Source organism: Novosphingobium sp. APW14 (assembly GCF_032337075.1).
Classification (GTDB): domain Bacteria; phylum Pseudomonadota; class Alphaproteobacteria; order Sphingomonadales; family Sphingomonadaceae; genus Novosphingobium.
In genome coordinates this window covers 168,476-224,847 of record NZ_JAVYAB010000004.1, presented here as the reverse complement: position 1 = coordinate 224,847, position 56,372 = coordinate 168,476, and the positions used below count along the sequence as shown (strand labels likewise).

The window sequence follows — 56,372 nt, the reverse complement described above, 5'->3', positions numbered from 1 at the left end:
CGGTGGTGCGGCCAAGGGCGCCACGCCGCCTCCGCCGCCGCAGTAAGCCGCGCTTTTACCCGCCTTGAAGCGCGCGCTGGCGGGTGCTAGCGCGCTGGCGACCAATTCTAACCTAAGGGAACGCCATGTCGGTCGATACCGCTACCGTGGCCAAGATTGCCGCGCTGGCCCGGATCAAGCTGTCCGAGGGTGAAGTTGCGGCGATGGTGCCGGAACTCAACGGAATCCTCGCCTGGGTCGAACAGCTCGGCGAAGTTGATGTGACCGGCATTGAGCCGATGACCGCGGTGATCGAAAACACACTGCGGCTGCGCGATGACGTGGTGAATGCCGATCCGCTGACCGGCGGCAACAACCGCGATGCTGTTCTCGCCAATGCCCCGGCGGCCGAACATGGCTTCTTCGGCGTGCCCAAGGTGATCGAATAACATGACCGACCTGACCGAACTGGGCGTCGCGGCGATCCGCGACGGTATCGCCAAGGGTGATTTCACCGCGGTTGAAGTGGCCGAGGCGTTCAACGCCAATGTCGCCGCCGCGCAAAGTGCGCTGAACGCCTTCATCGTCGCCACGCCGGAAAAGGCGCTGGAAGCGGCCAAGGCCACCGATGCCAAGCGCGCCGCAGGCCAGCCTTTGGGCAAGATGGGCGGCGTGCCGATCGGCATGAAGGACCTGTTCGCCACCAAGGGCGTCCAGACCACGGCCGCCAGCCACATCCTCGAAGGCTTCACGCCCGAGTATGAAAGCACCGTTTCCCATAAGCTGTGGGATGCCGGCGCGGGCATGCTGGGCAAGCTCAACCTGGATCAGTTCGCCATGGGCTCGTCGAACGAGACGAGCTATTTCGGCAATGTCATCTCGCCCTGGCGGCGCAACGATGGCGGCAATGCGGCGATGGCCCCGGGCGGAAGCTCGGGGGGCAGCTCGGCGGCGGTTTCGGCCCGGCTCGCGCCTGCCGCAACCGGCACGGATACCGGCGGCTCGATCCGCCAGCCCGCGGCCTTTACCGGCATCTCGGGCATCAAGCCCACCTATGGCCGCTGCTCGCGCTGGGGCATCGTCGCCTTTGCCAGCTCGCTCGATCAGGCCGGGCCGATGGCGCGCGACGTGCGCGACTGCGCGATCATGCTGGAAGCCATGGCCGGGTTCGATCCCAAGGATTCTACCAGCCTGAATATGCCGGTGCCCGAATGGGAAGCCGGCCTCTCGGGCGATCTCAAGGGCAAGAAGGTTGGCATCCCGCGTGAATACCGCATGGACGGGATGGACGCCGATGTTGCCGCCAGCTGGGATGCCGGGATCGCCTGGCTGAAGGACGCCGGGGCAGAGATCGTCGATGTCTCGCTGCCGCACACCAAATATGCCCTGCCGGCCTACTACATCATCGCACCGGCAGAGGCCTCGTCGAACCTCGCCCGCTATGATGGCGTGCGTTATGGCCTGCGCGACCTGCCCGATGGGGCTGGCCTGCAGGACATGTATGCCGCCACCCGCGCCGCCGGGTTCGGGCCAGAGGTCAAGCGCCGGATCCTGATCGGCACCTATGTGCTCTCGGCCGGGTTCTATGACGCCTATTACACGCAGGCGCAGAAGGTTCGCACGCTGATCGCGCAGGATTTCAAGAACGCCTTCACCCAGTGTGACGTGATCCTCGCCCCTACCGCGCCAACTGCCGCCTTTGGCCTTGGCGAGAAGAGCGACGATCCGCTTAGCATGTACCTCAACGACGTCTTTGCCGTGCCGGCTTCGCTGGCAGGCCTGCCGGCCATGTCGGTCCCGGCCGGTCTCAACCGTGAGGGCCTGCCGCTCGGCCTGCAGATCGTCGGCAAGCCGTTTGACGAACAGGGCGTCCTTAACGCCGGCCTCGCGATCGAGAGCCGCGCGCAGTTCTCGGCCAAGCCGGAAAAGTGGTGGTAAGATGAGCAGCTATCGCATTCAGGGCGCCACGGGCGAATGGGAAGTCGTGATCGGGCTGGAAGTCCACGCCCAGGTCATGACCCACTCAAAGCTGTTTTCGGGCGCGGCAACGGCCTTTGGCGCGGAACCGAACAGCCAGGTCAGCCTGGTCGACGCGGCCATGCCCGGCATGCTGCCGGTGCCGAACCGCGAATGCATCCGCCAGGCGGTGCGCACCGGCATGGCGATCAACGCCCAGATCAACAAATGGTCGCGCTTCGATCGCAAGAACTACTTCTATGCCGACTTGCCGCAGGGCTACCAGATCAGCCAGCTCTACCACCCGCTGGTGGGTGAGGGTGAGATCGAGGTGATTCTGGACGAGAAGGACCCCGAAGGTTCGACCAAGACCATCGGGATCGAGCGCATCCATGTCGAACAGGACGCCGGCAAGCTGATGCACGATCAGCACCCGACGATGTCCTATGTTGACCTCAACCGGTCGGGCGTGGCGCTGATGGAAATCGTCAGCCGCCCGGACATGCGCAGCCCGGCCGAAGCCGGGGCCTATGTCGCCAAGCTGCGCCAGATCCTGCGCTATGTCGGTTCGTGCGACGGGAATATGGATCAGGGCTCGATGCGTGCCGACGTGAACGTTTCGGTGCGCCGCCCCGGTGAGCCGTTCGGCACCCGCACCGAAACCAAGAACGTCAACTCGGTCCGCTTTGTCATGGCCGTGGTTGAGCAGGAAGCGATGCGCCAGGTTGGCGTGATCGAGGATGGCGGCACGGTCGTTCAGGAAACCCGGCTCTATGATCCGGACAAGAACGAAACCCGTTCGATGCGCAGCAAGGAAGATGCGCACGATTATCGCTATTTCCCCGATCCGGACCTGCTGCCGCTGGAACTGGACGATGCCTTCCTGGACGAATGCCGCGCCAGCCTGCCGGAACTGCCGGATGCGAAGCGGCATCGCTATGAAACCACGCTGGGCCTCTCGGCTTATGACGCGGCGCAGCTGACGCTGGAAGTTGAAACCTATCAGCAGTTCGAGGAAATGCTCGGTGCCGTGGTCAAGGCCAGCGGCAAGGGCGAGCGTGATCTGGCCAAGCGCGTGGCCAACTGGCTGCTGTCAGAGCGCGCGGGCGTGCTGAAGTCGATCCCGGACGGCGGGGCGCACCCGAAGAACACGGTCGAGGCCAACACCGCGCTGATTATCGCGGCGAGCGAAGGCACGATTTCGGGCAGCAAGGCCAAGGAGATCTTCGCGGCCTACTTGACCAGCGACATCGACCTTGCCGCCGAAATCGACGCCAACAAGCAGACCAGCGATACTGGCGCGATCGAAGCGGCCATCGCCAAGATCCTGGCCGACAACGCCGACAAGGTGGGCGAATACAAGGGCGGCAAGGAAGCGCTGTTCGGCTTCTTCGTTGGCCAGACGATGAAGGCGATGCAGGGCAAGGCCAACCCGCAGGTGGTCAACGAGCTGCTCCGCAAGGCGCTGGGCTAACCTCGCGAGCGACATGGAAAAAGGGCGCCGGAGGTTTCCCCTCCGACGCCCTTTCTAAATCTGCCTCGCAGCAGGCTCAGCCCTTGCGGGTGCCGCTCATCGCGAAGGTGCCAAAAGCGCCGGCCTTGACGCCACCGGTGATGGTATCGCCGTCAACAGTGGCTTCGCCTTCCAGCGTCATCGGCATGGGGACGGTCATCTTCATCGACCAGGTCAGCTTGTTGCCGTCGATCTTGCCGTTCTCAAGGTCCATCGAACCCATCGCGCCGGTGTTCTTGCCGGTGAAGGTGTCGCCGTTCACTTCGATGGTGAACTCGCTCTTCTGGTCACCCATCGGGGTCTTGGTGATGCATTCATAAGTGCCCGCAATCGACATCGAATCTCTCCTCAACTTACAGTGGGGTAAGTAAGCCCTTCCTTGCCCGCCGGCGCGCTGCTGTCAATCGGGTGCAGCGAGCCGGGCGGGGCAGGCTGGCGCTACTTCGTGGCCGGAATGACTTCGACCCGCAGGCCCAATTGCTTGAGCTGGGGCTCCACAACCTTGGCATCGCCAACCACGACATAGACAAGGCCTTCGCCCAGCTTCATGTCGCGTGCCTTGGCATCAAGATCGGCGGCGGTCATGGCCTTGTAGCGGTCCGCCAAGGTTTCGTACCAGGTATCAGGGCGCTTGAAGTTGACGATGCTGACCAATCCGCCCAGCACGTCGCCAGAAGTTTCAAACGAGCCGGGCAGTTCGCGGGCGCTGCCGGTGGTGGACCAGCCCAGTTCCTCGGCACTAACGCCATTGGTGGTGAGGAAGCTGGTCAGTTCCTTGCGGATTTCCGCGATAGAATCCCCGGTACGGTCGGCCTGAACCGGGGCCTGGACGCGGAAGGTCACGCGGTCTTGGGTGTTGCCCACCCCGCTGCCCGCGCCATAGGACCAGCCCTTGGTCTCACGCAGGTTCATGTTGATCCGCGAAAGGAAGTTGCCACCCAGGATATCGTTGGCAGAGCGCAGCGTCAGCAGGTCATCCGTGCCCTTCACCGGCAGGACCTTGCCCGCAAGGATCAGCGACTGCGGCGATGCCGGGCGGTCAACCAGCACGATCCGTTCCGCCTGGGCGGGGATTGTAACGTTGAAATTCTTGGCTGGCGCCGGGGTTTCCGGGGCTTTCCAGTCGGCAAAGCTGGCTTCAAGCAGCTTGGTCACTTCGGCCAGCGAGGTATTGCCGGTGACGAAGATCTTGGCCGTGTCCGGACGGAACCACTGATCGTGGAAGCCCTTGAGCTGATCGCGGGTGAGCTTTTCAACCACGGTCGGGTCGCCCGTCCCCGTTGGCGGGATGCCATAGGGGTGGTCCTTGCCGTAAAGCAGCGGCTGCAGCACGCGGCTGGCGATCGGGCCGGGGCTCTTAAGCTCGGCGTTAATGGCGGCCAGTTGTTGGACGCGGACGCGCTCTAGCTCTGCCGGGGCGAGGGCCGGACGGCGGATGAAGTCCGAAAACAGCTTGAGCGACGGGGCCAGATTGGGGCTGACCGTATCGAGCTGGAATGAGGTGCTGTCGGTATCGGCAAAGCCGCGGATCGTTGCGCCAAGCCGTTCACGGGCGCGTGCCAGTTCGGTGGAATCGAGCTTTTCAGTGCCTTCGTTCATCAGCCGCAGCAACAGCGCCTGGGTGCCCAGCGCCGACTTGGGGTCGGCCGCAAAGCCGGCGTCGAACGAAACGCGGACTGAAACCACCGGCACAGCGGCACGGCGGGCGAAGTAGACCTGCATTCCGTTCGAGAGCCTGGCGCGCTCAATGGTCGGGAAGTCGAGCGGAGTTAGTTCGCCCACTTCGGGCAGCTTCGAGCGGTCTGCTTCAGCCACGACCGCAGCGCCCGCCGCGCCGGCCAGCGGGAACAGCGGATCACGGAAGAAGGCCGGGCGCGCGCCCAGGCCATCAGGCGAAACGATGAAGCCGCCGCGGTTCTCTCCGCCTTCGGTGCGGGTGCCAGGTTCGACCGTCAGTGCGAAGACCGGGCGCGAGAGCCACTTCTGCATGGTCGCGCGGACCATTGCCGGGGTCAGCTTGCTCATCTTGTCGAGCTCGATGCGGTAGTGATCGGGCGTGCCGTTGTAGAGCAGGCCTTCGGCCAGGGTCGGAGCCTTGCCACCGAACCCGCCAACCGATTCCATTGCCCGGATCTCGTTCGCGGCATAGGTCGTGGTGGCGCGGCCGAGTTCGTCCTGGGTCGGGCCTTCGCGCAGGAACTTCGCCACTTCGGCATCCAGCGCGGCCGCGACGGTAGCGGGATCTGCACCAGGCTTCACGTCGGCGTGGATGATGAACTGTCCGCCCTGGGCGAAGATCTGGGCATCGGCGGTGACACCGACTGCAACCTTCTGTTGGCGTACCAGCGCATCATCGAGCCGCGAACTGGCAAGGCCGCCGAGCACCGAGCTTCCTGCAACGAGCGAGAGGTATTCAGGATTGTCGAGACCGGGGATCGCCCACATCCGATAGATCCGGGTGGTCGCGACCTGGTCCTTGATGGTCTTGGACAGCGGCGCCGGCAGGTCGGGCACAGGCACGCTTACCGGCTTGATCTGTGGTCCGCTGGGGATCGCACCAAACCACTGGGTCACCTTGGCCTTGGCTGCTGGCAGGTCGATATCGCCAGCCAGCACCAGGATAGCGTTGTTCGGGCCGTAATTGTCACGGAACCATTGCTTGACGTCCTCAAGGCTGGCGCCGCTCAGGTCCGCCATCGAGCCAATGGTCGAGTGATGATAAGGGTGGCCCGAGGGATAGAGGTTTTCCAGCTGCTCGTACTCGACCAGGCCATAGGGCTGGTTATCGCCCTGGCGCTTTTCGTTCTGCACCACGCCGATCTGGTTGGTCAGCTTCTCCTGCGTGACCGCGCCCAGCAGATAGCCCATCCGGTCGCTCTCCAGCATCAGCGCCCGGTCAAGTGCGCCGGTCGGCACGGTCTGGAAATAATTGGTCCGGTCGAACCAGGTCGTGCCGTTGAAATCGGTCGCGCCCACTTCCTGCAGCGGCTTGAAGAAATCGCCCGGCGCGTTTTCCGATCCGTTGAACATCAGGTGTTCGAACAGGTGGGCAAAGCCGGTCTTTCCCTTGGGCTCATGCTTCGATCCGACCCCGTACCACACCGACACGGCCACAACCGGTGCCTTGCGGTCGGTATGAACCAGAACGCGCAGCCCGTTGGGCAGGGTGAACTGCTGGTAGGGAATGTTGACGGACTTCACGAGCGCCGAGAGCGGCGCCGGCTGCGGCTCGGCCGACTTGTCCTTGGCCAAGGCCGGAGTGCCGGCAACGGCCAGAGCGATGATCGATGCAGTCAAGAATCGTGGCATGTTAGGCACCCTTTGCAATGCTTTGCGCCAAGGCTAGCAGACCAAACGGGCGGCGCCACTATCGACGCCGCCTTTTCGACGAACTGCTAACGGCCTTGGACCTGCGCCGCTGAACTCAGTTGGCAATCACCTGGCGGCTGCGTGCGTGGGCCAGGATGCTGGCGCGGTCGAAATAGACCGGCTTCATCCGCTTCGCTGCAAACAGCGGGGCTTGGTCGGTATAGTGGGGACTGTCCGGCCGGGTGGTCGCGGCGCCATAGGGCTGGATCGATTCCGACTGAACGCGGCCGGACTTGTCCCATTCGATCAGCATGACGAAGCTGTCTCCGTGCTTGATCGAGAGCCGTCCGTCCGGATCGACATTCCAGTCAGTCGCCGCGCGAAGCGTATCGCCGCCGCCATCCATGGGCAGGTCGGCCTTGCCCTGGCGAATGCGCAGGACATCGCCCAGCGGCGGATCGATGCGGCCGAAGTGCTGCTTCAGGTGTGCCACCGTTTCAGACAATACCGTCTTGGGCTCTGGCGGAGCCTTAAGGCCATAGCTGGCCTTCATCGCCGGTTCGAGCACCATCACCGCCAGGGCATCTGCGCCATTGCCGCGGCCATCGGCGGTCATGTCCCAACCGGCCAGCAGGCGCTGGGCCTCTGCCAGATCGCCGGACAGCTTAAGCTTGGCGATGCCATCAAGCATCCAGGCGACATAGCCAGAGCGCTCATAGCCGGTATCGAACTTGATCCGCAGCAGCTCTTCGCGCCCGATCCGGGGTGTTGCCGCCAGCAACCTTGCGGCGCGCAGGGTGCGGTTGGTAAGGTCTGTCTCGACCCCCCAGATGGCCGGGACCTTGGCCGGGTCAAGCTCGCTGCCGGGCCCGGCAGCCAGGAACGGGGTGTTGTTGGCATTGAAAACATAGCCCGAAGCCGGGTTCACCACCTTTGGCACCAGGTTCCAGGCAATTGGGCCCTTCCAGATCAGGTCAGAGCGGTTACCGGGAACGACGCTGCGCCAATTTGGTCCGGCCTTCCGGTCGGGCAGGGCAGCGTTGTACCAATAGGCAATAGTTCCGGTCTTGTCGGCGTAGATGAAGTTGGTGGCGGGCACTGCCTGCATCGCCATGGCTGCCTGCCACTGCGCAAAGTCCTGCGCCTTGGTAAGGCGATAGTACTGGGTGACGCTGTCGATCCGGTCCATCCCCGCATACCGTACCGCGAAGGCCCCGCGAGCATTGACCATCGCCGGGCCATGCGCGGTGCGCCAGACCGTCTTGGCGATCGGCAAGACGAACGGCCCGAAGCGCACGGGCAACCAAACCTTCTCCTTGCGCAGCGGCTGCCATTGCCCGTCAAGGCGATAGCGAGTGCCGCCCTGGTCCAGTTCCAGCTGATAGACATCGATCAGGTCAGGTCGGTTGACCGTGTTGGTCCAGCCCAGGTTGGCGTTGTGCCCGAGGAACGGGAAGGGCGATCCGGGGAATGTCGCGCCGGCGAAATTCCAGCCCTGATCGCTTGCAATCCGCAATTCGTACCAGGCAACGCCGCCGCGCCACGGCTGGTGGCTGTTGGAGAACAGGCGCGTGATGCCATCGCCAGACCGTTTGGGGGCAATGGCAAAGGCGTTGGAGCCCGAGTTCTCTGCAGTTTCCCCCACCGGCAGTGGCATCGGCCGCGCAGTGGCCAATTGATCGCCGCCGCCTTCGCCGAACAGCGGGGCCGGCTTGCCATCCAGGCGTGGGCCATGTTCGGGACGGAATTCGCCTCCCTCGCTCAGCGGCTTGAGCACGCGGTCCAGGCCAAAGAAGAACGGCAGGCGCAAGGCGAAGCCCGTTGCGATATCCTTGCCATTGACCGGAAACAGCCGCGCTAAACGAACTTCGCTGCGATGTTGAGCGGCATAACGGTTGAGGCCGGCGGCATAGGCCTCGAGGATTGCCCGGACATCGGCGGGTAGTTTGTCATAGCCACGATCGGCGGCGCCGCGTGCATCAACGAAGTGGTAAGCAAAGTCGACCCCGGCGCCATCAAGGCCGGCAATGGCGCCATAGCGGCCGCGGGTCATCGCTACCACTTCCTGCAGGGTGTCGAAATCGTCCTCGGCATGGGCCCAGGCCGTGCCGAATGCAACGTCAGCATCCGTCTTGCCGGTGATATGCGGCACGCCCCATTCATCGCGGATGACTTCGGCCTGATAGGCCTGCTTTGGCGGCGGTGCCCCCGGTTGCTCCGCAAGGAACGGTTCCCATGATGCCAGTGTCACCGCTGCTATTCCCGCGACGACAGTCAGGCCACCAAGGCCTTTGCCGATCCAACCCATTTTGCTCCCCTTGCGATTATTCCAGCTTGTGCTTCGCGCCACCTTGAAATGCTGCGTGAAGATGGTCAATTGCGCCGTAACGGGCTGGGGGGCTTGTCTTGGGAGAATCCACAATGCGCCTGCTTCTGGCTGCCACTTGTCTTGCTACCATTGCCGTTCCGACTGCTCCTGTGCTCGCTCAGGCCGTTATCGGTTCGGGCGTCGCCGCTTCTACCGCAGCCAACAGTGCGGAGCGGCCGATCGGCTTTGCCGCCAGTGCACCAACTGATGCGGCGCTGGTTGTGCTGACGGCTGACAAATCCTTGCCTGCGGAAGCTCCGCTTTCCGCGGAGGAGCGCAAGGTGATCGAGGCTGCCCTTGCCAATGCAGGCTTTGCGGCCAAGGCCAATGAAATCGTCTCGCTGCGCGGGATTGGCGCGCGGCCTCGGATCATGATTGTTGGCCTGGGCAAGGACGGTGGCAGCAAGGCAGTGATGGAAGCCGCAGGCAAGGCGGCGCAGGACTTGCGCAGTGAGAAGGCTCCTGTCGCTTTCGTCGGGGCCGGCGCCGCCGCGCTGATGGCCGATGCGGCCTTGGGATATGCGCTGGGGCAATATCGCTTTGACCGTTACAAAGTAACGACAGGAAGTGCGCCTTCGACCGCGCCAGTGGCTGTTATCGGTGGCGAAGCGACTGCAGCAATGGCCGCCTGGACCCGCCGCCATGCAGCGACTGCAGAGGCGGTGCGCTTTACCCGCGATCTGTCAAACGAGCCAGCTTCAGCGGTCTATCCGGACAGCTTCATTGCCCGCACCCGAGAAGCATTTGCCGGCGTGCCCGGTGTTTCGATTGAAGTCCTCGACGAGGCCGCGATGCGCAAGCTCAACATGGGCTCGATCCTGGGTGTAGGACAGGGGAGCCCGCGCGGCTCGCGCCTGCTGCTGGTGACTTACAAGGGTTCTGATGCCGCTCCGCTGGCCATGGTCGGGAAGGGCATCACCTTTGATAGCGGCGGCATCTCGCTCAAGCCTGGATCGGGCATGTGGCGCATGAAGGGTGACATGTCTGGCGCAGCGGCCGTTGTCGGCGCGGCACTCAGCCTCGCCAAAAGCAAGGCCCCGGTCCACGTCGTGGCCGTCGCCGCGCTCGCCGAAAACATGCCGGATGGCAACGCGCAGCGTCCGGGCGATGTCGTCCGGACGATGAGCGGCAAGACCGCCGAGATTTTCAGCACCGATGCCGAAGGCCGCATGGTCCTCATCGACGGGATCGAATATGTCGCGGCCACCCGCAAGCCGGCGGCGATCGTCGATGTTGCAACCCTTACCGGGGCAAAGGTTACCGCATTGGGAGACGAATACGCCGGCCTGTTCGGGCGACATGAAGGCCTTGTGGGGGCAGTTCAGATGGCCGCAGAAGCGACTGGCGAAGCTGTTTGGCGCCTTCCGCTCCATCCCAATTATGCCGAGGACCTCAAGTCGGATATTGCCGACATCAAGCACGGCACCGAGGGCGTGCCGCCAGGGGCCGGCCATGGGGCGCACTTCATTGGCTTCTTTGTCGATCCGGCAACGCCCTGGGCCCATATCGACATTGCCGGCAACGAAATGAGCGACAGTGCCAAGCCGCTTACGCCCAAGGGCGCGACTGGCTTTGGCGTGCGTCTGCTCGATGCGCTGGCGCGGACCTGGCAACCCTGACCTGATCTTTTCTCTTATCACCCTCTTGTGTTGCCGATAAGCAACACTACTTTCGGTGTCACAGGAGGGTGACACACCGATGAACCTCGAAAAATTTACCGATCGCGCCAAGGGCTTTTTGCAGTCCGCGCAGACCGTGGCGATCCGGCTGAACCACCAGCGGATCACGCCCGAACACATCCTCAAGGCGCTGCTCGAAGACAATGAAGGGATGGCCGCTGGCCTGATCCAGCGCGCGGGCGGTAATCCGGCGCTGGCCCAGGCCAGGGTCGATGAAGCGCTCGCCAAGATTCCAGCGGTTTCTGGCAGCGGCGCGCAATCACCGCCAGGCCTGGAGACCGATGCCGTCCGCCTGCTTGATGCCGCCGAGCAACTTGCCGCCAAGGCCGGGGACAGCTTTGTCTCGGTACAACGCTTGCTACAGGCCATCGCGCTGGCCGCGACCAACCCGGCTGGGCAGGCTCTCAAGGCGGCAGGTGTCGATGCGCAGAAACTTGAAGCCGCGATCCAGGAAGTGACCGGCGGGCGCGCGGCGGACAACGCCAGCGCCGAAAACGCCTATGACGCGATGAAAAAGTACGCCCGCGACCTGACCCAGGCGGCGCGTGACGGCAAGCTTGATCCGGTGATCGGCCGCGACGAGGAAATTCGCCGCACCGTCCAGATCCTGGCCCGCCGTACCAAGAACAATCCGGCGCTGATTGGCGAGCCCGGCGTCGGCAAGACCGCAATTGCCGAAGGTCTGGCATTGCGCATTGCCAATGGCGATGTGCCCGACAGCCTCAAGGACCGCCGCCTGATGTCGCTCGACATGGGCAGCCTGATTGCCGGGGCGAAGTACCGCGGTGAGTTCGAAGAGCGGCTCAAGGCCGTGCTCGATGAGGTCAAGGGTGCCGAGGGCGAGATCATCCTGTTCATCGACGAGATGCACACCCTGATCGGGGCAGGCAAGGGCGAGGGGGCGATGGATGCCTCCAACCTCTTGAAGCCAGCCCTGGCCCGCGGGGAATTGCACTGCATTGGCGCAACCACGCTCGACGAGTACCAGAAATATGTCGAGAAGGACCCGGCGCTACAGCGGCGTTTCCAACCGGTCTTCGTGGGTGAACCGACGGTCGAGGACACGATCTCGATCCTGCGCGGGCTCAAGGAGAAGTATGAGCTTCACCACGGCGTGCGGATCGCTGACAATGCGATTGTTGCCGCTGCGACCCTTTCCAACCGCTACATTGCCGACCGCTTCCTGCCCGACAAGGCCATCGATCTGATGGACGAGGCGGCTTCACGTATCCGGATGGAGGTTGAGTCAAAGCCCGAAGAGATCGAAGTGCTTGATCGGCGGATCATCCAGCTCAAGATTGAGGAACTCGCGCTTGCCAAGGAAAGCGACCAGCCATCGAAAGACCGCCTCGCAACCCTGAAGGAAGAGCTGGCGAACCTTGAGCAGCAATCGGCCGAACTGACCACCCGCTGGCAGAACGAGCGCGACAAGATTGCTGCCGAAGGCAAGATCAAGGAAGCGCTCGACCATGCCCGATTGGAGCTGGAGCAGGCCCAGCGCGCCGGCGATCTGGCGAAGGCGGGTGAGCTGTCTTACGGCAAGATCCCCGAACTGGAAAAGCAGCTGGCCGAGGCGCAGGGTGTCGATACGTCCAACATGCTGCTGCGAGAGGAAGTGACCGCTGACGATATTGCAGGCGTGGTCAGCCGTTGGACCGGGATCCCAGTCGATCGGATGATGGAAGGGGAGCGCGAAAAGCTGCTCAAGATGGAAGCGGTGATCGGCCAGCGCGTGATCGGCCAGCAGGATGCGGTTGTGGCCGTTTCAAAGGCGGTGCGGCGCGCCCGCGCCGGCCTGCAGGACCCCAACCGGCCGCTCGGCTCGTTCCTGTTCCTCGGGCCAACGGGCGTCGGCAAGACCGAATTGACCAAGGCGCTCGCTGGCTTCCTGTTTGATGATGACACCGCGATGGTCCGCATCGACATGTCGGAATTCATGGAGAAGCATTCGGTAGCCCGCCTGATTGGTGCGCCTCCGGGCTATGTCGGCTATGAGGAAGGCGGCGTGCTGACCGAAGCGGTGCGGCGTCGGCCCTATCAGGTCGTGCTGTTTGACGAGGTCGAGAAGGCGCACTCAGACGTGTTCAACGTCCTGCTGCAGGTGCTTGATGACGGGCGCCTGACCGATGGGCAGGGGCGCCAGGTGGACTTTACCAACACGCTGATCATCCTGACCAGCAACCTCGGCAGCCAGTACCTGGCGAACCTTGAGGAAGGCCAGGACGTGGAAACGGTCGAGCCGCAGGTCATGGAAGTGGTGCGCGGGCACTTCCGTCCCGAATTCCTCAACCGGCTGGATGAAATTATCCTGTTCCACCGCCTGGGCCATGAACATATGGGCCCGATCGTCGAGATCCAGGTCGGCCGCGTGGCCAAGCTGCTCAAGGACCGCAAGATCACGCTCGACCTGACCGAGGCTGCCAAGCGCTGGCTGGGCCGGGTTGGCTACGATCCGGTTTACGGCGCCCGGCCGCTGAAGCGGGCGGTGCAGCGTTACCTGCAGGATCCATTGGCCGAAAAGCTGCTGGGCGGAGATATTCCCGATGGCAGCACAGTCAAGATCGATGAGGGCGACGGCGGACTGAAGTTCGTGGTCGTTTAGACGGCGCGAACCAATTCGGGCGGCGGTGCGGGTGGGCAAAAATCTGCCCGTCGCCAGATTGGGTCAGCTGGTTCTTCCGGATCGACGGGGGCAAAGTCGAGATAGCCGAAGAACGTTGCAATTTGCCGCTCGGCAGCATCGGTGATTGCGGTTCGCCCGTGCAGAAACCGGGTGTTGTCCAGCACCAGAACATCGCCTTGCTGCCAGTCGATCGCAACAGCGAGCCGGTCACCCGTGGCCTTGATGGCCTGTAGCCATTGCTCTGGCACTGGCGTCATGTCGTCAAGCAAGGGGTGATGGCCGTTGCCATTGTTGAACCGCGCGAACAGCAGGAAATTGCCAAAAGCGGGCCCCTCGGCAAACATCGGGCGGTGCAGAGCGGGGCGCGTGAAATAGCGCGCAACGCGGCCATCGGGCAGTCGCACAAAGCGATAAGGGCAATGCGGCGGCGGTGCCTGCAGCAGGGCATCATCGGGCGTGTCGGTGCCAAGCCAGAAACGCAGCTGTTCAGGCCAGCTGGCTTTGAGATAAATCAGCCGTCGTCCTTCCAGCCCGGCGCGAATTTCAGAGGGCAAGGCCGCTGCCAGTGCAATCCCGTCACAAATCGTCGTAGCTCCACCCGCCTGCGGCGATGACAGGCAGCAGAACAGCGCCGCATCGGGCTTCCACGGCTCCCGCGACAATTCCGGGTGCAGCGCAAAGGCATTGGTTCCGCCGTCAACCGAATAGACTGCCCGGGCCGCGTCGAGACGGGAGCGGCCAGGCGTTTCATTGACCACCGCGGTGCGGCACAGGCTGCGGGCAAAACTGCCGAATTCGTCGAGATCTGCAGCGAATCCGCGCAGGAGCAGCGCGCCATGGGTGCGGTAAAGATCGATAACAGCAGCCCGATCAAGCGCGGTCAGCCGACCTTCGGCTGTCGGGGTGATGGCGACATAGGGCCGGCCTGGCTCGGGTAATAGGATCTGTCCCACAGGCTATGCCATATCGGATCGAACCGACTTGGGCTATAGGCGGGGGATGGATCCTTCAATCGCCCGCCGCTTGGCCAGCCCGGATTTTTATCTCCATGCTCTGGACGGCACAGTGGCGCAGTTCATGCCAATGGACCGCGCTGCCTATCGCCGCTCAATCTTTCTCGATCACCGGATTTCCATGGCTGAAGGGGAGCCATTCGGGCTCGATCTCGCAGGGGCGGCCGGATTTCTCCCAGATGCGCAGCCCGTTGGCTGGATTTTCCATGTTGCGCACTGTGGCTCGACTTTATTGGCGCGTGCGTTGGAGGAGTTAACTGGCACTTTGGTGCTGCGTGAGCCAGTGGCGCTGCGCCAATTGGCACTCGGTTCCAACCGGCAGGCGCTGCCTGCGGTATTGGCGTTGCTGGCACGGCGTTATCCCGGGGACGGTCGGACGGTCATCAAGGCTAATGTGCCGGTGAACTTCATGCTCGATCAGATTGCCGCTGCCGATCCCGGGGCTCCGGCGATCCTGCTTTACAGTCACCTGCCAGACTATTTGCTGGCGGTCTTGCGCAGCCCTAACCACCGTGGTTGGGTGCGCACGATCAGCGGGCAATTGGCCGCGCACATCGGCACCAATGACGCGTCAAGCGATGCTGAGCTGGCTGCAGCGCTGTGGCTTGCCCAGCATCACCGGTTTGCCGATGCGCTGAAGGCCATGCCGCAGGCGCGGACGCTGGAGGCAGAACAATTCTATGCCGACCCGGCCGCAGCCCTGACCAAGGCCGCTGCGTTATATGAATTGCCGTCCGGCCCAGCACTTGCGACGCAAATTGCCGCAGGCCCGCTGTTCGCAACCTATTCCAAAAATTCGGGGCAGGCATTCGACAACGCGGCGCGGCTGGCGCGGCGTGATCACCTGGCCGGGCAGCTGGATGGCGAATTGGCCGAAGCAGCGGCTTGGCTTGATCGCCACGGAGTAGACGCGGATGCTTTGGTGGCAACGCTTGATCAGGCGGCATTGATGGCCTGAGCTCGCCAACTTCCTGCAGCCCCAAAAAGGAAGGGCGGCGAGACCGAAGTCTCGCCGCCCTCACTTTTGCGTTGCGGTTCAGGCCTTAGAAGTTGGCCTTGAACCCGGCGTAGAAGAAGCGACCGAACGTGTCGTACGGGTCACCACCGCTGGTGCCGAGCAGACCGTAAGGCGGCTTGATGTCGGTGACGTTATCGACGCCGGCGTAGAAGCTGTACTTCTTGTCCGCCAGTTCGAAGTTCACGCGCATGTTGTGGTAGATCTTACCCGGGTAGAACGCGACCGGGTACTGATCGAGGTTCTGCGGATCCAGCGTGGCGAGCTGACCTGGGATGCAGGTGCGGCCCGACAGACCGGTGCTGCCCGAGGTCGGGCAGAGGCCGGTGTACTGGTTCTGGGCTTCCCATGCGCCGACAGCCTGCTTGCCGATATAACGTGCCGAGTAAGTCACGTCGACCGCGCCGAAATCATAGTTGATCGAAGCGTTGGCCGCCCACATCGGATCGCCGAGCTCGCCAAGCTGGCGGTTCGGGACCTTGGGGTTGGTCGGATCGGTGTAGTTGTCGAGGGTGGTGACGCGGGTTGCAATCGCACGAACCGACAGGCGCTGGCCGTTTTCGAAGGTCTTGCGATAGCTCAGGTCAAAGTCAAAGCCGCGAGCTTGCTGCTTTGCAAAGTTGACCCCGCCCGAGATGACAGCTGGCTGCACGAACAGGCCGGTCGAGCGATCGCGGTTCACGGTCGCGCAGAACGGATTGTTGATGCCGGTCGGGCTGTCATAGCACAGGTTCAAGATGGTCTGTGCACCCAGCGACGCGATCAGGTTGGTCACGTCGATCTTGTAGTAGTCCACCGTGAAGTTGAGGCCCGGCAGGAAGCGCGGTTCAACAACCATGCCCAGGGTCAGCGACTTGCCACGCTCCTGAACCAGAGTGGGGTTGCCGCCCGACACGAAGCCGGTCGACGAGGTGCGCGCGGTGCAGTTCACCCACGGGCTACCCAGCACGCGCTGGTTGGCCGGAACCGACGAGGTGGTGCAGGCATCAACTGTCGCTTGGTTGAACGTGGTCGGCACCCCGGCAGCCGCGCAGTTGGCGGTGCGGTTAGCATTGTTCGAAATGCTGTTGGTGTCGCACGGGTCGGTGATCTGAGCGAAGTTCTGGGTCTGCGGGTAGAACAGGTCACCCTGCGTCGGAGCACGCACCGAGGTCGCATAAGCGGCACGGAAGCGGAGATCCGAAATCGGAGCGTAGATACCCTGAACGTTCCAGGCCCAGACGGTGCCGGCGGCGGTGTTGTAGTCCGACACGCGTCCTGCTCCGCTGACGGTCAGTTCCTTGGCCAGCGGCGCATCCTTCAGCAGCGGAAGGCTGATTTCGCCGAAGGCTTCCTTAACGGTCAGCTTCGGCGGAGCGAAGGTTGCAAAGCGGTTGAAGAAGAACGCGCCGTTCTTCGAAGCCGCATCGTAATCGCTGAAAGCGGTTTCTTCACGATATTCACCGCCGAGCGCGAAGCTGACCGGACCGCCGGGCAGTTCGAACAGCTGCGAAAGGTCACCGCTGACGCTGGCAAGAGCAACGAATTCGGTGGCCCGTTCGTTACGGGTGGCGGTGCCGTTCGAGAAGGCACGTGCCGCTTCGGTCGACTGGCCATAGCCGAACAGGTTCAGCGGAACGCAGTCCGGGCGGGCATTGGTTACAGCATTGACGCGGCAGACAACGCGCTGGCCGTCGCCGTTCAGGACGAAGTTCGTGCCGGTGTAACCGGCCGGGGCCAGCACGGCGTCAACTGCGAGCGCCATACCGTCCGCTGCCGTACCGGCGTCGTTGCGGATGCGCGCGACGTTGATCGCGTTCATGTTGGTTTCAAGGCGACCGTAGTTAAACGAAACTTCGTACTTCCAGTCATCGTTGAAGTCGCCTTCAACGCCGCCGACAATGCGATAGGTTTCACGCTTGTGGGTTTCACCGCGACCGCCAAGGTCAACGTTGAAACGCGAAAGCGTAAAGGTACGGGTGTTGGTCGCACCGGTCGTGCAAACGCCGTTGTTGGCCAGGATCGTGCGGTTGGCGCCAGTGAGGAAGCCGTTGTCACAGAACCAGGTCGGGTTGAAGGTCGCCGAAGCGATGAAGGTCGGCTGACCTTCCTGGTTGGCCTTCACGCGAACATACTTGGCTTCAACGAAGGGACGGAAAGCTTCCGACATGTCGAAGTGCGCAAGGAGGTTAACGGCGATGCGTTCACCCTTCGGCAGCATCTGACCGGTATTGCGCAGGGTCGAACCGTTGCCGCCCTTGATGTTGGTCGAACCACCCAATTCGTAGTTGCCCTCAGGCACGTCGACATAAAGCTGGCCCGAGTTGTTGAAGCGCAGGTACTGTCCAACACCGACGCGGCCGATGGTGCCGCCGTCCGAGATCGAACCGTTCTTCACGCCGCATTCGAAGTTGGTGTCGAAGATACCGTCGGTACCGTTAGGCTCACCAGCGGTCGGCTCAATCGTCTGGAACTGGCAGCGGCCCGAGATGGCGCCGGTCAGATAATCGCGTGCGAGGAAGCGAACTTCTTCCTGGCGGGCGTATTCAGCCGAGACGGCAACGTTGCCGCGACCATCGGCGAAGTTCTTGCCCCAGGTGCCGGCGATGAAGTGGCTGCCGCGGTCGCCGCGCGACGAGATGCCGCCCTGACCACGCAGGCTGATGCCGTCGTAATTGCGCTTCAGCACAAAGTTCACAACACCGGCGACGGCGTCCGAACCGTAAACGGCCGAGTTGCCGCCGGTGACCACATCGACGCGCTCAAGCAGGTCAACCGGGATCGTGTTGACGTCAACCAGGTAGTCGCCCGGCGATGCGGTGATGTGGCGCTTGCCGTTCACCAGCACCAGGGTGCGCGAAACGCCAAGGCCGCGAAGGTCAAGGATGTTGAGGCCCGAAGTCCCGATGAAGCGGGTCGAGTTGCCTTGACTGTAGGTAGAGCGCAGCGACGGAAGATCGTTGAGCGCGTCACCCAGCGAGACATCGCCGGTTTCGGTCAGCTCGCCAACCGAAACCGAGGTCAGCGGCACGGCCGAGCTCAGGGTCGGGCGCGCGATACGCGTACCGGTAACGACGATCTGGCTGCCTTCTTCCGAATCGCAAACACCGTTCGCGTTTTCGTCGGTGCAATCGGCTGTTGCCTGATCCTTGGTTGCCTGCGCGTCTTGCGCATAGGCCGGCGTGGCGGCTGCGACAGCGCCAAACATGGCCACCGCGATGGCGGCGCTTTCAAGGCTGGTCGCACGATAAAGTGCTGACTTGCTGAAGAACTTCATATATTTAGCCCCTTGATCTTGACCCGACGGATGGTCGGATAAGCACGGTTTGCAATCCCGTGAGACGGGAATCGCGTGTCTGGCCCCTCGCGAAGCCGGATAGGCCCTCGTGAAATAAGAGATCACCGCGCGCAATTTGGAAATAAGGCTAGGTCACATTTCGGGGGGGCTTGTTGTCATTTTACAACAGGGGTCTGTCAGATCCCCGTGGCCCCTTGGGCGCCCAACGCGATGTACGCTTGACGCTCCAACGACGCCCCCTTAATCGATCGATTAAACCACCCGTAAAAAAGGAATCGGATCTATGGCAACGGCCTACATCGTTGATGCAGTGCGTACCGCCGGCGGGCGCCGCGGTGGGCGCCTTGCAGGAGTTCACCCGGTCGATCTTGCCGCAGCCACGCTTGATGCGTTGGTTGGCAGGACCGGGGTTGATCCGAACGCGGTTGACGATGTGATCATGGGCTGCGTCAGTCAGGGCGGTCAACAGGCCGGCCAGGTTGGTCGCAACGCCGTCTTGGCGTCAAAGCTGCTGCCTCAATCGACCCCGGCTGTAACGATCGATCGCCAGTGCGGTTCCTCGCAGCAGGCAATCCAGTTCGCCGCCCAGGCGGTGATGAGCGGCACGCAGGATGTGGTTATCGCCGCTGGGATTGAGAGCATGACCCGCGTGCCCATGGGTTCCACTGCGGTCTTTCACATGAAAGAAGGTTTGGGGAACTACAAGTCGCCCGGGCTTGAGGAAAAATATCCGGGCGACAGCTGGTCGCAGTTCATGGGCGCCGAGATGATCGTCAAGAAGCATGGCTTCACCAAGGACATGCTCGACCAGTTCGCCCTGAACAGCCATCTGCGAGCCAAAGCGGCCACCGAGGCTGGTGCCTTCAAGAATGAGATCGTGCCGATCGAGATCGAAACCCCCGACGGGAAGCGGTGGCACACCATCGACGAAGGCATCCGCATGGACGCGACGCTGGAAGGGATCGCCGGGGTCAAGCTTCTTTCCGAAGGCGGTTCGCTGACCGCGGCCACTTCCAGCCAGATCTGCGATGGTTCTTCGGCCGCGCTGGTCGTTTCGGAAGAGGCGCTGAAGCGCTATAACCTGACCCCGCTGGCGCGCATCCACACCCTGACTGTGACTGCTGGTGATCCGGTGATCATGCTGGAAGAGCCGTTGTTCGCGACTGACAAGGCGCTGGCCAAGGCAGGACTGAAGATCGGTGACATTGACCTCTATGAAGTCAATGAAGCTTTCGCCTCGGTGCCGATGGCCTGGCTCAAGCACACCGGGGCCGATCCCGAAAAGCTCAACGTCAATGGCGGCGCCATTGCCCTGGGTCACCCGCTGGGCGCTTCGGGCACCAAGCTGATGTCGACACTGCTGCATGCGCTCAAGGCGCGGGGCGGAAAATATGGTTTGCAGACGATGTGCGAAGGCGGCGGCGTTGCCAATGTCACAATCGTCGAAATGTGCTGATTTAACTGAACCGGAGTTATTGAAATGAAACTCGACAACACTGTTGCTGCCGTTGTTACCGGTGGCGCTTCGGGCCTTGGAGCGGCCACGGCCCGTGCGCTGGCTGCTAAGGGCGTGAAGGTCGCGATTTTTGACCTGCAGGAAGAAAAGGGCAAGGCGATGGCCGCCGAAATCGGCGGCGTGTTCTGCGAATGTAACGTCACTGATGATGCCTCGGTCGACGCTGCCTTTGCCAAGGCCCGCGAAGCCCACGGCCAGGAACGAATCCTGGTCAACTGCGCCGGCACTGGCAACGCGATCAAGACCGCCAGCCGCAGCAAGGAAGATGGTTCAATCAAGCACTTCCCGCTCGATGCTTTCAACTGGATCGTCCAGATCAACCTGGTCGGCACCTTCCGCTGCATCGCCAAGTCGGCTGCGGGCATGATGACCCTGGAGCCGCAGGCAGACGGTGATCGCGGTGCAATCGTCAACACTGCTTCGGTTGCCGCCGAAGATGGCCAGATGGGTCAGGCGGCCTATTCGGCTTCGAAGGGCGGTGTAGTTGGTATGACTCTGCCGATCGCGCGCGATCTGGCGGGAGAGAATATCCGCGTGAACACGATTCTGCCGGGCATCTTCGACACCCCGCTGCTGGCTGGTGCGCCGCAGAACGTGCGCGATGCACTGGGTGCTTCGGTGCTCAACCCCAAGCGTCTCGGCAATCCCGATGAATATGCCAACCTTGCGATGTGCATGATTGAAAACGGATACTTCAATGGCGAGGACGTCCGCCTCGATGGCGGCATCCGCATGACGCCGCGCTAAGCAATGAACCTGGCCGGGCGCCACTGGCTGGCGCCCGGTCCTGCCTCCCCGGGAGAGAGACATGGGCTATTCGCAGATCGACCTTCACGTTGGCGAAGGGATCGCCACCCTGACCCTTAACCGGCCGGAGAAGATGAATGCCTTCACTGGCACGATGATGAACGAAATCATCGATGCCATGGACCGTACCGACGCCGATGATAGCGTCCGGGCGGTGATTTTTACCGGTGCCGGTGACCGCGCATTCTGCGCCGGAGCCGACCTGACACCCGAGGACGGCCGCGCCGTGTTTGCGGATGCGGCCCCGGTCGAGGATCTGTCCGATCCGCGCGTTCGCGATGGCGGCGGCCTGCTGACCCTGCGGTTGTTCCAATCCAAGAAGCCCCTGATTTCGGCCTGCAATGGCGCCGCCGTGGGCGTCGGCGTTACCATGCAGCTGCCGATGGACATTCGCCTTGCCAGCGATAACGCGCGCTTTGGCTTTGTCTTTGCCCGCCGCGGCATCGTGCCAGAGGCCTGCTCCAGCTGGTTCCTGCCCAAGATTGTCGGGGTCAATCAGGCGCTCGAATGGTGTATGACCGGCCGCATTTTCGGCGCCGAGGAAGCCCTCAAGGCCGGTCTCGTTCGCTCTGTTCATTCGCCGGGTGAGCTGCTTGATGCCGCGCGCGGCCTGGCCCGCGAGATTGCCGACAATACCTCTGCCGTTTCGGTTGCGATGACCCGCGCCATGCTGTGGCGCATCCCCTCGGGTTCGCATCCGATGGAGGCGCACAAGGTTGATAGCAGGGCTATCTATCGCCTGTCGAAGGGCGGGGATGCAAAGGAAGGTGTGCAAAGCTTCCTTGAAAAGCGCCCACCCGCCTTTCCGCTACGGGTCTCTAGCGATATGCCGGACTTCTATCCTTGGTGGGGAGAGGAGCCGCCCTTCGCATGAGCCAGTCGCCGGCCATTGACCAGAATGATGCGCCAGAAGGTGCGCGCGAGCTCTTGCTGCATACCGCCTCGACGATCATGCGCGAGGGCGACATTGTCGATATTTCGCTATCCGAATTGTCGCTGCGTTCGGGGCTCAACTCGGCGCTGGTGAAGTATTACTTCGGCAATAAGGCTGGGCTGATGAAGGCCCTGCTCGATCGTGATATGCAGGACATTGTCCACGCGGTCGACGCGCTGATGGCCAAGGACATGAGCCCCGAAGTGCGCCTGCGTCGTCACATTGGTGCAGTGGTCGATACCTATTACAAGACGCCCTATCTTAACCGGCTGCTGATGCGGCTGGTACGCGAGAGCGATCCTGATGAAGCGCACCGGATTGCCGATTCCTATCTCAGTCCGCTCAGCCAGGCCTATGATCGGCTGATCAAGGACGGCGTCAAGCAGGGGGTCTTCCGCAAGGTCGATCCGCAGTTGTTCTATTTCACAACGACCGGCGCGTGCGACCGGTTCTTTTCGTCGCGCCTGGTGCTCAAGCATTGCTATGATACCGAGGCGCTGACCGAGGAACTGCGTGATCGCTATCGCGAACATTGCATCGATTTCATCATGGCGGGGATCCTCGCGCACAACTGAGCGGAGGTTCGGCATGAATACCTGGCACATCGGCGTGATCGGCGGGTCGGGCCTGGCCGGCGGCGTCGGGCTCCAGCAGGCGCAGGAAATTGCGGTTGAAAGTCCGTTTGGCGAACCCTCTGCTGCTGTAACAACCGGAACCCTGGAAGGCGTGCGCGTGACGTTCCTGCCGCGTCACGGGCCTGGCCACGCCATTCCGCCCGCTTCGGTCAATTACCGCGCCAACATCGATGTGCTGAAGCGCTGCGGCGTGACTGACCTTATTGCGCTGTCCGCGATCGGCTCTCTGCGCGCAGATATGGCGCCGGGGCAGATGGTGGCGGTCGATCAGTTCATTGACCGCACGGTCAGCCGTCCGGCCAGTTACTTCGGCCCCGGGCTGGTGGCCCATGTCAGCCTGGCCGATCCGGTTTGCCCGCGCCTGGCGGCTGGCCTTGCGGACGCGGTCGAGGCTGAGGGGGCAACCGTGCACCGTGGCGGCACCTATGTGGCGATCGAAGGACCGCAATTTTCGACGCGCGCCGAAAGCCTGCTTTATCGCCAATGGGGCGGTGACGTGATCGGCATGACCGCGATGCCGGAGGTGCGGCTCGCCCGTGAGGCGGAGCTACCTTACGCCTTGCTGGGCATGGTTACCGATTACGACGCCTGGCGAACGGGCGAATCCGGGGTTGAAGCCGCCGAGGTGCTGGCAGTGATGCATGCCAATGTCGCGCTGGCAGGTAAGGTCCTGCGCCGGTTCCTGGCTGCCCTGCCGGCACGCCGGGAAGACAGCCCAATTGACCGGACGCTGGACCATGCGATCATGACTGCCGAGGCGGCCCGTGATCCGATGCTGGTCGCAAAACTGGGCGCGGTTGCAGGAAGGGTGCTGGGATGAGCGATCTGGTCCTCTACGACTACTGGCGATCTTCCGCCGCCTATCGCGTGCGGATCGCGCTGAACCTGAAGGGCCTGTCATGGACCTCGCATCAGATCGATCTGGTCACCGGGGAACAAGGCGGCGATGACCATCTGGCGCGCAACCCGCTCGGGCTGGTGCCGGTGCTGGAAGTGGATGGCGAGGCAATTGCCCAGTCGCTGGCGATCATCGACTATCTCGACGCCCGCTGGCCCGAACCGTGCCTGCTGCCCGCCGATCCAATGGCGCGAGCCCATGTGTTGGGCCGGGCAATGACGATCATCTCCGAGATCCACCCGCTGCAGAACCTGCGCGTCCAGAACTTTCTCCGCGATGATCTGGGTATTGATGCAGAGGGGGTTGGCCGCTGGCTGCACCGCTGGCTGGGCGATGGCCTGGCTGCGCTGGAGGCGGTGGCGCCGGAGCATGGTCTGTTTGGCGGCTCCCAGCCCAATCTGATCGACGTCTGCCTGGTGCCGCAGATGTACAGTGCGCGCCGCTTTGCCCTGCCGCTGGACGCCTTTCCGCAGCTGGTTCGGATTGACGAGGCACTTCGCGCGATCCCCGCAATTGCTGCGGCCGCGCCAGAAGCGGTAAAACCGACCTGATGCGCTTGGCGCAGTAAACCGGTTGCACTAGAAACCGATTCGATGGCCCAAAAAAGTTCCCGCTTGGCGGATTTCCTGCCTTACCTGATGTCGGTCACGACCAACGCCGTCAGTGATATGATCGCCAGCGAGTATCGCGCCCGCTTTGGGCTGAAGATCCCGGAATGGCGGGTGATGGCTGTCCTTGGCGATGCCGGGGCGCTTACCCAACGGGCTTTGGTCGTGGCGACGCGGATGGACAAGGTTGCAGTCAACCGGGCCTGCAAGGTGCTGGAAGATCGCGGGCTTGTGGGGCGCAGTCCCAATGCCGATGATGGCCGTTCGCATCACATCGAGCTGACCTCTGCCGGCAAGGCTGTGCATGCTGAAATCATGCCGCTGGCGATTGATATGGAGCGGCGCCTGTTCGCCCAACTTACCGCTTCCGAAATCAACGAATTCAAGGCGCTTCTCGCGCGGATCACGGCCCGGGTTGCGGAACTAGAAGCTGAAACGAAGGAATAGACGCAATGAAGCTGGCTAGCCTTCCTCACGAACGCGACGGGCGCCTTGCAATCGTCAGCAAGGATTTGGTCTGGTGCAGCGATGCATCGCATCTGGTGCCGACGCTTCAGGCCTTGCTTGATGATTGGGACCGGCACTTTCCGGTCTTGCAGGCCCTGGCGATCGAGCTTGAGCACGGCGCGATCCCCCGCGAGCGGTTCCATGAGCGTGAAGCCCTGGCACCGCTGCCGCGCGCCTATCAGTGGGCGGATGGCTCGGCCTATGTCAATCACGTCGAACTGGTCCGCAAGGCGCGCGGGGCCGAACTGCCGGAGAGCTTCTGGCACGATCCGCTGATGTATCAGGGCGGCAGTGATGACCTACGCGGCGCGCGGGCGCCGATCACCCTGGCCGATGAAGCCTGGGGCTGCGATATGGAGGCCGAGATCTGCGTTGTGACCGGGGACGTGCCGCAAGGTGTGTCACCTGAGGCCGCGCTGGACCATGTCCGTCTGGTTGGACTGGTCAATGACGTATCGCTGCGCAATCTTATCCCGGACGAGCTGGCGAAAGGCTTTGGTTTCGTCCAGTCGAAGCCGGCCAGCCATTTCTCTCCTGTATTCGTTACCCCTGATGAGCTGGGCGATGCCTGGGTGGGTGGACGGCTCAATCTGGTCTTGCGGGTTGACCTGAATGGTGAGGCGTTCGGTCGCGCCGAAGCGGGCGAGGAATGCACCTTTGATTTCGGCACGCTGATTGCTCACCTCGCCAAGACGCGGCGGGTGAGTGCGGGGTCGATCATCGGCTCAGGCACGGTATCGAACCGCGATCCCGATGGCTCCCCGGGTCGGCCCTGCAAGGATGGCGGTCGCGGTTATTCCTGCATCGCCGAACAGCGGATGATCGAGACCATCGCCACGGGGAAGCCGGTTACGCCTTTCTTGCGGTATGGCGATACGGTCCGGATCGAAATGCGCGATCGTGCCGGCCATTCAATCTTTGGGGCAATTGACCACAGCGTCGTGAAGCCCTGATTGACCAAACCGGGCCGTTTCCCGTGTGAGAATCGGCCCGGCTGGGACAACCCGTTGCGCAGGTCGCTCAGCCGCCGCCGTTGGTCGGGCCATTGGCCGAGAAGGCATCGGCGATAGAGCAGGCCGCCGGGCCAAGGATAACCACAAATAGCACCGGCAGAATAAACAGGATCAGCGGCACGGTCATGATCGCCGGCAGACGCGCGGCCTTTTCCTCGGCGCGCATCATGCGTTCGTTTCGGAACTCTGCCGAAAGCACGCGCAGTGCCGATGCCAGCGGCGTGCCATACCGTTCAGTCTGAACCATGGTTGTGGTCACGCCCTTCACCGCTTCCAGATTGACGCGCCAGGCCAGATTTTCAAACGCTTGGCGTCGCTCGCTAAGGAAGGACAATTCAATTGCGGTCAGGGCGAATTCGTCGCCCAGTTCCGGATATGCTCGACCCAGTTCACGCGCCACGCGATTGAATGACGCGTCCACTGTTAAACCCGCTTCGGCACAAATCACCAGCAGGTCCAGTGCATCGGGAAGCCCCTTGCGGATTGCATCGGTGCGTTTGGAGATCAGGTTGCCGATGTAAAGTTCGGGTCCCTTGTAGCCGAGGCCGATAGCCGCTGCGAATGCCATCAGCCGCTTCATGCCGCCCCAATCCGGGAAGAAATTGATCCCGTAGACAACAAAAGCCACGCTCCCGCCCAGGACGATTGGCAGCACCATCCGCGCGAAGATGACAATGATCCCCAGTTCCTTGTTGCGGATCCCGGCCTGGGCCAGCTTCTGCTGAATGACCTCAAGCTGACTTTGCTGCAGAACCTTCAGGCTCGACAGCGTGTCCTTCATCTTGTCAGCCGTCTCGCTCTTACGAACGAGCGAGGCGCGTTTCTTGGCGGTTTGGGTGACGATCCCGCTCTTAAGCTGGTCACGGCGCTCATTCAGCGCTTTGACCCGCTTTACCATCGGGTCGCGGATTGTGACGGCCGTATAGATCGCGAACATCATAGCTACCGCGGCAAGACCTGCGAGGATCGAGCCAGCCCAGAGAACGTCAACGCCAAGCAGCGTCGGACCGGGAGGGGTATTGATCATATCCTGTTCCTGTCCCTGCTTAGATTTCGAAGCTGACCATTTTGGCCATGATGAAGGCCCCGATCGACATCCAGGTCAGACCGCCCAGGCCTGTCACGATGAGGCGCTCATCGCTGAAGAACCCGCTCAAATAGCCCGGGTTAATCCCGTAAATCATGATGAAGACGATGAACGGAAGTGCGCCGACGATATAGGCTGAAGCTTTGGATTCAGAGCTCATGGCTTTGATCTTGAGCTTCATCTGGGCGCGCTTGCGCAAGACATCTGCCAGGTTCGAAAGCGTTTCGGCCAGGTTCTCGATCGCGTCAGTCAAGCCGCGGCCAGGTTCAAGATCCAGCGCGAGGGCACCAGTGCCGAAATGGATATCGAGATCGAGCAGGGCTGTCGGCAGCTTTTCATCGCCGCTGTAAAGCCAGGCAAGGGATGTTGCGATGGTTGATGCTCCAACGCCGCCGCGGGTGCCAATCACGCCAACGGACACGTGCTTCTTCGCCGCCGCCGGGTCATGCGATTTCGGGGCGGCGAACACGGCCTGGGCGTTGATCAGCGCGTCGCGGACCTGACCGGGAACTAGCGGCTTGAGCAGGTAATCCTGAATGCCGCTGCCAAGCAGGTCGCGATAGAGCCGGACATCGTTCACCTGGCCGATCGCAATCACCACGGTTCCAGGCTCGCAGACTTCGGCCAGCGCGTTGATATCGCTCAGCGGATCGCCGCTTTCCGACAGGTCGACCATCAGGATGTTGGGGCTGGCCGAGATCGACAGGGATTGGACCGCGTTGCGCAGTCCGCCCTTGTTGCATTTCTCGGGCTGCCAGCCCATTTCGATGACCACGGGGCGCAGGACATCAAGCGCTACATCGTCACAGATATAAGCACTGAAGGCGTCACGATTTCCGGCCGCGCCGGGCTTCCAAGGTGCATTCATGGCTTACTTCCCGCCCTGCGTGGAGTTCTGCTTCAGACCGCCTTCGCCCGTAGGCTTGGCTTCGCGATACATGTCGATTGCCTTGTTGCCGCTCATCACGACGGTCCGACCAGTGCTGTTGGCGCCCTTGAGCAGATGCTCCGGATCAGCCACCATTGCCGCCAGGTTAGCGTTCGATGCGCAGCCGTAATTGCTGCTGGTTGCGTTCAGCAGGTTAGCGTCCGATTTTGCCGACCAATCCGGGCAACCCGGGACTTGAGCAGTTGAACGCGTCACCACAATTCGGGCCATGCCCGGATTGACAGCGCCAGGGGTAACCGGTGCCGTATCACCCACCAAAAGGCCAAAGCGGCCAGCAACGGCCTCCACGGCAGCGCGTGTCGCGCCGCTTGAAAGCGGATCATCAATCGTGATCCGATCACCGTACCGCAGGTCAAGCGCCTCAAACCAGCCAGCCAGCCGCCGAACTTCGGGCAACGAGATGCCGCCGGGGTTGGTGGCCACATCGAGCGTATAGTTGGTCCGGCTCACGACGGGCTGGTGAATGCTTTCAAGCTGCTGGTTTTTGGGCATACCGCCGCAACCGGCCAGCAGAGTTCCCAGCGAAAGAGCGATGGCGGCGCCAAGCGCCTTGCGGTTTGGGTTGCTAGACATGGTCGTCACCTCTCTCAATTCATGCTGAAGCCAGGCGTCGCAGCTGCGGCAGCTGCGGTGCGGGACTTCTTTTTCGGGCGCTTGTCTTCAACCGGGCCGAGTGCAGGCGGGGTGTCCAGCTGGCCTACCTTGGGGGCAGTCGCAGTTGCTGGCACGGCCGAAGGTGTCGGACGATTGGCGCCTGACTTTCCGTTGTTTTCTTGGTTGCCGAAAACGCGCTGGATGTCGTTTGGCGTCTGGTAGCCGTCGGTCGGCAGCTTGATGTCGTTGGCATCGACCGGATTGACCAGATAGGGCGTCACAACGATCACCAGCTCGGTCTCGCCGCGTTGGAAATTGGTTGAGCGGAATAACGAGCCCAGGATTGGCATATCGCCCACGCCGGGCAGCTTCTTTACTGTGTTCTGGGCACTGTTGCCCATCAGGCCTGCGATCATGAAGCTTTGGCCAGAGCCCAGCTCGATCGTGGTTTCGGCGCGGCGCACAGTCAGGGCCGGCACATTGAAGCCATTCAGCGTAATCGAACCCTGGCTTGAAAGTTCCGACACTTCCGGCCGGACGCGCATCGAGATGCGGCCATTGGCAAGCACGGTCGGGGTATAGGCCAGGCTGACACCAAAGCGCTTGTATTCAACCGAGGTGCTGCCAAGCCCTTGGCTGATCGGGATCGGGTACTCACCACCGGCCAGGAAATCAGCCGTTTCACCTGACAGCGCGGTCAGGTTCGGTTCTGACAGGCTGGTGACCAGGCCCAGCGATTCGCCCATGTCGAGTGCGCCGAGCAGATCCATGCCAAACAGTTTGGTTTGCATCGCCAGTGTGCTGCCGACCGCGGCGGGCAGGATGGACGAGCCCGGGATCTCTTTGAACTGGCCGGGGTTGTTGAGGTCGGGAACTGCCACTTTGACCTGATTGCCTGTGCCAAGCGCCTGATTTGGACCAGCATAAAAGTTGGGCGCGAAGCTGCGGCCCTGGCCGATCCCGAACTGCATGCCGGAACTGGAATCGATGGTGGTCAGGTTGGCGCCCAGCGACTTCACCAGCGTGCGGCTGACCTCAGCAAACTTGACGCGCAGGTTCACCTGCAGCGGGGTGGCCGTTTTGAGGCGGGTGATTACATTGGCATCCTTGCCAACAAATGCCTCGACCAGCCGCTTGGCCTCCGACGCATCTTCTGGCGAGGCAACCGTTCCTGTCAGTAGGAAGGTGTTGCTGCCCATTGTCGAAACGGCAACCTTGGCATCGGGCATAGCCATTCGCAGCATTGTGTCGACGCTATCAATATTGGAGCCAACGCGGACATTGGCCGACCAGATGATGTCGCCAGCGGCGTTGCTAGCGTATACGGTTGTTTCACCGCCGGCCTTGCCGAAAACATAGAGCTGGCGCTGCGACTTGACCTGCACGTCGGCGATCGAGTCATTGGCGACGAAAACGTCTGCCATTGCGCCGCCAACAGTGACCAGCTGGCCGCGACCGATTGACAGCACAACGTCATTGGCCGGGCGGCTGAGCGACTGAGCCTGCGTCGCCGAGGCGGGCAGCAATGCCAGCGGCGCCAGCATGCAACTTGCACAGAGCAGGGAGGTGGCAAGGCGTTTCATCTGGTTGCCTTTCAAAAGGACGATCGCGGAGCGGCTGATGGTCTTGCTCATCTCAGTGCTTCCCGACCTGTTCGATGACGGTTGATTTGCCGCGGGTGATGCGAACGACCGGGCCCTGAGGGGCGGCGGCAGACGGCGCGGACGGTGCGGACGGTGCGGCCGAACGGGCTAAGGGCGCTGCAGGCGCTGCCGACGACATTGCTGGCGCAGCCGGTGCCGCAATGCTGCGGCGCTGGAAGCGCGATACATCGCCACCCGTGACATAGGTGATGCCAGCGTCCAATGGACGGTTCATCGCCTGGCCGATCAGCTTTTCTTCCTGTTCCTTGCTTGCCCCCGGTGGGACCTTGACCGTTCCGCTGGCGATCGCCTGATCTAGCTCGGACTGATTGTCGGCAAGGCTACGCAGCGACAGGCTGATCGTGCCGATGGTCTGTGCAACGGCAACCTTCTCCGCAATCTTGGGTGTTACTTCAACGGTGACTGTGCGGAAGTCTCGAACCACGGTCTTGCCTTCGACAATCTCGGTCTCGGTCGATTGGTCTGTCGCCAGTACACGGACGTTGCGCAGGATGGTTTCCGCGGTCTTTAGGGATTCTTGATCGCCTTCGGCCCGAACTGACTGCGTCAGCACAAGATCAACATGGTCTCCCGGGAAGACGAAGCCACCCACGCCGGTCTTTTGTGAAACCGGTATGGTAACCGCGCGCATACCCGGGCCAAGTGCGGCTGCAAGAAATCCGCGGTCACCAGGCGATACAAGCGCGCCCTGGGTCACCGGCTGGCCAGCGGTGATTGGATAGCGGACCACCGTGCCAGCTTGTTCATGTCGGCCTCGCCGTCGATGAAATAGGCGTCCTGCACCATTTCTTGCGGCCAGGCCTGGAACGAGATCGAATCCGCCGTGATAATTGTGCCGACAGGCAGGGCTCGCTGAGCAACCAGAACTTTTGGTCCCTGCGGTACGGGCTGGGCTGCTTGTGCCTGAGGCGTTGCCGCTCCCGTGAACAGGCTTTTCGCTGCCATGGCGGTGCCGATCGCAACGACCAGCGCGCCAAGCAGCAACATCAGCTTCTTCTTATCCATGGCCTTGCAAGCCCCCTAGAGAAAATACCAATATCAATCCGTAATGATGCCAAGTGGTTAAGATCAGGTTCACCCAATCCCACTTGCAACTGCCGCTGCCTTTGTGACAGGCAGGAACTGGCTTGCCAGGGTCCACAAACCGGCGCTGGAGATCGCAACGCCATAGGGAATGGCGAGCCGTTCGCGGCGGCGGCGCGCACCGTGCCAGAAGGCCAGCACGATGGTCAGCAGACCACCGAGCAGAGACATCATGACAACCAGCTTGAGAAACCAGAGCGGGCTGATCCAAAGCGCCAGAGCAGCCAGCAACTTCACATCGCCACCGCCCATCGCGCGCAGAGCAAACAGGCCGGCACAGATCGCCAAGGTTATCGCGGCGAGGCCGACTTGCCAGGCGACGCCCGGCCAAAGCCCCAGATCGCTGGCCCACCAGTAAAGCGGTGCGGTCAGTGCAATCGCCGCATTCAGCCAGTTATCGATTTGGCGACGGCGAATGTCGGTAACTGCGGCAACGACCAGCGCGATTGCCAAGGCCGCCAGCAGTACGTATTGGAATTCGATGTCCGGCATTGCCCGCCCCCTTGTCTCAAGGGCAGGAATACAGGGCATGGCTTACTAAACAGTAACCACCGTCAGGAGGCTGGAATTAGCCAAATGTCTGCTGCCTTCGCTCGCCGGGTTGTTCCGGCTGGAGCAATTGAGAGCAACTGGATCGCGGCTGATCGTCATCCCCTTCGCCGGATCGACTGGGTGCCACCCCATGCAAAGGGTTCGATCCTGTTTCTGACCGGGCGAGGAGACTTCTACGAGAAGTACATCGAGGCCATGGCTCGCTGGCACGACCGGAACTGGGCGGTCTCAGCATTTGATTGGCGCGGCCAGGGCGGCTCTGGTCGGCTGGGCAGCGATCCCTATACCGGTCATGTCGAAGACTTTGGCATCTGGGTCGAGGATCTGCGGCAATTCTGGCACGAATGGGTCAGCACGAAGCCGGGGCCGCATTTCGTGATCGGTCATTCGATGGGAGGGCATCTTGCCCTGCGGGCCACAGCGCAAGGCGCGATCAAACCAAAGGCATTGGTCTTGTCCGCACCCATGTTGGGCCTGCGCGATGGCAATATGCCCGATTGGCTGATGCATGCCGCAGCGCGGGTCATGTGCCGTTTGGGCGATCCACGCCGCCCGGCCTGGAAATGGAGTGATAAGCCTGGCCAGCCCCCGGATAGCCGGGGTGACCTGCTGACTCACGATGCTGATCGCTATGCCGATGAGCTGTGGTGGCGCGAACAGCGGCCCGAGCTGGTGATGGGGCCGGGTTCTTGGCGCTGGATCGAACGTGCCTATGCCTCAATGCAATGGCTGGCGCGCGACGCCGTGCTGGCATCGATCCAAATCCCCGTTCTTTTGCTCGCAACAGACCAGGACGCCTTGGTGAGCTTCAAGGCGATTGCGCGCGCGGCACAGCGGCTCCCGCACTGTGAACTGATAAATTTTGCCGATCGCGCCAGGCATGAAATTCTCCGGGAAGCGGACCCGGTGCGAACAGAGGCACTGGACCGCATCGATGCCTTTCTGGCACGGGCGTCAACATGAGCGAGCAATTTGATTTCGCCATTGTCGGAGCCGGTATCGCCGGAGCCTCGCTGGCTGCGGGTCTGGCTGCGCATGGCCGGATCGTGCTGCTCGAGGCGGAGCACAGTCCTGGTTATCATTCGACCGGGCGTTCAGCGGCCTTCTGGACCGAGAGCTATGGCGGGCCGCAGGTCCAGCCGTTGACCACCGCTTCGGGCCCGTTCCTGCAAGCGCATGGCTTTCTGACGCCGCGCGGGGCGTTGACCTTGGCGCGGGCCGAAGAACTGGCGGCCCTGACGGAATTTGCCGCAGAGTTCCGCGCGCTGGGTGTGCAGGTCGACGATCTGGACCGGACAGACTTGGAAGCCCGCCTGCCGGGCCTGAGCGGGCAATGGCTCGCAGGGGCCTATGAACCCGATTGCTGCGATATCGACGTTGCCGGGTTGCATCAGTATTGGCTGGCGGCGGCGCGTAAGGGCGGGGCCGAACAATGGATGCGAGCACGGCTGGCAGGTGCAACGCGAGCTGATGGCCAGTGGCAACTTGTGCTTGACGATGGCCGGACACTTACCACGCAGGTGCTCATCAATGCGGCGGGAGCTTGGGCTGACCCTGTGGCAGAAATGAGCGGGGTTAGCCGCCTTGGCATTCAACCCTATCGCCGCACCGTGGCACAGCTCGAGCTGGCGTCCGGTCCACCAAACGATTTGCCACTCGTGCTGGGGATCGATGGCCTGTTCTATTTCAAGCCAGAAGCCGGGCGGCTCTGGCTGAGCCCACACGATGAAACGCCAACCCCGCCTTGCGATGCAGCGCCTGAGGAACTGGACGTAGCCCTGGCGATTGATCGGTTTGCGCAAGTGGTCGATTGGCCGATCGTGCGGATTGAGCATCGCTGGGCTGGTCTGCGCTCTTTCGCGCCGGATCGCCTGCCAGTCTATGGTTTCGATCCTGAAGTTGCGGGCTTCTTCTGGTTTGCCGGACAGGGCGGCTTTGGCATCCAGACTGCGCCAGCCGCAGCTGACCTGGCCTGCCGGCTGCTGCTGGGTGAGGCACCGGGCGTCGTTGACCCGCATCCCTATGATCCAAAACGGTTTTACTAGCGAATCGTGTGATTTTCGATAGTTTGCGCGATCACCGCAAACCACGGAGGATTATCCCACATGGCTCATCGTTTCGAAATCCGCGCGAACAAGGCGGGCGAATTTGTCGCCTACTTCTGCTATAACACGGAAACGATCTTCTGGACCGAAGGCTACAGCAGCAGGGCTGGGGCGCAAAACGCCATCGCTTCGATCAAGAAGAATGGGCCCGATGCCGAGGTGGTCGATACCACCAAAGGCTAGGCCGGGTTGCCAGCCAGGGCCGCGTCGCTGGCCAATCGGTCAGCCCGTTCGTTTTCCGGATGGCCGTCGTGCCCTTTGACCCAGATCCAGTCGATCCGGTGGCGGCGGCGCGATTCCAGCAGCTCTTGCCAAAGGTCTGCATTCAGTACCGGCTTTTTCTGGGAATTGATCCAGCCGTTCTTCTGCCAGCCGAAGATCCACTTGGTGATCCCGTCGATCACGTAGCGGCTGTCGGTGTGGAGCGCGACATGGCACGGTTCCTTCAACGCATCGAGCGCGCGGATCACCGCGGTCAGCTCCATCCGGTTGTTGGTGGTGTGGGCTTCGTGGCCGGAGAGTTCCTTTTCATGCTGCCCCATCCGCAGCACCACGCCCCAGCCGCCGGGGCCGGGATTGCCCTTGCAGGCACCGTCGGTGAAGGCTTCGACCCGCTTCATGCCGCGGCGAAGACCCCCGCGTTGGCCGGGTCAGCATAGAATTCCAGCCGGCGTCCGAACGCGAGCGGGTCTTTGCGGGTCACCAGCGCATCGGCCGGAGTATTCACCCAGTCCCACGCGCGGGTCAGCGCGAACCGCAGGCAGGCTCCCCGCGCCAGCAGCGGCAGGGCGACGCGCTCTTGGATCGAAAGCGGGCGCACCGCTTCGTAACCGGCGATCAGTGCAGCGGACAGAGCAGGATCGAATTGGCGCCCGTCGTTCGAGAAGCACCAGGCGGCGTGGGTCACCGCAAGGTCATAGGCGAACAGGTCCGTGCAGGCGAAATAGAAGTCGATCAGGCCCGTGACCTCATCGCCCAGCATCAAGACATTATCGGGAAACAGATCGGCGTGGATCGTTCCGCTGGGTAGGTTTTCCGGCCACTGGGCAATCGCCGCGGGCAATTCCCGCGCGACCAGATCGGCAAAAGCGGGGTCGATCTCGGCCAGGCCCCCGGTTCCGCATTCATGCGCCAACCGCTGCCATTCAGCCCGGCCCATGGCGTTCTCGCGTTGGCCGGTGAAGTCGGCGGCGGCCAATTGCATCTGGGCCAGTGCCCGGCCAACAGCATGGGCCTGGCCGGGCGTGGGCGCGCTGACCGATACCCCGGGCAGGAACTCGATCAGGGCCACGGCCTTACCATCCAGCAGGCGGTACAGATTACCCTGCCGGTCATGGATGGTACGCGGTACCGGGCAACCCTTGGCCGAGAGATGATCGAGCAGCGAGAGGAAGAAGGGCAGTTCCTTCACCTCGATCCGAAACTCGTACATGGTCAGGATGAAGCGCGCGCCGGTACCATCCTTGCCGGTGGTTTCAACCAGCCAGTTGCTGTTCGAAATCCCCTCGGCAATGCCTTTGACCGAAGTCAGTTCGCCAACGTCAAACTCCGCAACAAGTTGGCCCAGAACTTCCGCGCCCAGATGGGTGTAAACCGCCACGCCGGGATCCTAGTCAGCCAGCTGCCGGGGCAGCTTGAACACAATCTTTTCCTCGGCGGTGACGACCTGTTCAACTTCAACTGAGCGGAACTCTCCGATCCGGTCGATCACTTCCTGGACCAAGGTCTCTGGGGCGGAAGCCCCGGCTGTGAGGCCCATCGTGGTGACACCTGCGAACCACGCCTCGTCAATCTCGCTGCCACGCTGGATTAGCCGTCCATCTGCGCCGCAGCGCTGGGCTACTTCGACCAGGCGTAGTGAATTTGAGCTGTTGGGTGCGCCGATCACAAGGACAAGCTGGCATTCCTCGGCAATTGCCTTGACTGCGGCTTGCCTGTTCGACGTGGCATAACAGATGTCCTCGGCCTTGGGGCCGGTGATGGTCGGGAAGCGATCCCGCAAAGCGGCGACGATTTCTGCAGTGTCGTCGACTGAAAGCGTTGTCTGTGTCAGGTAGGACAAGGGCGCGTCGGGCACGAAATCCAGCGCAGCCACTTCCTCAAGGGTCTCGACCAGAGTGATTGTGCCTTCCGGTACCTGACCGAATGTGCCGATGACTTCCGGGTGCCCTTTGTGCCCGATAAAGACGATATGGCGACCGGCCTCGATCTGGCGCTCAGCCTGCCGGTGTACCTTGCTGACCAACGGGCAGGTGGCATCGAGCCAGTCCAGCCCCCGTTCTGTCGCATTCGCTGGCACCGATTTAGGCACGCCATGCGCGCTGAACACCACCGGCGCGCCATCGGGCACCTCGTTCAGTTCCTCCACGAAAACGGCGCCCTTGGCGCGCAGCCCGTCAACCACGAAGCGGTTATGCACGATCTCGTGTCGGACATAGACCGGCGCGCCATAGCGGGTCAGGGCGCGCTCAACGATTTCGATCGCGCGATCAACTCCGGCGCAAAATCCGCGTGGGGCGGCCAGCAAGAGGCGGAGGGCAGGCTTGTCAGGTTGCGGAAAGGGCGCGTTCATGTTCGTCCCCCTAGCGTTTTGACACTGACGCCGCTAGGGCAAGTTCTGCCCTTTGACAGGAACCTGCCAGAATGACGCCTCGCACTCGCCTATATGCCGCTGTTGCCCTTGCCGCCGCTCTTGGTGGGTGTCGCGGGGCCGGGGACCTGGTGGTCGATGAAAGCGTTGGCATCACCGCCGTGCGCAGCACCTGCCCCGCCGTTGGCGTACCGGACTATACCGGGGATATTACCCTGTTCCGCAATCCCGGCTCTACGACGGCAGACGGCATCGATGTGGTCGGCGCGCTGACCAATGTCCGCTCGACCTGCAACGAGACCGGCGAGAAGGTCTACACTTCGGCGACTTTCGATGTGCTGGCGCGACGCAGCGATACCCGCGGCGAACGCCAAGTGACGCTGCCTTACTTTGTCACTGTCCTGCGCGGTGGCAGCGCGGTGATTTCCAAGCGCGTCGGCTCGGTGACCATTAATTTCGCCGATGGCCAGGAACGCGCCCAGGCCAGCGGCATGGCCAGCGCCTATGTTGACAAGGCAGAGGCCAGCCTTCCTGCCGACATCCGCGAACAGATCACTCGCAAGCGCAAGGCTGGTGATGCCGATGCCGCGATCGATCCGCTTTCGCGGCCCGAGGTCAAGGCTGCGGTCGCCCGGGCGACCTTTGAAGTGCTGGTGGGCTTCCAGCTTACCCAGGACCAGCTGACCTACAACGCCACGCGCTGAACATTAGCCTTCCAACGCGGGAAGGTTTCATTTCTGGCGTAAACGGGCTAACCGGCGCGCCATGACTGCTGTCCAGACCATTCACGCCGCTTTTGTCGGCCATATCGCTGCTGCGCTTGATGCGCTGGAAAAGGCCGGAACCCTGCCCGGCGGCCTCAACCGCGCCGCGGTGACGGTGGAGCCACCGCGCGACCCCAGCCACGGTGACCTGGCCACCAATGCCGCCATGGTCCTGGCCAAGCCGGCCGGCATGAACCCGCGGGCGCTGGCCGAAGCGCTGGTCTCCGAATTGACTAAGGTGCCGGGCGTCGCTTCGGCCGAGATTGCCGGCCCGGGCTTTATCAACCTGTGGGTCGATGCATCGGCATGGCTGACCGAACTGCGGGCCATCGCTGCGCTGGGTGGTGATTATGGCCGCTCTGCCATGGGGCAGGGCAGCACGGTCAACATTGAATATGTCTCTGCCAACCCGACCGGGCCGATGCATATGGGCCACTGCCGCGGCGCGGTGGTGGGCGATGCGCTGGCGACCTTGCTGGAATTCGCCGGGCACAAGGTGATCCGCGAATATTACGTCAACGATGCCGGCGCGCAGGTCGATGTTCTCGCCCGCTCGGCGCACGTTCGTTACCGCGAAGCGCTGGGCGAGGCCGTTGGGGCTATTCCCGAAGGCCTCTATCCCGGTGAATACCTGATCCCGGTCGGCCAGGCGTTCGCCGCAGAATTCGGGGACAAGTACGCGCATTCGCCCGAGGCCGATTGGCTTGTGCTGTTCCGCACCCGCGCGGTTGCTGCAATGCTTGAGATGATCAAGGCCGACCTGGCGTTGCTGGGTATCCATCATGACCTGTTCTCGTCCGAGGCGGAACTGCAAGCTGCTGGCAAGCCGGACGAGGCGGAAAAATGGCTACGTGCGCACGACCTGGTCTACGACGGCCAGCTTGAAGCGCCCAAGGGCAAGACGCCTGAGGATTGGGAACCGGTTGAGCTGCCGCTGTTTCGATCGACCAAGTTTGGTGATGATCAGGATCGCCCGATCAAGAAGAGCAGTGGCGAGTGGACCTATTTCGGCGCCGACCTCGCCTATCACTTCCAGAAAGCACAAAGCGCCGATGCTCTGGTCGATATCTGGGGTGCGGATCACGCCGGTACGGTAAAGCGGATCAAGGCCGCGGTTGCTGCCATGACCGGCGCTGAAGGCAGGCCAACCCCGTTTGAGGTCAAGCTGGTGCAGATGGTCCAGCTGATGAAGGGCGGTCAGCCCTTCAAGATGTCAAAGCGGGCCGGGAACTTTGTGACCCTGGCCGATGTGGTCGAAATGGTGGGCAAGGACGTGGTCCGCTTTACCATGCTCACCCGCAAGCCCGACGCGCAGATGGACTTTGATTTCGACAAGGTGGTCGAAGCCTCGAAGGACAATCCGGTGTTTTACGTCCAGTATGCCCATGCCCGGATCCGCTCGACCCTGCGCAAGGCCGCGGCTGAGGGGTTTGCCCCCGGCGATGCCGCGCTTGACCAGCTGGGTGAGGAAGAGCTCGGATTGATTAAGCTGGCGGCGCAGTTCCCGCGGCTGGTCGAAGCCGCTGCCGTCGCGCGAGAGCCGCATCGCGTTGCGTTCTTCCTCCAGGATCTGGCCGCTGCATTCCATGGGTATTGGAATGTCGGCAATGACCGTCCCGAAAAGCGCTTCATCGTGGCACAAAATTCGGCCCTGACTGCTGCAAGGCTTTATCTTGCAACGCAAATCGGGCAACTTGTCCGCAATGGCCTCTCGCTCCTTGGCGTGGAGGCGGTGGAGGAAATGTGACGATGGTTGGGGATAGCGACGATCGCCGTGGTGCGGATGGCTGGGACGAGCAGGGCGGTGACCGTCTGGAAACCGAACAGCTTGAACTGAACGAGCCGAATGAGCGCCTTCCCTGGCTCGAAAGTGCCGACGATGATGAAGACGATAATGATGGTTATGACACCGGTCGTTTCGTCGCGATGTTTGGCGGCGCTATTGCGCTGCTCGCTGCCGTGGTTGGCGGAATCTGGTGGTTCACTCATTCGGGGACTGACCCTGAACTCGTGGCTGACGGTAGCGTGGTCCCCGCTCCGGCAGAGCCTTACAAGACAACTCCGGCCAACCCGGGTGGGAAAACCTTCGACGGTACCGGCGACTTGAGCTTTGCTGCGTCTGAAGGCCAGAGCCGTACGCCGGTAATCGGCGGAGCAGGCGAAGGCGGAGCCGCCCCGGCTGCTTTAACTGCGCCGGCTGCGTCGCAGGCGCCGGCACCTGCGGCTTCGGCATCAGTTGCTCCGGCCGCGTCGGGCGGGGTGGGTGTACAGGTTGGCGCATTCTCATCGCAGGCCAGCGCGGAAGCGGGCTGGACCAAGCTGGTGGCGCAGGCAAATGGCGCGCTTTCGGGCGTTTCGCACCGCGTGGTTGCCGGCACGGCCGACAATGGCACGATTTATCGCCTTCAGGCCGTCCAGCCAGATCGGGCCTCGGCCGCAGGGCTGTGCGGCCGCCTGAAAGCGGCGGGTATTTCCTGTCAGGTCAAGTAAGCCCGTAATCCACACGCTGTTGGGGTGACCCGCTTGCGCGGCGGGGCACTTCCTGCGACCGTTGCCAGACCATGACACCAGCGATTTTCGGCCTTTCCGGACTGCGCCTGACCGCCAATGAGCGGGCGTTTTTCCGCGATTCCGATCCGGCGGGCTACATCCTGTTTGGCCGCAATATCGAAAGCCGCGAGCAGGTGCGCGCGCTGACGGATGAACTGCGGTCGATCCACGGCCGGGACAGGCTGTTGATCACGATCGATCAGGAGGGCGGCCGAGTTGCGCGGATGAAACCGCCGGTCTGGCCGGCCTATCCCGCGGGCGCGGCCTTCGATGCGCTGTTTGATTTGGCTCCGGCGTCAGCGATCGAAGCTGCCCGCGCCAATGCCGAAGCGCTGGGGCATGATCTGCACGAAGTTGGCATCACCTGCACGCACGCTCCGGTTCTCGATGTCCGACAACATGGCGCGCACGATGTGATCGGTGATCGCGCCTATGGGTTCGAACCGCTGCGGGTGGCAGCAATCGGGCGTGCGGTGCTGGATGGCCTGTCCCGGGCCGGGGTGGTCGGCACGATCAAGCACATGCCTGGCCACGGCCGTTCGCTGGTCGATACGCACAAGGAATTGCCGACTGTCACGGCCAGCGCAGAAGAGCTGGAAAGCGATATCGCCCCATTCAAGGCTCTGGCCGATGCGCCGATCGCGATGACGGGGCACCTGGTGTTCACCGCCTGGGATGCGCACCGCCCGGCAACGCAGTCTCCCTTTGTGATCGAGCAGATCATCCGGGGGCAGATCGGTTTTGATGGTCTGCTGCTGACCGACGATCTTGATATGGAAGCCCTGTCCGGCACGGTGCCGGAACGGGCCGAGACGGCGATCCGCGCCGGCTGCGACATCGCGCTGAACTGCTGGGGCAAGATGCCCGACATGATCGGGATCTGCGAACGGGTGGGGGCCATGTCGGCAGTATCGGCTGAGCGCCATGCGCGCGCACTCGATGCGATCTGCGCGCCGCAGTCATCTGCCGAGCAGGCCGAACTGGTGGTCAAGCGCGATGCCTTGCTGGCGCTGTTGCAAGCGGCTGAGGCCAAGGCGTGAGCGAGCTCGACGACGCCCCCGCCATTACCCTGCCCGAGGATGACTGGGCCGGCCCTGGCGCTGCCGCGACCGAGGATGCGGCGCTCTATCTTGAGCTGGATGGCTGGGAAGGGCCGCTTGACCTGCTGCTTGACCTGGCACGCCGGCAAAAGGTGGACCTGCGCAAGATTTCAATCCTCGAACTGGTTGACCAGTACCTGACCTATATTGAGCAGGCCGAGGTGCTGCGGCTCGAACTGGCGGCGGACTATCTCGTGATGGCAGCCTGGTTGGCTTACCTCAAATCGGCGCTGCTGCTGCCGCGCGATGAGCAGGAAGACCCTAGCCCCGAGGAACTGGCGCTGCGCCTGCAACTGCGGCTCCAGCGGCTGGCAGCGATGCGCGATGCTGCCGCGCGGCTGATGGGGCGTGACCGGTTGGGCCGCGACGTTTTCCTGCGCGGCGCCCCCGAAGGGCTGCGGGTCGATCGCAAGGCCAAGTGGCAGTGTGACTGGTTTGCGCTGGTCCAGGCCTATGGCCAGGTTAAGGCGCGTACCGCGCCGGTGGTGCACATGGTGCGCGACCGGATGGTGATGACCCTCGACAGCGCGCTGGCGCGGGTTTCGTCGATGCTGGGTGTCAATATCGACTGGATGGACCTGAAGGACTTCCTTCCGCCGCATGCCGATCCGAAGCTGCGCCGGTCCGCCATGGCATCCAGCTTCGTTGCCGCGCTTGAACTGGCGCGGCTGGGCAAGGCGGAATTGCAGCAGGAACATACTTTTGGTCCGCTGATGCTGCGTGGAGTCAAGGCATGAGCAAGCCGGACGACCTGGTCCGTGCGGTTGAGGCAACGCTGTTCGCAGCCGAAGAGCCGATGAGCGCCGATGCGATTTCGACGCACCTGGGCGGGGCCGACGTGAAAGCGGCGTTGGCCGAACTGGCCGAAACCTACCGGGAGCGCGGCATCCAGCTGGTTGAGCGGGCCAAGCGCTGGCATTTCCAGACCGCGCCAGATCTGGCCCACCTGCTGCGGCGTGAGCGTGAGGAAGTGCGACGACTCTCTCGCGCGGCCACTGAAGTGCTGGCGATCGTCGCCTATCACGAGCCGGTCAGCCGGGCCGAGGTTGAAGCAATCCGCGGGGTCCAGACGGCCAAGGGTACGCTCGACGTGCTGATGGAGGCAGGCTGGGTGCGGATCGTTGGTCGCCGCGAAGTTCCGGGGCGCCCGGTGATCTACGCGACAACGCCTGAGTTTCTCACGCACTTCGGCCTTGAAAGCCGCCGCGATCTGCCCGGGCTGGACGAGCTCAAGGCCGCCGGCCTGCTTGATCCGGTTGACGATGCCTTGGCCGATGCAATGGAAACTGCAGCCGAACGCCGCGAAGCGGCCGCAGTTGAAGCTGGACTGGCAAGCGAAGACGAAAGCGCCTAGATAGAGACTGACGGGGGTACAGTCCTCGAATTGGAGTCGGTTAAATGGGCAGTTTTTCTATCTGGCACTGGCTGATCGTATTGCTGGTCGTGCTGATCCTGTTCGGTCGCGGCCGCGTGTCCGAAATCATGGGCGATTTCGGCAAGGGCATCAAAAGCTTCAAGCAGGGCATGGCGGATGAAGAGACCAAACCCGCCGCGCCGCCAGCGCAGATTCCCGCACCGGGTGAGACTGCTGTGACGGGCGAGACCAGCAAGACCGAACAGAAGTAAGCAGGCGAGAACAGGCGCGTGTTCGATATTGGCGCCTCAGAGCTTCTGCTCATCGTGATCGTGGCGGTGGTGGTGATTGGTCCGAAGGACCTGCCGCTGGCGCTGCGCACGGCCGGGCGCTGGATTGGCAAGGTCCGGCGGGTTTCCGGCCATTTCCGCGCCGGTGTGGAAACCATGATCCGCGAGGCGGAACTCGCCGAAATGGAAAAGAAGTGGCGCGAGCAGAACGAGGCGATCATGCGTGAGCATCCGCCTGAAAGCGCCAGCGCGGAAGCGGCCTTGATCGGTCAGGACCCGGGCACGCCAAAGGTCGATGAACCGGCCAATCCGGATCAGCCAAAGCCGGATCAGGCGGCCTGATATGGTGCTGAAGATTAAGGACATCGATGAAAGCCAGGCCCCGCTGCTTGATCACCTGATCGAGCTGCGCGCGCGGCTGATGCGCTGCATCCTGGCGCTGCTGGTGGCCTTTGGCGTGTGCTTCTATTTTGCCAACGATATCTTCGGCTTCCTGGTTCGCCCGTTGACCGATGCCTTTCCACCGGGGCAAGGCAAGTTGATCTACACGCAGCTCTATGGGGCCTTCTTCGTCAACGTGAAGGTTGCGCTGTTCGCGGCCTTCCTGGTCTGTTTCCCGATCATCGCCAACCAGCTTTGGGCTTTCGTCGCACCTGGGCTCTACGCCAAGGAAAAGAAGGCCTTTCTGCCGTTCCTGCTGGCAACGCCGATCCTGTTCACCGCCGGCGCGGCGCTGGCCTATTTCGTGGTCATGCCAACTGCATTCCACTTTTTCCTGGGCTTTGAAGGGCAGCGCGGCGGACTCTCGACCGAGGCCCTGCCGGAGATCGGGGCTTACCTCAGTCTGGTGATGCAGTTCATCATGGCCTTCGGGATCAGCTTCCTGCTGCCGGTGCTGCTGCTGTTGTTGAACCGAGCCGGAATTCTTAGCCGCGATGACCTGGTGCGGGCGCGGCGTTATGTGATTGTCGGCATCACGATCATCGCGGCGGTGATTACCCCGCCAGACGTGATATCGCAGCTAATGCTCGCGGTGCCGCTGTGGCTGCTTTACGAAAGCGCCCTGCTGATCATGTGGTTTACGGACCGCAAGGATCGCGCCGAAGCAGCCAAGGGCACGGCCTTGGTCACCTCGCCGGGTGAGCCGCAGCCCTGACGCCTCAGTTGCCGCGCTGGTGTACCAGCTGGCCGCCAATCCAGACTTGCCGCACTTGTGTCGCGCGGACCTCAGCCGGGGTGGCCAGCATCGGATCGCGGTCGATCAACAGGAAATCGGCCCGCTCGCCGCGTTGCAGTCGGCCGAACCGTCCTTCGGCAAAGCCTGCCCAGGCGCCGCCCGCGGTATAGGCAGCCAGCGCCAGTTCGCGGCTCACCCGCTCCTGCGGTTGCCAACCACCAAGCGGCTGCCCGTCCGGCCCGGTGCGGCTGATCGCTGCTGCAAACCCTGCCCAAGGATCGGATAGTTCCACCGGCACGTCCGATCCGAACGCCAGCTTTGCCCCGCTTGCGGCCAGGCTATGCCAGGCATAGGCCCCGGTCAGCCGGTTCGGACCCAATCGCGCTTCGGCCATCAACCGGTCAGAGGTCTGGTGGACTGGCTGCATTGAAGCGATCACGCCGGCCTTGGCGAACCGCGGGATATCGGCTGGATCAAGGATCTGTGCATGTTCGATCCGCCAGCGCCGATCACCCTGATAGGTCTGGTTCATATCCTCGATCGCGGTAAGGGCAGCGGCATTGGCTTCGTCCCCGATCGCGTGGATGGCCACCTGAAAGTGATCGAGCGCGGCGCGGCTCATGAAATTCTTGAGTTGGGTATCGCCGGTCACGCGCAGGCCCTTGACCCCGGGGGCATCGCTATAGGGAGCCTTCAGGCTGGCTCCGCGCGATCCGAGCGCACCATCGGAATAGAGCTTTACCCCATTGAGCCGCAGCTTGTCGTCATAGAGCCAGAGCGAGGGGCCGGGTCCGCCGATCAGGGCCATGTTCTCGGTCCCGCCGGCATAGGCCATGATCCGCACCCGCAGCGCGCCGTTATCGCCGGCCCGGCGAAAGGCCTGCCAGTCTTCGATCGTAGTGCCCATGTCGGCAATCGCGGTCACCCCACGAGACAGCAGGATTTCCTGCGCTTTCGCCAGGGCCAGGTCACGATCTTCGGGACGGGGTGCTGGCACGGCTTTGGCAACCAGCTCAGTTGCATTGTCAACCAGGACACCGGCCGGCTTGCCGCCAGCCAGGCGTTCAATCGAGCCGCCAGCGGGCGCCTTGGTCAGCGCGCTTATCCCGGCTGCGGCCAGTGCCTTGGAATTGGCCCAGCCGGCATGGCCATCGACCCGTTCCAGCCAGACCGGACGATCGCCAACCACGGCATCGAGTTCGGCGGCGGTGGGAAAACGCTTTTCCGGCCACAGTTCCTGGTTCCAGCCGCGCCCCAGGATCCATGGCCGGTCCGGGTTGGCCTTGGCAAAGGCGGCAACCTTGGCGAGTGCTTCGGCCAGTGATCGGGTGTCGGTCAGGTCAAGGGTCAGGGCCGAAAAACCAAGGCCCATCACATGGCCGTGGCTGTCGATCATCCCGGGGACCATGACCTGGCCCTTGCCGTCGACGAAATAGTCCACCTTGCCCGGGCGCTTGTCACCCCGGTGCAGGACCTGCACGATCCGGCCATCGTCGCCGATCAACAGGCCGTTGAAACGTTCGACCCCTCCTGTGCCATCGATGGTCAATCCTTCGACATTGTCGACCAGCGTATCGGCGAGGGCCGGGGCGGACAGGGCTAGCGCCGCAGTGGCGCCCAGCAAGGCGCGGATCACGCGCCGCCCCGCTTGGGCAGGCGGCGGATCAGCGAAGACGTATCCTGTCGGCCACCGCCAAGAGCCTGCACTTCGGCATAGAATTGATCGATCAGCGCGGTGACGCCCAGCGAAACGCCCAGCGAACGACCTTCTTCCAGCGTCAGGCCCAGGTCCTTGCGCATCCAGTCCACCGCAAAGCCAAAGTCGAATTCGTCCTTGGCCATGGTGTGCCAACGGTTGTCCATCTGCCAGGACTGCGAAGCGCCGCCCGAGATCGCCTCGTAGACCTTGTCGAGATCAAGGTGAGCAGCCTGAGCAAAGCGCATGGCTTCTGACAGGCTGGCCAGGACACCGGCGAAAGCGATCTGGTTGACCATCTTGGTGGTCTGCCCAGCTCCCGCTTTGCCAACATGGACGATCCGTTTGGTATAGGCTTCCATGATCGGGCGCGCTGCCTCGATTGCTTCATCGCGGCCGCCGCACATTACTGTCAGCGTGCCATTCTCGGCCCCGGCCTGCCCCCCGGTAACCGGCGCGTCAACGCAGTGGACCTGAAGGTCACGTGCTTCGACTGCGATCTGCCGGGCGATCCGCGCGGAAACAGTGGTGTGATCCACGAACACAGCGCCCTTGCGCAGCGTAGCGAAGACGCCCGTCGGACCCAGGACGACGTCGGCCAGGTCATCGTCGTTGCCAACGCAGGTCAATACGACCTGCGCGCCTTCGGCGGCTTCGGCCGGGCTTTGCGCCACGCGGACGGCAAGGCCAGGATTAGCCTCCTGCCACTTGGCCAGCCGTTCCGGGCTGCGGTTGTAGATGGTCAGCTTGTGACCAGCATTGCCGATATGCCGCGCAATGGCGCCGCCCATTACGCCCAGGCCGAGGAAGGATACGTGTTTCGGTTCGCTCATATCCGTGGTCATAGCGCTTTGGGCAGGCTTTTCCAGACAGGCTTAGGGCGGGTGCGCATTTCTTCGCTTGCAGTGGTTTGCAAGGGAACGTGCTTTCCGTTACGGCCCGGGCATCATGACCAGCCTTGTTCAGACGTCCGCCCTCCTGACCCTCGACGATGTTCGGGCAGCGGCGTCGCGGATTGCTGGCGCGGTAGTGCGCACAGATATCGACCATTCGCAGACGCTGAGTGAGATTACTGGCGCGCACGTCTGGCTGAAGTTCGAAAACCTGCAATTCACTGCAGCATACAAGGAACGCGGCGCGCTCAACGCGATGTTGCTGATGGACCCGGAAAAGCGATCGCGCGGGGTGATTGCAGCTTCAGCCGGCAACCACGCGCAGGGCCTGTCGTACCACGGCACCAAGCTGGGCGTGCCGGTGACAATCGTGATGCCGCGCACCACGCCTTCGGTGAAGGTGATGCAGACCGAGGCCGTCGGCGGCAAGGTCGTTTTGCATGGTGAGACATTTGACGAGGCCTATGCTCACGCCCGCCAGCTTGAGCAGGACCTTGGCCTGACATTCGTCCACCCCTTTGACGATCCGCATGTCGCCGCGGGTCAGGGCACCGTCGCGCTGGAAATGCTCGAGGACGTGCCTGAACTCGATACGCTGGTGATCCCGATTGGCGGTGGTGGCCTTGCCTCGGGGATGAGCGTTGCGGCCCGCGCGATCAAACCGGACATTCGGATCATTGGTGTGGAGGCTGAGCTGTTTCCCTCAATGTACAACCGGCTCAAAGGCACGGACCTGCCTTGTGCGGGGGACACCCTGGCAGAAGGCATCGCGGTGCAGGAACCGGGCGCCTTTACCAGCAAGGTCCTCGCAGAATTGCTCGATGATCTGGTCTTGGTAACTGAAGGCCAGATGGAGCGGGCGCTGGCACTTTTGGTTCAGATCGAAAAGACCGTGGTCGAAGGCGCCGGTGCGGCCGGGCTTGCTGCGGTAATGGCCTATCCTGAGCTCTTCAAAGACCGCAAGGTCGGCATAGTGCTGACCGGTGGCAACATCGATACGCGCTTGCTGGCCAATGTGCTGCTGCGCGATCTGGCGCGTTCGGGCCGTCTCGCCCGCTTGCGCCTGACCTTGCAGGATCGGCCGGGCGCGCTGTTCAAGGTGATGCGTGAGTTTGACAAGCACTCGGTCAACATCATCGAGATCTACCACCAGCGGATCTTCACGACGCTGCCGGCCAAGGGCCTGATCACCGATATTGAGTGCGAGGCGCGCGATGCCGATCAGCTCGATGCGCTGGTCGCCTCGCTGCGCACTGCCGGCTATTCGGTCACGCAGGTCGAGCTGGGCTGAGCCGGCCGGCCAGCGGCCGAGCGCGCCGCTGTGCAAAATAACGAACCATTTACCCCGTTTCGTGGTTAAAAGTCTTTCAACACCCACCCCGGGCGGGCATAAAGATCGGCATTAACCCGGCAGAGGATTCTTGCGCCCCGTGAACGCCCCCGTGCGCTTTCCCCGGTTCTTCGTGACCAGCCCTGCGCCGTGCCCCTATTTGCCGGGGCGCAGCGAGCGCAAGGTATTCACGGAACTGAAGGGCCCGCATGCCGATGCGCTCAACGATGCGCTTGGCCGGATCGGCTTTCGCCGCAGCCAAACCGTGGCTTACCGGCCATCCTGCATTGATTGTAACGCCTGTGTTTCGGTGCGCGTGGTGGCGGAAGAATTTCGCCCCTCTTCAACCCAGCGGCGCAATTTGAAGCGGAACGGTGACCTGGTCACCACGTTCTGCCGACCCTGGTCAACGTCCGAACAGTTCGAGCTGCTCCAGCGATACCTGGGTGAGCGCCATCCCGGCGGCGGCATGGCCAGCATGGACGAGATAGATTTTGCCGACATGGTCGAGCATACGCCGGTTGATAGCTACCTGGTCGAATATCGTGAGCCGACCGTCGATGGCTCGCCAGGCCGCCTGGTCGGCGCCTGCCTGACCGACAAGCAGGGCGATGGGCTGTCGATGATCTACAGCTTCTATGATCCTGATCATGCTGATCGATCCGGCCTCGGTAACTATATCATTCTCGACCATATCCGCCGCGCTAACGAAATGGCCCTTCCTTTCGTTTATCTTGGCTATTGGGTCGAAGGGGCCCAGCGGATGCAATACAAGGTCCGCTATCGCCCGCTGGAGCGGCTGACGCGTGCCGGCTGGGACCGGATCAGCGATGCCGAGCAGGACCGTCTGATCGCTGCCGCGATAAGCCCGCGCGCCGCAGCCCAGCCGCTTGACGGCAGCGGCAAAGATGGCGTGCCCGGCGGGCAAGACCAGTACCGGCTGGCCGATCCGGCCTGATCCTGGCCTTTTGCCGCGGTTCCGCCGTGGCCTCATCACAGAGCGCGGCAAAAAATAAGCCCCTCCCTGCCGAAGCAGGAAGGGGCCATTTCCAGTATGGCTGTCAGATCAGGCGGGCAGGCCGCTGATCGATTTCATTTCCATGAAGTCCTTCAGGCCAGCCAGACCGCCTTCGCGCCCATTGCCCGACTGCTTGTAGCCGCCGAACGGCGCGCCCGGTGTTGGCCCCCAGTTGTTGATCGCGACCATGCCTGCGCGCAGCTTGGCGGCAACAGGGGCAGCCTTGGCTGGATCGCCGGTAATTGCGGCCGACAGGCCATATTCGGTGGCGTTGGCCAGCTCGATACCCTGTTCGAGGTTGTCATAGGCCATGATCGTGGCGACCGGGCCGAAGATTTCCTCATTGGCGATGCGCATGTCCGGGGTCACGCCCGAGAAGACGGTCGGCTGGACATAGTAGCCGCGGTTGACGCCGGCGGGCAGGTCGGTGCCGCCGGTTTCAAGCTTGGCGCCTTCGTCGATTGCCGACTGGATCAGTTCGCGAACCTTGTCGTACTGGGCCTTGTTGACCAGCGGGCCAAGGTGGTTGCCTTCGGCCATGGGGTCACCCACCGGAGTGTGCGAATACATGTTCCGATAGAACGCGACGGCTTCCTCCTCGCGGTCTTTGGCCACCAGCACCTTGGTCGGGCTGATGCACGATTGGCCGGTGTTGACCAGCGGGCCCATCGCCACCGGGGCGAGCTGGGTGGCAAAGTCGGCATCGGGCAGGACCAGGTTGGGCGACTTGCCGCCCAGTTCCTGATGGACGCGCTTGACGGTTGGCGCGGCGGCGATCGCCACGGCGATCCCGGCGCGGGTCGAGCCGGTGAAGCTGACCATTTCGATGTCCGGGTGGCTCGAGATCGCGTTGCCAGTGGTCGGGCCATCGCCCTGGACCAGGTTGAACACGCCCGGCGGCACGCCAGCGGCGTCCAGGATCTCGGCAAAGATTGCCGCGTTGGTCGGGCATTCTTCCGAAGGCTTCAGGACCATGGTGTTGCCGGCGGCGAGGGCCGGGGCAACCTTGAGCGCGATCTGGTTAAGCGGCCAGTTCCACGGAGTGATCATGCCGACCACGCCAATCGGTTCATAGGCCACCTTAAAGCCCGGACCGTCTTCCATGAAGTCAAAGTCCTTAAGCGCGGCAATCGTGCTCATGAAGCCGCCGATCCCGGCACCGACCTGGGCCGTCCCGGCGAAGGAGACTGGCGCGCCCATTTCTTCGGCCATGGCGACAGCAAGGTCGGCACCGCGCTTCTTGTATTCGGCAACGATCCGGTTGAGCAGGTCCAGCCGCTCTTCCTTGGTGGTCTGGCTAAAGGTTTTGAAAGCACGGCGGGCGGCCTTCACCGCCTTGTCGACATCGGCGGCCGTGCCAACCGAAATCACGGCGCAGGCTTCCTCGGTGGCCGGATTGATTACCTCGCGGCGGGCGCCACCTTCGCTGTCCACCCACTTGCCATCGATATAGTGCTGCAGCCGTTCGCGCATCGCGAATCTCCCTTAATGGATCGATTAAACCCAGACTATGTCGGGCCCGGCGGACAATATTTCAAGCGCCAATCTTACCGGCGTTGCCTGACAAGAATTCTTGACAGGTCGATCAGAATCGGTAAAGAGTTCTTTACAGGTCAGGAAAGGGCGGCGGTGGAAAACCGGTTGAAGGAACTGCGCGAGACAGCGGGTTGGAGCCAGGGCGAACTGGCCCGGCGGCTTGGCGTTTCGCGCCAGACGATCAACGCGGTGGAAACCGACAAGTACGATCCCAGCCTGCCGCTGGCATTGCGCATGGCCAAACTGTTTGGCTGCGCGGTGCCGGAACTATTCATTGATCACTGGGAACCGGAGATATGACGATGGCAGCGTCGCAAAAAGCGTGGAGCAAGATGATCCTGCAGGCCGTGATCGGCGGCTTAGTTGGTTTTTCGGCTGCCTACTTCGGGGTGCACATTCCGGGGGTTGAGCGGATTGCTCAGCAGCCTGGTGCACTGGCCTTGGCGGCAGTGGGGCTGATTTATCTGCTGATGGGGCTGATCGTCGGATTGGTTGGCGCCAACCCGCAAGCCAGCGCAGCGATGCTGAATGTTGGCGATGTTGAGGATGCCCGCGCCCAGCGGCCAGTCTTGATTGCCAGTGGCGTGGTCTTCCTGATGCTGGGTAGTGCCCAACTGCTGCTTGCCATGGCTGCGACTGGCGGGCCCGTGCCCCCGATCGTCGCGATTTCGGCAATGGCCCTTGCCATAACCATGACCGGTGTCCTGTCCTGGCTGCAATGGTCTCGGTATGACGAACTGCTCAAGCAGGTCTCATGGGAATCGAGCGCGTTTGCGCTCGCTGTTCTCGGTACCTTGCTGCTTGGCTGGGCGATCCTGGCGCAGTTCGGTTCCGGCGTAGCGATCGATCCGATGGGATTGATCGCAATGCTGATGGGTTCGATCCTGGTGGGTTCCTTTGTTGCGACCGGGCGGCGCGGCATGCTCATGCCAGTTTAGGTGCCCCGATAGATCGTGGCTTCAGCCTCGCGGCGACGGACCAGTCCGGGCAGGCGCCTGCCGCCGGCAAGGACCCATTTGCCAAATTCAGCAGCAGCGCCGTCGTAATCGCCTGCTTTGTGTAGCCTGGTCAGGCTGGCACGGGCGATTGCCCCAGTGTTGTAATGAAAGCTGACCAGGGCATCGAACTGACCTTGCGTGGTGGGCGTGTCGCCCAGTGCGCGGGATACTTCGCTACTGTAGCGCGCAAGGTCCGTCTCCAGCCGGGCATCGCATTGCTGTGCGGTCCAGACCGTGCCGGGGCCAATCCCCTTGCCGGTCGCACCCCAACCGATCGTCCAGGGGGCGCCGCCTGTGCCGGGATCGGGGTAGGCTTCGAACTGGCCATCCGCGCGCCGCTTGGCGCAACCTTCGAACTGCTTGATCAGGGCGATGCCGGCGGGGCCGATCTGGTGCGACGGAGCGACAGCCAGAGCCGCATCGATTGCGGTATCAAGCACGGAAACCTCGGCGGCATGAAAGCCGCGGCCCAGCAATTGGCGGACTGCATCGAAGATCGGCTTGCGGTTCATGGGAAGGGCCCTCAGTCACGGAAGGCCAGCCAGTTACACCAGGCAAGCTGCTGTAGGAAAATGGTTCTGTGCAAACGCGAAGGGCGCCCGGATCGCTCCGGACGCCCCCTCGGTGAACTGTCAACCGCTGGTTAGAGGCTGTAGTACATGTCGAATTCGACGGCCGACGGCGTGGTTTCCCAGCGCATCACTTCCGGCCACTTCAGTTCGATGTAGCTTTCGATCTGGTCCTTGGTGAACACGCCGCCTTGCAGCAGGAAGTCGTGATCGGCTTCCAGGCTTTCCAGTGCTTCGCGCAGCGAACCGCAGACGGTCGGCACCTGAGCCAGTTCGGCCGGCGGCAGATCGTAGAGGTTCTTGTCCATGGCTTCGCCCGGGTGGATCTTGTTCTTGATCCCGTCGAGGCCGGCCATCAGCAGCGCCGAATAGCACAGGTAGGGGTTGGCCATCGCATCGGGGAAGCGGAATTCCACGCGCTTGGCCTTGTCGCCGGCGCCATAGGGGATGCGGCACGAGGCCGAGCGGTTGCGGGCCGAATAGGCCAGCAGCACCGGCGCTTCATAGCCCGGCACCAGGCGCTTGTAGCTGTTGGTGGTCGGGTTGGTGAAGGCGTTCAGGGCCTTGGCATGCTTGATCACGCCGCCGATGAAGTACAGGCACATGTCGGAAAGACCGGCATAGCCGTTGCCGGCGAACAGCGGCTTGCCGCCTTCCCACAGCGAGATGTGGGTATGCATGCCCGAACCGTTATCGGTCTTGATCGGCTTCGGCATGAAGGTCGCCGTCTTGCCATAGGCCTGGGCCACCTGCTGCACGACATACTTGTAAACCTGCATCCGGTCAGCGGTCTGCACCAGGGTGCCGAAGGTCAGGCCAAGCTCGTGCTGGGCCGAGGCCACTTCGTGGTGGTGCTTGTCGCAGGGCAGGCCCATTTCGAGCATGGTCGAAACCATTTCGCCGCGGATGTCGACGCAGCTGTCAACCGGAGCAACAGGGAAGTAACCGCCCTTGGCGCGCGGACGGTGGGCCAGGTTGCCACCGTCGTATTCGCGGTTGCTGTTGGTCGGCAGTTCGATGTCGTCGATCTTGAAGCCGTTGCCATCATATCCGTCATAGAAACGGACGTCGTCGAACAGGAAGAACTCGGCTTCCGGGCCAACATAGACGGTGTCACCGAAGCCAGTGGTCTTGACGTAGGCTTCGGCGCGCTTCGCGGTCGAGCGCGGGTCACGGCCATAGAGGTCGCCGGTCGAAGGTTCGACGATGTCGCAGGTGATGATCAGCATCGGCGTGGCGCTGAACGGATCGACAAAGACCGAGTCCAGATCCGGCTTCAGGATCATGTCGGATTCGTTGATGGCCTTCCAACCTTCAATCGACGAACCGTCGAACATCAGGCCGTCTTCCAGCTCATCCTCACCCATCACGTGGGCACACATGGTAAGATGCTGCCACTTGCCCTTGGGATCGGTGAAACGCAGATCGACCCATTCGATCTCCTCGTCCTTGATCCGCTTGATGATGTCCTTGGCCTTGCTCATTGGTCTTCCTTCTTGATGACCCCGGCCATCGGCCGCGGGCGAGTGTTCCGGATAGATTGGTTGGATCAGATCGCGTCGTTGTCGCGCTCACCCGTGCGGATACGCACGGCGCGTTCGACGGGGATGACAAAAATCTTGCCATCGCCAATGCGGCCGGTCTGGGCGGCATTGCAAATGGCTTCCACGGTGCGGTCGGCCAGATCGTCGGGTACGACGACTTCAAGCTTCACCTTGGGCAGGAAATCGACGACGTATTCGGCACCGCGATAGAGTTCGGTATGGCCCTTCTGGCGGCCAAAGCCCTTGGCTTCGGTCACGGTGATGCCGGAAACACCGACTTCGTGCAGCGCTTCCTTCACCTCATCGAGCTTGAACGGCTTGATGATCGCTTCGATCTTTTTCACTTGTCATTCCCCTGCGCGCTGCGCCGGTACCAGTCCGACTTTCACCGGATCCGGTCCTGACGTTCGAGTGCCGCTCCAAAATCCGGAATCAAGAATCGTGCCAGCGGCGATAGTCCGGCCCTAGGACAAGCCGCTGCGGTCGAAAAGAGTGGATTCGCAAGATTTGAATCGAAACGTATGCGCGCCTGATTCAATTCATGCGCGCAACCCCGCCAAATGTTGCCTGAATTTTCAGCAGGGCCTGCCTAAAAAATGGGCAAATTAGAGATTGAGGCCAGCAGTCTCATCCAGGCCGGCCATCAGGTTTAGGCTCTGCACTGCAGCCCCGCTGGCGCCTTTGCCCAGGTTGTCGAGCCGCGCAACCAGTCGCGCCTGCGCTCCATCCTTCGCCCCGAACACCCATAGATCAAGCCGATCTGACGGTTGCATTGAACGGCGCAGCAGCAGCTCGTCCTTCGGCTCATCATGCACGGTCACGACCTTGCTGTCGGCATAGAATTCCACCAGCGCCAGCCTAAGCACCTCCGGCGATCCGGCCATTGGCATGGCGCTGAGCGGCAACGGCACTTCAACCACCATGCCGCGGTGGGCGTCGATCACCGCCGGGGCGAACAGGGGCGGGTGGGCCAAGCCAGCATAGCGCTGCATTTCGGGCACGTGCTTGTGGCCCATGCCAAGGCCATAAGCGCGAAAGGCAATGTCACCATCTTCGTCAAACCGCTGGATCAGCGCCTTGCCACCACCCGAATAGCCGGAGACAGCGTTGATGGTATAAGGCCAATCGGCTGGCAGCAGCCCCGCGCGGACCAGCGGTGCGACCAGGCTGAGGAAGCCGGTGGGGTAGCAGCCCGGATTGGTAACGCGGCTGGCCGCGGCAACGGCCGCTCTGCCGCTCAATTCGGGGAAGCCATAGGTCCAGCCATCGGCCACGCGGTGGGCGCTGGATGCGTCGATAATCCGCACTGCCGCGCCTTCGGCAAGGGCAAGTGCTTCCTTTGCCGCATCGTCGGGCAGGCACAGCACGGCAAAGTCGGCCGCGTGATAGGCATCGCGCCGCGCCCCCGCATCCTTGCGGGCTTCGCCATCAAGGATCAGCAGTTCAAATTCGGTGCGGGGGGCGAGCCGCTCGACGATCTCCAGCCCGGTGGTCCCGGCGGCGCCATCGATGAAAACCCTGTGCGCCACTTCAGGCTTCGAGCGCTTCGACCGGCAGATAGCCGACAAAGCCATCTTCGCCGACCTGGCCCCAGGCCCAGCCGCCGGTCACGTCGAGCAGGTTGAATAGCGTGCCGCCTGCCAGTTGCTCGCGCACTTCGGCATCGGCCCGGTTGCCGGAAAGCAGGTTCGCACCCTGAGCCACGATCCTGCGCGGCATCGGCACGGCATAGTGCGGCACGAAGCAGCGCCCCGCCAGGCGAATGTGCGCCAGGTCCCCACGCACCGGCCAGTGCGCGTCATCAAGCTTTTCGGCCGGGCCGGACAGGCCAAACTGGCCTTCGGGAATGGCGGTTACGGTCAAGGTTTCGTGCCCCGAAAACTGGAAGATGGGGCGATTAGCCGCGCTGGCGGCATAGGGCAAGTTATCCATAGCGTCCCTTCAACAGTCCCCAGGCGGCGCGAAGTCCCAGGGCATCGCCGCCCTTGGGCCGGCCCGGCTTGGCGGCCGGCCGCCAGGCGAAGGTGTCGAAGTGGGCCCAGTCGGTCCCCGCGGGCACGAACCGGTCAAGGAACAGCGCGCCGACCGAGGCCCCGGCAAAGCCGTTGCTGCTGGAATTGTTGAGATCGGCAATGTCGCTTTTCAGGTATTCGCGGTAGCCGTCATAAAGCGGCAGGCGCCAGCAGGGGTCATTGGCCGCATCGCCGGCCGCCAGCATTTCGGCGGCCGTTTCGTCACGGCGGGTGAACAGAGCGGGCAGATCTGGCCCCACGGCCACCCGCGCCGCGCCGGTCAGCGTGGCAAAGTCGATCACCAGTTCGGGCTGGTCCTCACCCGCACGGGTGAGTGCATCACCAAGGACAAGCCGTCCTTCGGCGTCGGTGTTGCCGATCTCGACGGACAGGCCGGCCCGGCTCTTGAGCACGTCGCCCGGCCGGAAGGCATTGCCCGAAATTGCGTTCTCCACCGCCGGGATCAGCAGGTGCAGCCGGACGTTCAGGTGGTGCTGCATGATCAGTTGGGCCAGGGCGAGGGCATGGGCCGCGCCGCCCATGTCCTTCTTCATCAGCGCCATGCCCGAGGCCGGTTTGATATCCAGCCCGCCGCTGTCAAAGCAGACGCCCTTGCCGACGATCGCCAGTTTCGGATGCCGGGGATCGCCCCAGGTAAGTTCCAGCAAGCGCGGGGCGTGGTGCCGGGCGGCCGCCCGACCCACTGCGTGGATCATCGGATAGCCCTGCTCCAGCGCATCGCCGCTGGTTACTTTGACCTCGGCTTTGAAAGTCTTGGCAATACGCTCAACCTCGGCTTCCAGCTGCGATGGACCCATATCCTCGGCGGGTGTGTTGACCATGTCGCGCACGAGGGCGGTCGCGGCAACTTCAGCGAGGATCGGCTCAATCGCGTGCACCGCCTTGGTCAGCAACACCCGAGGGCCTTCCTCGGAAGGCTCGGCGCGATAGCGGTCAAAACGGTATTGTCCGGCGGCCCAGCCGAACAGCGCAGGGCTGCTGTCAGCATTGGCCAGGCGATAGGTGCCGGCAGGAAGGCTTTCGCCCAGTCTAGATAGACACCAGGTGCCCAGATCGGCAGTATCGGTAACGCCGGCCACCACCGACCAGTCATCGCCATTGGGGATAATCGCGTGTTCGAACGGGTTGGCCGCAAATTTCTGCGCGGCCAGTGCAGCGCGCGCATTTCCAGGCAAGGCCCGCAAAAAGTCCTCCAGTCCGGCCTTGGTTACCACGTGGATCTGCGTGGCAGATTGTTCCCGGTCGG

At 62.7% G+C, this 56,372-nt stretch carries 53 protein-coding genes and 1 pseudogene (2 of these 54 running past the window's edge); 31 read left to right on the top strand and 23 right to left on the bottom strand.

Annotation, left to right across the window (positions count from 1 at the left end; genetic code table 11):
* The 4 genes from RQP55_RS07190 to gatB form a co-directional block, all read left to right on the top strand.
* Positions 1-46, top strand: partial view of an FKBP-type peptidyl-prolyl cis-trans isomerase gene (locus tag RQP55_RS07190; RefSeq protein WP_315609508.1) — the 3' end only. The gene continues 512 nt to the left of window position 1, outside the view; the window shows 46 of its 558 coding nt (coding positions 513-558); the start codon falls outside the window, past its left edge; the stop codon is at positions 44-46.
* 79 nt (positions 47-125) lie between these two features.
* On the top strand, positions 126-428 hold the full coding sequence (gene gatC / locus RQP55_RS07185) for an Asp-tRNA(Asn)/Glu-tRNA(Gln) amidotransferase subunit GatC (protein ID WP_315609507.1): 303 nt from the start codon (positions 126-128) through the stop codon (positions 426-428).
* 1 nt (position 429) lies between these two features.
* Positions 430-1,917, top strand: a complete 1,488-nt coding sequence (gene gatA / locus RQP55_RS07180) for an Asp-tRNA(Asn)/Glu-tRNA(Gln) amidotransferase subunit GatA (RefSeq protein WP_315609506.1) — start codon at positions 430-432, stop codon at positions 1,915-1,917.
* A 1-nt stretch (position 1,918) separates the two neighbouring features.
* Positions 1,919-3,409, top strand: coding sequence for an Asp-tRNA(Asn)/Glu-tRNA(Gln) amidotransferase subunit GatB (gene gatB / locus RQP55_RS07175; protein ID WP_315609505.1), 1,491 nt, complete (start codon positions 1,919-1,921; stop codon positions 3,407-3,409).
* A 76-nt stretch (positions 3,410-3,485) separates the two neighbouring features.
* Here the strand turns inward: gatB and RQP55_RS07170 are convergent, their stop codons facing one another.
* The 3 genes from RQP55_RS07170 to RQP55_RS07160 all read right to left on the bottom strand — a co-directional run bounded on the left by RQP55_RS07170 (position 3,486) and on the right by RQP55_RS07160 (position 9,065).
* On the bottom strand, positions 3,486-3,785 hold the full coding sequence (locus tag RQP55_RS07170) for a hypothetical protein (RefSeq protein WP_315609504.1): 300 nt from the start codon (positions 3,783-3,785) through the stop codon (positions 3,486-3,488).
* A 101-nt stretch (positions 3,786-3,886) separates the two neighbouring features.
* Positions 3,887-6,757, bottom strand: coding sequence for a pitrilysin family protein (locus RQP55_RS07165; protein ID WP_315609503.1), 2,871 nt, complete (start codon positions 6,755-6,757; stop codon positions 3,887-3,889).
* A 115-nt stretch (positions 6,758-6,872) separates the two neighbouring features.
* Entirely contained in the window at positions 6,873-9,065 is a 2,193-nt protein-coding gene (locus tag RQP55_RS07160; protein ID WP_315609502.1) for an acylase, read from the bottom strand.
* A 113-nt stretch (positions 9,066-9,178) separates the two neighbouring features.
* Here RQP55_RS07160 and RQP55_RS07155 point away from each other — a divergent pair, with 113 nt between their 5' ends.
* Positions 9,179-10,744 (top strand): leucyl aminopeptidase family protein, encoded by a 1,566-nt coding sequence (locus tag RQP55_RS07155; protein WP_315609501.1) that lies wholly within the window; start codon positions 9,179-9,181, stop codon positions 10,742-10,744.
* 79 nt (positions 10,745-10,823) lie between these two features.
* Complete coding sequence (clpB, locus tag RQP55_RS07150; RefSeq protein ID WP_315609500.1) at positions 10,824-13,406, top strand: ATP-dependent chaperone ClpB; 2,583 nt, start codon at positions 10,824-10,826, stop codon at positions 13,404-13,406.
* On the opposite strand, the gene RQP55_RS07145 is transcribed toward clpB, so the two are convergent.
* Positions 13,403-14,380 carry a TauD/TfdA family dioxygenase gene (locus tag RQP55_RS07145; protein ID WP_315609499.1) on the bottom strand — a complete coding sequence of 326 codons (978 nt, stop codon included), beginning with the start codon at positions 14,378-14,380 and terminating at the stop codon, positions 13,403-13,405. The two genes, clpB and RQP55_RS07145, sit on opposite strands and share 4 nt — an antisense overlap.
* A 46-nt stretch (positions 14,381-14,426) precedes the next feature.
* Between RQP55_RS07145 and RQP55_RS07140 the strand changes: the two genes are divergently transcribed.
* Entirely contained in the window at positions 14,427-15,398 is a 972-nt protein-coding gene (locus tag RQP55_RS07140) for a hypothetical protein (RefSeq protein WP_315609498.1), read from the top strand.
* Positions 15,399-15,483: 85 nt separating this feature from the next.
* On the opposite strand, the gene RQP55_RS07135 is transcribed toward RQP55_RS07140, so the two are convergent.
* Positions 15,484-18,711: a TonB-dependent receptor domain-containing protein gene (locus tag RQP55_RS07135; protein WP_315609497.1), complete on the bottom strand. Its 3,228-nt coding sequence runs from the start codon at positions 18,709-18,711 to the stop codon at positions 15,484-15,486.
* A gap of 304 nt (positions 18,712-19,015) precedes the next feature.
* Here RQP55_RS07135 and RQP55_RS07130 point away from each other — a divergent pair, with 304 nt between their 5' ends.
* The 8 genes from RQP55_RS07130 (at position 19,016) to RQP55_RS07095 (ending at position 25,590) form a co-directional block, all read left to right on the top strand.
* The gene (locus RQP55_RS07130; RefSeq protein WP_315609496.1) at positions 19,016-20,188 is read left to right on the top strand and encodes an acetyl-CoA C-acetyltransferase; all 1,173 of its coding nucleotides are present in this window, start codon (positions 19,016-19,018) and stop codon (positions 20,186-20,188) included.
* Between the two features lie 24 nt (positions 20,189-20,212).
* Positions 20,213-20,995 carry an SDR family NAD(P)-dependent oxidoreductase gene (locus RQP55_RS07125; RefSeq protein ID WP_315609495.1) on the top strand — a complete coding sequence of 261 codons (783 nt, stop codon included), beginning with the start codon at positions 20,213-20,215 and terminating at the stop codon, positions 20,993-20,995.
* Between the two features lie 61 nt (positions 20,996-21,056).
* Positions 21,057-21,929: a crotonase/enoyl-CoA hydratase family protein gene (locus RQP55_RS07120; protein WP_315609494.1), complete on the top strand. Its 873-nt coding sequence runs from the start codon at positions 21,057-21,059 to the stop codon at positions 21,927-21,929.
* Entirely contained in the window at positions 21,926-22,564 is a 639-nt protein-coding gene (locus tag RQP55_RS07115) for a TetR family transcriptional regulator (RefSeq protein ID WP_315609493.1), read from the top strand. Before RQP55_RS07120 ends, RQP55_RS07115 begins: the two co-directional genes overlap by 4 nt.
* 13 nt (positions 22,565-22,577) lie before the next feature.
* Positions 22,578-23,444, top strand: a complete 867-nt coding sequence (mtnP, locus tag RQP55_RS07110) for an S-methyl-5'-thioadenosine phosphorylase (protein ID WP_315609492.1) — start codon at positions 22,578-22,580, stop codon at positions 23,442-23,444.
* Positions 23,441-24,073: a maleylacetoacetate isomerase gene (gene maiA / locus RQP55_RS07105; RefSeq protein WP_315609491.1), complete on the top strand. Its 633-nt coding sequence runs from the start codon at positions 23,441-23,443 to the stop codon at positions 24,071-24,073. The genes mtnP and maiA overlap by 4 nt, the downstream gene beginning before the upstream one ends.
* A gap of 42 nt (positions 24,074-24,115) precedes the next feature.
* A complete protein-coding gene (locus tag RQP55_RS07100; RefSeq protein WP_315609490.1) occupies positions 24,116-24,577 on the top strand; it encodes a MarR family winged helix-turn-helix transcriptional regulator in 462 nt (153 codons plus the stop codon).
* Positions 24,578-24,582: 5 nt separating this feature from the next.
* Positions 24,583-25,590 (top strand): fumarylacetoacetate hydrolase family protein, encoded by a 1,008-nt coding sequence (locus RQP55_RS07095; RefSeq protein WP_315609489.1) that lies wholly within the window; start codon positions 24,583-24,585, stop codon positions 25,588-25,590.
* 67 nt (positions 25,591-25,657) lie between these two features.
* On the opposite strand, the gene RQP55_RS07090 is transcribed toward RQP55_RS07095, so the two are convergent.
* The 6 genes and pseudogenes from RQP55_RS07090 to RQP55_RS07065 form a co-directional block, all read right to left on the bottom strand.
* Positions 25,658-26,677 (bottom strand): type II secretion system F family protein, encoded by a 1,020-nt coding sequence (locus RQP55_RS07090; RefSeq protein ID WP_315609488.1) that lies wholly within the window; start codon positions 26,675-26,677, stop codon positions 25,658-25,660.
* Positions 26,678-26,696: 19 nt separating this feature from the next.
* On the bottom strand, positions 26,697-27,605 hold the full coding sequence (locus RQP55_RS07085) for a type II secretion system F family protein (RefSeq protein WP_315609487.1): 909 nt from the start codon (positions 27,603-27,605) through the stop codon (positions 26,697-26,699).
* A 3-nt stretch (positions 27,606-27,608) separates the two neighbouring features.
* Positions 27,609-28,259, bottom strand: a complete 651-nt coding sequence (locus RQP55_RS07080; RefSeq protein WP_315609486.1) for a CpaD family pilus assembly protein — start codon at positions 28,257-28,259, stop codon at positions 27,609-27,611.
* A 14-nt stretch (positions 28,260-28,273) separates the two neighbouring features.
* A complete protein-coding gene (locus tag RQP55_RS07075; protein WP_315609485.1) occupies positions 28,274-29,914 on the bottom strand; it encodes a type II and III secretion system protein family protein in 1,641 nt (546 codons plus the stop codon).
* 1 nt (position 29,915) lies between these two features.
* Positions 29,916-30,949, bottom strand: a pseudogene (gene cpaB / locus RQP55_RS07070) (Flp pilus assembly protein CpaB).
* 69 nt (positions 30,950-31,018) lie between these two features.
* Entirely contained in the window at positions 31,019-31,519 is a 501-nt protein-coding gene (locus RQP55_RS07065; RefSeq protein WP_315609484.1) for a prepilin peptidase, read from the bottom strand.
* Between the two features lie 84 nt (positions 31,520-31,603).
* Here RQP55_RS07065 and RQP55_RS07060 point away from each other — a divergent pair, with 84 nt between their 5' ends.
* Genes RQP55_RS07060 through RQP55_RS07050 form a run of 3 tightly spaced genes read left to right on the top strand, consistent with a single transcriptional unit; the run spans position 31,604 to position 33,867 of the window.
* Positions 31,604-32,542 carry an alpha/beta hydrolase gene (locus tag RQP55_RS07060; RefSeq protein ID WP_315609483.1) on the top strand — a complete coding sequence of 313 codons (939 nt, stop codon included), beginning with the start codon at positions 31,604-31,606 and terminating at the stop codon, positions 32,540-32,542.
* Positions 32,539-33,624: an FAD-binding oxidoreductase gene (locus tag RQP55_RS07055; RefSeq protein WP_315609482.1), complete on the top strand. Its 1,086-nt coding sequence runs from the start codon at positions 32,539-32,541 to the stop codon at positions 33,622-33,624. Before RQP55_RS07060 ends, RQP55_RS07055 begins: the two co-directional genes overlap by 4 nt.
* Positions 33,625-33,684: 60 nt before the next feature.
* Positions 33,685-33,867: a YegP family protein gene (locus tag RQP55_RS07050; RefSeq protein ID WP_315609481.1), complete on the top strand. Its 183-nt coding sequence runs from the start codon at positions 33,685-33,687 to the stop codon at positions 33,865-33,867.
* On the opposite strand, the gene rnhA is transcribed toward RQP55_RS07050, so the two are convergent.
* Genes rnhA through ispH form a run of 3 tightly spaced genes read right to left on the bottom strand, consistent with a single transcriptional unit; the run spans position 33,864 to position 36,256 of the window.
* Positions 33,864-34,304, bottom strand: coding sequence for a ribonuclease HI (gene rnhA, locus RQP55_RS07045; protein WP_315609480.1), 441 nt, complete (start codon positions 34,302-34,304; stop codon positions 33,864-33,866). The two genes, RQP55_RS07050 and rnhA, sit on opposite strands and share 4 nt — an antisense overlap.
* Positions 34,301-35,284: a homoserine kinase gene (gene thrB / locus RQP55_RS07040; RefSeq protein WP_315609479.1), complete on the bottom strand. Its 984-nt coding sequence runs from the start codon at positions 35,282-35,284 to the stop codon at positions 34,301-34,303. Before thrB ends, rnhA begins: the two co-directional genes overlap by 4 nt.
* A 9-nt stretch (positions 35,285-35,293) precedes the next feature.
* Positions 35,294-36,256 carry a 4-hydroxy-3-methylbut-2-enyl diphosphate reductase gene (ispH, locus tag RQP55_RS07035; protein ID WP_315609478.1) on the bottom strand — a complete coding sequence of 321 codons (963 nt, stop codon included), beginning with the start codon at positions 36,254-36,256 and terminating at the stop codon, positions 35,294-35,296.
* 71 nt (positions 36,257-36,327) lie between these two features.
* Between ispH and RQP55_RS07030 the strand changes: the two genes are divergently transcribed.
* The 9 genes from RQP55_RS07030 to tatC all read left to right on the top strand — a co-directional run bounded on the left by RQP55_RS07030 (position 36,328) and on the right by tatC (position 43,488).
* Positions 36,328-36,978, top strand: a complete 651-nt coding sequence (locus tag RQP55_RS07030) for a hypothetical protein (protein ID WP_315609477.1) — start codon at positions 36,328-36,330, stop codon at positions 36,976-36,978.
* Positions 36,979-37,039: 61 nt separating this feature from the next.
* Positions 37,040-38,785, top strand: coding sequence for an arginine--tRNA ligase (argS, locus tag RQP55_RS07025; protein ID WP_315609476.1), 1,746 nt, complete (start codon positions 37,040-37,042; stop codon positions 38,783-38,785).
* A 2-nt stretch (positions 38,786-38,787) separates the two neighbouring features.
* Positions 38,788-39,528 (top strand): SPOR domain-containing protein, encoded by a 741-nt coding sequence (locus tag RQP55_RS07020; RefSeq protein WP_315609475.1) that lies wholly within the window; start codon positions 38,788-38,790, stop codon positions 39,526-39,528.
* 71 nt (positions 39,529-39,599) lie between these two features.
* The gene (gene nagZ / locus RQP55_RS07015; protein WP_315609474.1) at positions 39,600-40,628 is read left to right on the top strand and encodes a beta-N-acetylhexosaminidase; all 1,029 of its coding nucleotides are present in this window, start codon (positions 39,600-39,602) and stop codon (positions 40,626-40,628) included.
* Between the two features lie 23 nt (positions 40,629-40,651).
* Positions 40,652-41,425, top strand: a complete 774-nt coding sequence (locus RQP55_RS07010; protein WP_315609589.1) for a ScpA family protein — start codon at positions 40,652-40,654, stop codon at positions 41,423-41,425.
* Positions 41,422-42,042 (top strand): SMC-Scp complex subunit ScpB, encoded by a 621-nt coding sequence (gene scpB / locus RQP55_RS07005; RefSeq protein ID WP_315609473.1) that lies wholly within the window; start codon positions 41,422-41,424, stop codon positions 42,040-42,042. The genes RQP55_RS07010 and scpB overlap by 4 nt, the downstream gene beginning before the upstream one ends.
* A 44-nt stretch (positions 42,043-42,086) precedes the next feature.
* Positions 42,087-42,314: a twin-arginine translocase TatA/TatE family subunit gene (locus RQP55_RS07000; protein WP_315609472.1), complete on the top strand. Its 228-nt coding sequence runs from the start codon at positions 42,087-42,089 to the stop codon at positions 42,312-42,314.
* A gap of 18 nt (positions 42,315-42,332) precedes the next feature.
* Complete coding sequence (gene tatB, locus RQP55_RS06995) at positions 42,333-42,674, top strand: Sec-independent protein translocase protein TatB (protein WP_315609471.1); 342 nt, start codon at positions 42,333-42,335, stop codon at positions 42,672-42,674.
* Between the two features lies 1 nt (position 42,675).
* Complete coding sequence (tatC, locus tag RQP55_RS06990) at positions 42,676-43,488, top strand: twin-arginine translocase subunit TatC (protein ID WP_315609470.1); 813 nt, start codon at positions 42,676-42,678, stop codon at positions 43,486-43,488.
* A gap of 4 nt (positions 43,489-43,492) precedes the next feature.
* Here the strand turns inward: tatC and RQP55_RS06985 are convergent, their stop codons facing one another.
* Entirely contained in the window at positions 43,493-45,142 is a 1,650-nt protein-coding gene (locus RQP55_RS06985) for an amidohydrolase (protein WP_410000274.1), read from the bottom strand.
* Complete coding sequence (locus RQP55_RS06980) at positions 45,142-46,038, bottom strand: NAD(P)-dependent oxidoreductase (RefSeq protein ID WP_315609468.1); 897 nt, start codon at positions 46,036-46,038, stop codon at positions 45,142-45,144. Before RQP55_RS06980 ends, RQP55_RS06985 begins: the two co-directional genes overlap by 1 nt.
* A gap of 115 nt (positions 46,039-46,153) precedes the next feature.
* Between RQP55_RS06980 and RQP55_RS06975 the strand changes: the two genes are divergently transcribed.
* Both RQP55_RS06975 and RQP55_RS06970 read left to right on the top strand, forming a co-directional pair.
* Positions 46,154-47,389 (top strand): threonine ammonia-lyase, encoded by a 1,236-nt coding sequence (locus RQP55_RS06975; protein ID WP_315609467.1) that lies wholly within the window; start codon positions 46,154-46,156, stop codon positions 47,387-47,389.
* A gap of 139 nt (positions 47,390-47,528) precedes the next feature.
* A complete protein-coding gene (locus tag RQP55_RS06970; RefSeq protein ID WP_315609466.1) occupies positions 47,529-48,386 on the top strand; it encodes an arginyltransferase in 858 nt (285 codons plus the stop codon).
* Positions 48,387-48,494: 108 nt separating this feature from the next.
* Here RQP55_RS06970 and RQP55_RS06965 read toward each other — a convergent pair whose 3' ends face one another.
* Complete coding sequence (locus RQP55_RS06965; RefSeq protein ID WP_315609465.1) at positions 48,495-49,919, bottom strand: aldehyde dehydrogenase family protein; 1,425 nt, start codon at positions 49,917-49,919, stop codon at positions 48,495-48,497.
* Between the two features lie 156 nt (positions 49,920-50,075).
* On the opposite strand from RQP55_RS06965, the gene RQP55_RS06960 reads away from it, so the two are divergent.
* Positions 50,076-50,282 carry a helix-turn-helix transcriptional regulator gene (locus RQP55_RS06960; protein WP_315609588.1) on the top strand — a complete coding sequence of 69 codons (207 nt, stop codon included), beginning with the start codon at positions 50,076-50,078 and terminating at the stop codon, positions 50,280-50,282.
* Positions 50,279-50,920 carry a hypothetical protein gene (locus tag RQP55_RS06955; RefSeq protein WP_315609464.1) on the top strand — a complete coding sequence of 214 codons (642 nt, stop codon included), beginning with the start codon at positions 50,279-50,281 and terminating at the stop codon, positions 50,918-50,920. The genes RQP55_RS06960 and RQP55_RS06955 overlap by 4 nt, the downstream gene beginning before the upstream one ends.
* On the opposite strand, the gene RQP55_RS06950 is transcribed toward RQP55_RS06955, so the two are convergent.
* From RQP55_RS06950 to RQP55_RS06925, 6 genes are all read right to left on the bottom strand, one after another.
* Positions 50,917-51,492 (bottom strand): lysozyme, encoded by a 576-nt coding sequence (locus RQP55_RS06950; RefSeq protein ID WP_315609463.1) that lies wholly within the window; start codon positions 51,490-51,492, stop codon positions 50,917-50,919. The genes RQP55_RS06955 and RQP55_RS06950 overlap by 4 nt on opposite strands.
* Before the next feature lie 131 nt (positions 51,493-51,623).
* Positions 51,624-53,033 carry a type I glutamate--ammonia ligase gene (gene glnA / locus RQP55_RS06945; protein WP_315609462.1) on the bottom strand — a complete coding sequence of 470 codons (1,410 nt, stop codon included), beginning with the start codon at positions 53,031-53,033 and terminating at the stop codon, positions 51,624-51,626.
* Positions 53,034-53,098: 65 nt separating this feature from the next.
* Positions 53,099-53,437 (bottom strand): P-II family nitrogen regulator, encoded by a 339-nt coding sequence (locus RQP55_RS06940; protein ID WP_315609461.1) that lies wholly within the window; start codon positions 53,435-53,437, stop codon positions 53,099-53,101.
* A gap of 261 nt (positions 53,438-53,698) precedes the next feature.
* On the bottom strand, positions 53,699-54,622 hold the full coding sequence (gene argC / locus RQP55_RS06935) for an N-acetyl-gamma-glutamyl-phosphate reductase (RefSeq protein WP_315609460.1): 924 nt from the start codon (positions 54,620-54,622) through the stop codon (positions 53,699-53,701).
* Between the two features lies 1 nt (position 54,623).
* The gene (locus RQP55_RS06930; protein WP_315609459.1) at positions 54,624-55,025 is read right to left on the bottom strand and encodes an SH3 domain-containing protein; all 402 of its coding nucleotides are present in this window, start codon (positions 55,023-55,025) and stop codon (positions 54,624-54,626) included.
* Positions 55,018-56,372 carry the 3' portion of a leucyl aminopeptidase family protein gene (locus tag RQP55_RS06925; protein WP_315609458.1) on the bottom strand. It continues 28 nt past the right edge of the window, so 1,355 of the gene's 1,383 nt are visible here — the last part of the coding sequence; the start codon falls outside the window, past its right edge — the gene reads right to left on this strand; its stop codon occupies positions 55,018-55,020. Before RQP55_RS06925 ends, RQP55_RS06930 begins: the two co-directional genes overlap by 8 nt.

Bases quoted from the DNA above. Each gene is read 5' to 3' on its own strand.
- RQP55_RS06950 (WP_315609463.1), bottom strand. From the start codon at position 51,492: ATGAACCGCAAGCCGATCTTCGATGCAGTCCGCCAATTGCTGGGCCGC.
- RQP55_RS06965 (WP_315609465.1), bottom strand. From the start codon at position 49,919: ATGCGCGAACGGCTGCAGCACTATATCGATGGCAAGTGGGTGGACAGC.
- RQP55_RS07160 (WP_315609502.1), bottom strand. From the start codon at position 9,065: ATGGGTTGGATCGGCAAAGGCCTTGGTGGCCTGACTGTCGTCGCGGGA.
- RQP55_RS07120 (WP_315609494.1), top strand. From the start codon at position 21,057: ATGGGCTATTCGCAGATCGACCTTCACGTTGGCGAAGGGATCGCCACC.
- RQP55_RS07090 (WP_315609488.1), bottom strand. From the start codon at position 26,677: ATGATCAATACCCCTCCCGGTCCGACGCTGCTTGGCGTTGACGTTCTC.
- RQP55_RS06955 (WP_315609464.1), top strand. From the start codon at position 50,279: ATGACGATGGCAGCGTCGCAAAAAGCGTGGAGCAAGATGATCCTGCAG.
- RQP55_RS07135 (WP_315609497.1), bottom strand. From the start codon at position 18,711: ATGAAGTTCTTCAGCAAGTCAGCACTTTATCGTGCGACCAGCCTTGAA.
- RQP55_RS07020 (WP_315609475.1), top strand. From the start codon at position 38,788: ATGGTTGGGGATAGCGACGATCGCCGTGGTGCGGATGGCTGGGACGAG.
- nagZ (WP_315609474.1), top strand. From the start codon at position 39,600: ATGACACCAGCGATTTTCGGCCTTTCCGGACTGCGCCTGACCGCCAAT.
- RQP55_RS07030 (WP_315609477.1), top strand. From the start codon at position 36,328: ATGACGCCTCGCACTCGCCTATATGCCGCTGTTGCCCTTGCCGCCGCT.
- gatB (WP_315609505.1), top strand. From the start codon at position 1,919: ATGAGCAGCTATCGCATTCAGGGCGCCACGGGCGAATGGGAAGTCGTG.
- RQP55_RS06975 (WP_315609467.1), top strand. From the start codon at position 46,154: ATGACCAGCCTTGTTCAGACGTCCGCCCTCCTGACCCTCGACGATGTT.
- tatC (WP_315609470.1), top strand. From the start codon at position 42,676: ATGGTGCTGAAGATTAAGGACATCGATGAAAGCCAGGCCCCGCTGCTT.
- RQP55_RS07115 (WP_315609493.1), top strand. From the start codon at position 21,926: ATGAGCCAGTCGCCGGCCATTGACCAGAATGATGCGCCAGAAGGTGCG.
- argS (WP_315609476.1), top strand. From the start codon at position 37,040: ATGACTGCTGTCCAGACCATTCACGCCGCTTTTGTCGGCCATATCGCT.
- rnhA (WP_315609480.1), bottom strand. From the start codon at position 34,304: ATGAAGCGGGTCGAAGCCTTCACCGACGGTGCCTGCAAGGGCAATCCC.
- glnA (WP_315609462.1), bottom strand. From the start codon at position 53,033: ATGAGCAAGGCCAAGGACATCATCAAGCGGATCAAGGACGAGGAGATC.
- RQP55_RS07050 (WP_315609481.1), top strand. From the start codon at position 33,685: ATGGCTCATCGTTTCGAAATCCGCGCGAACAAGGCGGGCGAATTTGTC.
- RQP55_RS07080 (WP_315609486.1), bottom strand. From the start codon at position 28,259: ATGTCTAGCAACCCAAACCGCAAGGCGCTTGGCGCCGCCATCGCTCTT.
- clpB (WP_315609500.1), top strand. From the start codon at position 10,824: ATGAACCTCGAAAAATTTACCGATCGCGCCAAGGGCTTTTTGCAGTCC.
- RQP55_RS07140 (WP_315609498.1), top strand. From the start codon at position 14,427: ATGGATCCTTCAATCGCCCGCCGCTTGGCCAGCCCGGATTTTTATCTC.
- gatA (WP_315609506.1), top strand. From the start codon at position 430: ATGACCGACCTGACCGAACTGGGCGTCGCGGCGATCCGCGACGGTATC.
- RQP55_RS07170 (WP_315609504.1), bottom strand. From the start codon at position 3,785: ATGTCGATTGCGGGCACTTATGAATGCATCACCAAGACCCCGATGGGT.
- scpB (WP_315609473.1), top strand. From the start codon at position 41,422: ATGAGCAAGCCGGACGACCTGGTCCGTGCGGTTGAGGCAACGCTGTTC.
- RQP55_RS07075 (WP_315609485.1), bottom strand. From the start codon at position 29,914: ATGAGCAAGACCATCAGCCGCTCCGCGATCGTCCTTTTGAAAGGCAAC.
- maiA (WP_315609491.1), top strand. From the start codon at position 23,441: ATGAGCGATCTGGTCCTCTACGACTACTGGCGATCTTCCGCCGCCTAT.
- mtnP (WP_315609492.1), top strand. From the start codon at position 22,578: ATGAATACCTGGCACATCGGCGTGATCGGCGGGTCGGGCCTGGCCGGC.
- RQP55_RS07000 (WP_315609472.1), top strand. From the start codon at position 42,087: ATGGGCAGTTTTTCTATCTGGCACTGGCTGATCGTATTGCTGGTCGTG.
- gatC (WP_315609507.1), top strand. From the start codon at position 126: ATGTCGGTCGATACCGCTACCGTGGCCAAGATTGCCGCGCTGGCCCGG.
- RQP55_RS07085 (WP_315609487.1), bottom strand. From the start codon at position 27,605: ATGAATGCACCTTGGAAGCCCGGCGCGGCCGGAAATCGTGACGCCTTC.
- RQP55_RS07130 (WP_315609496.1), top strand. From the start codon at position 19,016: ATGGCAACGGCCTACATCGTTGATGCAGTGCGTACCGCCGGCGGGCGC.
- RQP55_RS07165 (WP_315609503.1), bottom strand. From the start codon at position 6,757: ATGCCACGATTCTTGACTGCATCGATCATCGCTCTGGCCGTTGCCGGC.
- RQP55_RS07095 (WP_315609489.1), top strand. From the start codon at position 24,583: ATGAAGCTGGCTAGCCTTCCTCACGAACGCGACGGGCGCCTTGCAATC.
- RQP55_RS07100 (WP_315609490.1), top strand. From the start codon at position 24,116: ATGGCCCAAAAAAGTTCCCGCTTGGCGGATTTCCTGCCTTACCTGATG.
- RQP55_RS07125 (WP_315609495.1), top strand. From the start codon at position 20,213: ATGAAACTCGACAACACTGTTGCTGCCGTTGTTACCGGTGGCGCTTCG.
- RQP55_RS07155 (WP_315609501.1), top strand. From the start codon at position 9,179: ATGCGCCTGCTTCTGGCTGCCACTTGTCTTGCTACCATTGCCGTTCCG.
- RQP55_RS07065 (WP_315609484.1), bottom strand. From the start codon at position 31,519: ATGCCGGACATCGAATTCCAATACGTACTGCTGGCGGCCTTGGCAATC.
- RQP55_RS06980 (WP_315609468.1), bottom strand. From the start codon at position 46,038: ATGAGCGAACCGAAACACGTATCCTTCCTCGGCCTGGGCGTAATGGGC.
- RQP55_RS06930 (WP_315609459.1), bottom strand. From the start codon at position 55,025: ATGGATAACTTGCCCTATGCCGCCAGCGCGGCTAATCGCCCCATCTTC.
- ispH (WP_315609478.1), bottom strand. From the start codon at position 36,256: ATGAACGCGCCCTTTCCGCAACCTGACAAGCCTGCCCTCCGCCTCTTG.
- RQP55_RS07060 (WP_315609483.1), top strand. From the start codon at position 31,604: ATGTCTGCTGCCTTCGCTCGCCGGGTTGTTCCGGCTGGAGCAATTGAG.
- RQP55_RS07055 (WP_315609482.1), top strand. From the start codon at position 32,539: ATGAGCGAGCAATTTGATTTCGCCATTGTCGGAGCCGGTATCGCCGGA.